Origin of the sequence: Streptomyces sp. NBC_00386 (assembly GCF_036063235.1) — a bacterium.
Classification (GTDB): domain Bacteria; phylum Actinomycetota; class Actinomycetes; order Streptomycetales; family Streptomycetaceae; genus Streptomyces.
In genome coordinates this window covers 8,859,674-8,916,434 of the sequence record NZ_CP107950.1, presented here as the reverse complement: position 1 = coordinate 8,916,434, position 56,761 = coordinate 8,859,674, and the positions used below count along the sequence as shown (strand labels likewise).

Sequence of the window (56,761 nt, the reverse complement as noted above, 5' to 3'; positions counted from 1 at the left end):
ATCCAGTACGCTCCCGGCCCCTTCGAGCTCCAGATGCGTCCGACCATCGGCGGTGTGCACGTGACGCTCCACGACACCAGCACCACCCCGCCCGCGCCACGCCGCTTCCGCCCGTCCCAGGGCGGGGGCGGCATCGGCTGGCATCTCGTCCACGCGCTCTGCGACCAGGTGAGCGTGATCGTGCGGCCCGACGGCAAGGACGTCCACGCGTTCCTGCCCTGGTGACGGGACGGTACCCGCGCCGCGCACGCCGACGCGGAGGTGTCGTTCCGCGCGGCATGGGCACACGGTTGCGGTGAGGAAGCTGGTCCGTCGCACGATCGAGGTGGAGCGTTGAGTCAGGAGCCGGAGCCGTCCGAGCGGGAGCACGCCGTGTGGGACCGGGTGCGCCGCACCGCCACCGGGATGAACCATCACCGGGCCAAGGCGGCCCTCGACGACGTGAGGAAGGCGGCCGGGGAGAATCCGTCCGCCGGCGGGACGGCGCCCGACACTCAGACGGAGTTGGACGAATGGGAGCGGATCACCGAGACCCTGGCCGACCACGCCGGGTCCTACGACCCCGCCACGGACCCCTTCGTCCAGGGCCAGCTCACCGCCCGGTCCCATCGCGCACGGGCATCGACACGACGTGGCTGAGCCATTCCTTCCCTGTTGTCAGTCCCGTACGGAACAATGCTGGTCAGCCAGAAGATCACCGCACCCGTGCCGTGTGATCCCGTCCGTCCGTCGAAAGGCCGCCCGCACATGACACCGACCTCGCACCTCCGTGCCGCGAGCGCCGATCGGAGGCCGGTGACCATGGTGCGGCCGCTGCCCCGCACGCCCGCCCCGCTCGGCCCCGAAGGTGCCGAGATCCTGCGTCTGATCACCCAGCGCCGGTTCCCCGTCCGCCTCACCGTGCATGCCAACGGCCGCCGTCGGTACGGCTATTGGCTTCCCTTCGATCCCTCGACCGGGCGCGGCGGCTGCTATGTCGCCCTGCCCACCGGCGAGTGCGACGCGCTGCACGCGGCGGGACGGATCACGCTCGGCGACCCGCTCGTCGACCCCGCGAAGACCACGTACGCGGTCCAGGCCACCGCACGTACGACCGCCGTGGGCCGAGGCGAGACGACCGGACGGGGCGAGGGAACGGGACGGAGCGAGGGAACAGGCCGGAACGAAGCGACCGGTCGGAGCGAGGGGATGGCCGCGAACGGCTTCCGGCATGCTCTGACGGCCTGACTCCCTGCCGCACGCCCTGACACCCGACCTCCTGCCGTCACGCCCTGACACCCCGACTCCCGGCCGGTACGCCCCGCCGGTACGCCCTGACGCCCCGACTCCCGGCCCCGACCCTCGGACGGCACGCGGAGGGGATGCGGACGGCACGTGGAGGGCATGCGGACGGCATCCGAACGACGGTCGGCCGACGTGTCCCACCCGTACCGCTGGCACTTACTCTGCAGTAATATCCGCGGGCAGGCCCCCCGAGGAGGAACCGTGCCACGGCCCGAACGATCACCCTTGCTGCTCGCAGGCCTTCTGGCCACCGCGGGCGTCGCCCACTTCGCCGCACCACGGCAGTTCGACGCCATCATCCCGCGTGCTCTCCCGGGAGCGCCCAGGACCTGGACGTACGTGAGCGGCGCCGCCGAACTCGCCCTGGCGGCAGGGGTGGCACTCCCCCGGACGCGCAGGGTCGCCGCGCTCGCCACCGCCGCGTTCTTCGTCGGGGTCCTCCCCGCCAACGTCAAGATGGCCGCGGACTGGCGCGACCGCCCCGCACCGCTCAGGGCCGCGGCTCTGGCACGGCTCCCGCTCCAGGTGCCGCTCGTACTGTGGGCGCGCGGAGTCGCCCGGTCCGGAAAGGGACAGTCATGACATCTCAGGTGAACGTGGGCGACAAGGTCGAGGACTTCGCGCTGCCGGACGAGACCGGGGCGACGCGGAGCCTGTCCGAGCTGCTGGCCGAGGGGCCGGTGGTGCTCTTCTTCTATCCCGCGGCCCTCACCGCCGGCTGCACCGCCGAGGCTTGCCACTTCCGCGATCTGGCCACCGAGTTCACGGCCGCCGGCGCGCGGCCGGTCGGGATCAGCGGTGACGCGGTCGACCGGCAGCAGGAGTTCGCCGACCGTCACACGCTCGGCTTCCCGCTGCTGTCCGACGTCGACGGAGCCGTGCGGGAGCGGTTCGGGGTGAAGCGGGGCTTCTCGCTCGCCCCCACCAAGCGGGTCACCTTCGTCATCGCGAAGGACCGCACCGTCCTGGAGGTGGTCCGTAGCGAACTGCGCATGAGCGCCCACGCCGGCCGCGCTCTGGCCGCGCTGCGCGAGCACAAGGGCTGAGAGGTCCGGGGCGCCTCGCGCACGGCCCCTGTACGGAGTGAACGGGCCCCGCCCCTATGCGGATGGAGGGCGGGCCCCGTTCACTGTGCTCCATTCTCGGTACGGCCCGTGTCCGCCGACAGGGAGTGCGACCCGGTGACGTGGGGGACATCGGACACACCCCGTGCGCGCCGCGCGCCTCCCGTGTGCGCCCGCGCGCGAGCGCCCGCCCTGCCCTGCCCGAGCGCTCGCCCTGCCCGAGCGACGCCCCGCCGCCCCCGCGCACGGCCCCTCCCCGACCGGCACCCTGCACCGCTCGCGAGGCGGCCTGTCCCGTTCCCGGTCGAACGGTCATCCTGGAGCCGAAGAGCCGGACACACGAACCACGGAGGCCCCATGACGGACCAGGTCACATCCCTCGAAGTGAGGCCGGCGGCGGGACACATCGGCGCCGAGATCACGGGAGTCGACCTGGCGGAACCGCTGACGGACGAGGTCGTGGCCGCGATCCGGGCGGCCGTACTGCGCTGGAAGGTCCTGTTCTTCCGTGGCCAGCGGCTCGATCACGCCGCGCACGTCGCCTTCGCGCGCCGCTTCGGAACTCCGGTCCGTCTCAGCTCCCGGGGCAGCGCGTCGCCCGTGGAGTTCCCCGAGATCGAGACGACGGCCGACCGTCTCGAACTGGGCGGGCGCTACGGCATGGACCACGAGGAATGGCTGCGCAGGCGCCGTCACTCGCTGCTGCGCGGATGGCACTGCGACCACGGCGCCCGGGTCGATCCCCCGGCCGCGACGATTCTGCGCGCCGAGACCGTGCCCCCGTACGGAGGCGACACGACCTGGTCGAACCTGGCCGTCGCCTACGCGGGCCTCTCCGCTCCCGTGCGCGCCTTCGTCGACACCCTGCGGGCCGAGCACCGGCTCGGGGTCGGGTACCAGAGCCGGCCGGGCGACGACGCGTACGTCCGTCATCTCCTGGACCGTCAGATCGCCACCGACCACCCGCTGGTGCGGGCGCACCCGGAGACGGGTGAGCGGGTGCTGTTCGTCAACGGCTACTACGTCGAGCAGATCCTCGGGGTGTCCCGGCCGGAGAGCCGGGCGCTGCTGGACATGCTGCTGGAGCAGGCGACCCGGCCCGAGTACACGGTCCGCTTCCGGTGGGAACCGGGCAGTGTCGCCTTCTGGGACAACCGGGCCACCATCCATCTGGCACCGAGTGACACCGCCCACCTCGACCACCCCCGGGTCATGCACCGGGTGATGCTGGCCGGTGATGTCCCGAGGGGGGTGAACGGCGAGCCGTCGGCGCCGATCGTGGGCAGCGAGCCCGGCCGCTGGTGAGCGCGGTCCCCGGGCCGGGGACGGGACGCCTCCGTCAGAAGACGCCCTGCCCGGGGACCAGGATTCCTCGCGGGTCGTACGTGTGCCGGGCGGTGGCCAGCCGTCGGTAGGCGGGGCCGAAGTGCTCGCGCCAGTCCGCCGCGCCGAAGGGGACCGAGCCGACCGGGTAGTGGGTGCCGCCCGCCGCGTGGACGGTGTCGTAGGCGGCCCGGTTGGCCGCGAGCAGACGGTCGACGGTCGCGGTGTCCTCGGGCGGGGTCGTGCGCAGGACGGCCAGAAGATAGGACACCCGGTCGTCGGGAGTGCGCAGCAGCGGGGTGTGCAGGTTCTCGCGCAGCACCGGGTACAGGAGGACGACGCCGGGCCCGAGGTCGGCCGGGGTGAGGTCCGCCAGCAGGGATTCCGCCAGTGCCGCCGTCGAACGGCCCGGCAGCAGCAGGTTCAGCCAGGGGTGGGCGAAGGCCCACAGGCCCGCTTCCTTGAGGGCGGCGACGGAGGGCGCGAGCCGGTCGAGGAAGTCGTAGTAGCCGAGGTCGCTCGTCTGCACGCCCGCGGGGTCGTGCCGCAGCCCGCGCAGCAGCGCGGTGTCGTCGGGGGCGGGACCGGCCGGCGGCCCGTAGGCGACGGCTTCGAGGACGTAGCCGTTGAACGCCCCGTCGGCGTCGGCGGTCACCTGGCCCTCGACGTAGGCGAAACGGCCCTCTTCGACGAGCAGCCGCTGGTCGTCGAGGAACGTGCGCAGGTCGTCGTATGGCAGCAGGTAGTGGCGTACGGTCTCGGGCGCGGGGACCAGGCGCAGCGTGGCGCCGACGATGATCGCGCACTGGCCGAGTCCGGCGAGCACGGCGTGGAACAGATCGCGGTGGCGGGTCGGGGAGCAGCGGACGAGGTCACCGGCGCCGGTGACGACCTGGAGTTCCGTCACGTTGTCGACCTGGGCGCCCTGCTGGTGGGTCTGGCCTCCGATGCCGCCGACCGAGAGGGTTCCGCCGACGGAGAGTTCGAGGTAGTCGGTGAAGGTGGGCGGGGTGAGTCCGTGGGCCAGGGTGGCGTGGGCGACCTGGCTCCATCTGACGCCCGCGCCGACGGTGACCGTCGTACTGCCCGGCCCGACGGGACCGATGGAGGCGAGCGGCGCCGTCTCGATGACCAGGCCACCGTCGACCTGTGCCTGCCCCTGTGTGGCGTGGCCCTGGCCGCGCGGTGCGACGGACACACCGTGCTCGTTGCAGAAGCGGACCATCGCGACGACGTCGCGCACCGAGCCCGGTCGCAGCACCGCGGCCGGACGCCGGTGGACGATGTGTCCGTAGTCGTCGGCGTCCGCCGTGAGCGAGGCGTCGTCGGTGTGCACGCCCCCGTCCAGCGGCGGGAGGCCCGCGAGCGGCCGGCTGCCGGCGCCGGTCGTGGTGGCCGCCCAGCTCCGGGTGAAGGGATCGAACCCGACGACCGCGGCGCCGGCGGCGGCGAGGCCCTGAAGTGCGGTACGTCGCGAGGGTGTCCGGGGCATGCGCTCCTCCAGGGGCGGCCGCATCGAGATCAACTGGGGCAGAGTGTAAGGGACTTGAGAGCCCTTGGGGCCGGTTGATCCGAACGGGGTCGCTGGTGCGCCGGCCCGGGTCCGGTCTCGTCCCGTCGCGAGCCGACGGCCGGCCTCGGTGCCCCGCCTGCCCGGTGCCGGGCGAAACGGCCGCGTCCGCCGCCCCGGGAGGGACGGCGGACGCGGTGGACCGGGGACCGGGGACGGTCAGTTGGCCGACGAGGCGCCCTTCGGCTCGTCGCCGTCGACGTCGACCGGCGTGCGGCTGTATCCCTGGAGCTCGAGCGGGCTGTTCGCCTTCGCGGCGCCGCCCTCGGCGTTCTGCCCGCCCAGGTTCTGGCGGACCGAGTCAAGGATGGTCAGACCCTGGGCGACCAGGCCGGCCGCTATCTCGCCGAGACCGTCGGCGCCGTTGAGGACGTTGACGTTGGCGCCCGCGAGACCGCCGGCCGCCTCCTTGACGATCAGGGGCAGCTGGTCGATCAGCATCCGGTCGAGCGCGACCCGGTCGTGCGAGGCGGCCGCCTCGGCCTGGATCTTCATGCGCTCGGCATCGGCGATGGCGAGCACCTTGATCCGCTCGGCCTCCGCCTCGGCCGGCTTGACGACCTCGGCAACGAGCTGCTGCTGACGCAACAGGGCGGCGCGCTGGGCGAGTTCGGTCTGCGCGGCAAGGACTTCCTGCTGGGCGTGGGCCTGGGCGAGGGGACCCGCCTGGGCGGCCATCGCCTGTGCCCGGTCCACCTCGGCCGAGTACTCCGCCTGGACGATGGCCGTCTGCCGGGCGTACTCGGCCTGGTTGCGCGCCGCCACCTGCTGCGCCTCGACGGAGGCCTGCGTGGCCTGCGCCTGGGCGATCTGGGCCTGACGCTGGATGGCCGCCTTGTGCGGCGCGGACATCGCGTCGATGTAGCCGGTGTCGCCGTCGTCGATCGACTGGATCTGGAGCGAGTCGACGATCAGGCCGATCTTCGCCATCTCCAGCTTCGAGGTGTCGAGGACCTCGGCGGCGAGCTTCTGCCGCTCGGTGACGATCTCCTCGACCGTCATCGAACCGATGATGGAACGCAGATGGCCCGCGAAGATCCGGCCCGTCAGGACCGACATCTGGTCCTGGTCGGACAGGAACCGCTGCCCCGCGTTGATGATGCTCTCGGTGTCGTTGCCCACCTTGAAAGCGATCACGGCACGGACGTGCAGCGAGATGCCCTGCTTGGTGACACAGGTCTCGGTGACCTCCGCCTCGCACATGGACAGGGTCAGGAAGCGGGTCTTACGGAAGACGGGGAGCACGAACTTTCCGTGCCCCGTCACCACTCGGAACGGCGCGCCCCCCAGTCCCCGCCTGCCACCCGAGATCAACATCGCCTCATCGGGAGCGGGTACGCGATAACCGAACATGCTTCTCCTTTTCTCAACCGGCGCCGACGGCGTCGCCGTCCAGCGCGTCCAGCGGATCGGCCCACTCGATGACGTCGACCGTGCGACATCCCCTGGACTCGATCACCAGCGCGGTCGCCCCTTTCGGCAGGGGCTCCCGAGACCAGGCGAGGAAGGTCTCGGATCCGCCTCTCACGCGCACCAGGATCTCGCCGGGACCGGCGGATCCCCGGGTGCCGATGAGCAGTTCCCCCGTGCAGCCGATCACGGCTTCGTCCTCCACCACAGCCGGCCACCCCCCATCACTCTGAATCTGCCTCTGACCTTAGACCCAGCCCCGTCAGGGCGCGTACGCCCCCCGTCGGTCAGTAGCCGCTCGGCGGGGTACGCGCCCGGGCCTCAGGGAGAAGTGTGGGCTCAACTCCTGGTGAAGCGGTAGGTCTTGCTGTCGGTCAGCACACAGAAGCCCGGGGACACCACGATCACGCGCAGGGTGGCGCTGCGCCGGTCGTAGTCGATGCCCTCGACCTCGAAGGTGCCCGAGCAGGAGCTGCGCAGCGGAAGCTGGCGCAGCGCGGTGACATGTCCGGAGACGTCGGCCGAGCCGTTCGGCTCGCCGGACAGGTCGATCTGCAGGAGCGGCTTGGTCATCCCGAAGAGCGTGCCGGCGGGGTCGTCGGACGAGCAGAGCAGCCGGGTCGCGGTGACGAAGTCGCAGCCCTGTACGTCGCGCACGGCGTGGTCGAGGGTGACGGTGGAGGCCTGCGGAAGGTCGGCCGAGGGCGAAGTGGCCGGGTTGACGCCGGGGGTCGGGAACACCAGGAGCCGGTTCATCGTGCCGTACTCGCCGGACACCATCCACGTACCGCTCGGCGCGATGCTGACGAACGAGTTGTTCAGCGCCTCTCCGGCGCTCAGCTTGTGGACGTACTCCGACCAGGCGCCGCCCGGTGCCTGCACGCGGAACATCTTCGCGCTGCCGGAGTCGCTCTGGTACGGCTCCACGTAGTAGCCGTTGTACGAGGCGTCCGGGTCGCCCACGTGGTTCCAGCCCCGGCTGCTCACGCTCGTGGGGACGGTGCCGATGCCCGTGTAGTGGTTGGGGCTGCCGGCCGGGACCTCGACGGAGGTCAGGCCCTGGCTCTCGGTCAGCGGGTCGGCGCGGTCCGAACCCACCTCGTTCCAGGTGTCGGCGGCCGAGGCCGGCGCTCCGGTGGCCACGGAGAGGACGGCGGCGGTGGAGAGGGTGACGAGCCCGGCCAGGACCGCGTGACAACGTCGCCGTGCGGGCATGCGCATGAAAGGTGCTCCTCGATGGGGGGTGTCCGGTCGGCGCACAGTCTGGCCCGCCACGATGGTCATGTACAGACCAATCCGTGCCCGACACCGAACCCCGTGACCGCCGACACGCCCCCGCCTTCTCCCCGTCGCCTCCCGCCCTCCCCCGCCCGCCATCACGTCGCCGCCGGCATCGAGCTCGGCCTCGCCGCCCGCGGGGTCGACCGAACCGCCGACGCCCGCGCCGACACGGTCCCACACCCCCCGAACGCGGCCGAGCCCGGCGGCTCACTCGGGAGGATGAGTGTGCCGCCGGGCTCGGAGAGGGCGCGGGGTCCGGGCACCTACCGCCCGGACCCGCGGACCGTCAGCTGTTCGTGCAGCTGTTTCCGGCCGCCGGGTTCAGCAGCCCCACCACGCTGACCGTGGTGCCGCAGACGTTGACCGGGATGTTGACCGGGATCTGGATGACGTCGCCGGACAGGACTCCGGGACTGTTCGCCGCGGTACCGACCACCGGCACGGGGTCGGCGGCGGCGGTCCCGGCGGTGGCCAGCAGGGCCACGCTGGCAAGTCCGGCGGCGGCCATCAGACGAATACGCATTCCAAGCTCCGTTCATTCGCAGTGGTGCGAGCTCCTCCACCATCACCTCCGCGAACACTTGTCGACATTCCAGCGCAGCCGAACGGGGGTTCGCCCGCCGCGGCGGGCATGGAAGGGCCCTGGCCCAGGACGTGTCGCGCGGGGCGTACGGAATGCCCGTAGCGTGAATACAGATCCGGTGGAACAGGGAGAAACCATGCCAACCAGCCAGCCCGACGCGTCCACGCCCTCCGACGACAGGGCGACCCCCGACACGCTGCTGCACACCGGGACCGAGGGCCCGGTGACGGCCGAGGACCTGGTTCTCGCCGCGGGTCGCGACGTCACACCGCAGAGCCTCGCCTGGGCCGAGCGCAAACTCGAGCAGGAAGGCTCGGCGGCGGTGGACAAGCTGCTGCCGTAGAGCCCTGCCCGCAGGACGAGGACCCTGGACCGGCCCGGCCGGCTCCGATGCGGCGGAGCCGGCCGGGGACCTGCGAGTGAAGGGGCGGGTCAGACGGCGGGGCACTCCTTCCAGGCCATGTGGTAGATGGTGCTGATGTCACCGTCCGTCGAGTCCATGGTCATGAAGCTGGAGCTGCCGGGCGTCGAGGTGCCCGCGCTGACGCGCAGCTCGGTGTTGATGTTGAAGTTGCGCTGGACACCACACGGGGCCCAGACCAGTTGGGCCCAGTCCGTGGTGTCCGTGGCCTGCCAGTCGTCGCCGTACGGGCCGCGGAAGGGGTGGGTGATGGAGGCCGTGTTCGGGGATCCCTGGAAGTAGTACGAGGCCTTCTCCGTGCTGCTGGCACCCGGCTGGAGCGAGGCGAAGCCGCGGTAGTCCGCGCTGGCGATGGCATAGGTGAAACCCTGCGGGACATGCACGTTCAGGTTGAGCTGGCAGTTCTTGCGGAACGCGGTGGGGTCGGCGTTGCCTCCGACCTGGGCGAGGTAGTCGCTGTAGGTCACCGTGAAGGCGGTGTTGTCCGGGGAGACGGCGACGGCCGCGGTCCCCTGGGGACAGCCGGATCCGTTGACGGTGGCGACGCTGATGACGATCTTGTCCGGGGGCGGGTCCTCGAAACCGCCGTTCGGGCTTGACAGGGGAAGCGCTGTGGCGAACAGGGCGGCGATCGCGCCACCCATGAACAGGCCACCGGCCATGGTGCTCCAATCCGTTGCGTCGGCGTTCCGGCGGCAGCACGCGGGTGCGCCGCCATGAATGGGGGGTGCGGCTCCCCGAACGGACGGGGAACCGTCGCGGACCAGTGCGTTGGATCCAGCGACTCGTTTATGCATGCGCATGACAAATGCACATGCGCGATCCACTCCCGGCTGTGAAGGAGCTGTGAAGACCGGGAGCGACGAAATCGTACGTACGGGGGGCCTCGCTGGACAGGGCCATCTCCGGCCATTCGATATGCGCCGTTCACACCCGGCGCCACGGTCACCGGCCTGTTCACCACGGTTCGCGGCACCCGCGCCGGGCGCGGCCGGCGCCCAGGGACCCTGCGCCGGGGTGCCGGTCTCCCGTCGGCCGTCACGGTGCGTACCCGCCGCCAAGACGCCGGAGCACGCCCGGGCGCCCCGGCCGCTCCCGCGTGAAGGACCCGAGCGCCCCTCCCGGACCCCGGCCCCCAGGCATTCGCTCCCGTGTCCCGGGCGGGCCGGAAGGGATGGGACCGCGTGAATCGCCCGCCCCCTCAGCGTGTCCCGGGCGCCCCTGCGACACTGAGACACATGGATCCACGACACCTGAGACTCGGCCGCCGCCGGATATGGATGAGCAGCGCCGTCTGTTTCCTGGTCCTCGGGCCGCTCGGCTGGTTCTTCGGTGGCTGGATTCCCTTCGCACTGCTGGCCGTTGCCCTTCTCATCGCCACCGCGGTCCTGCACTGGCGGGCCTCCACCTGGCTCGCGCCCGCCATCGCCAAGGGCCAGTCGGAGAGCAGCCGGGACGTCGCCACCTTCTGCGTGGTCATAGCGGTGAGCGGCTACGCCCAGCCGCCCTCGCAGCCCGCCCCCTCCAAGGAGGCTCTCGCAGCCCTGCGCCTGGAGGCGTACCGGGCCGCCGCCGACGACGATCTCTCCGAGGACCTCCGGCTCATGGCGGCCGACGCGCTCGCCGCGGCGGACCAGGCCAACGCCGAGGACACCCCGGCGGGCTGGCGGGCGGCACGGGCGAGCGCGGAGCGACTGGCGCACGCCGCCCAGGAGGGCAATCCGTACGTACGACAGCTCCTCATCCAGTGGGTCGAGGGCAACCCGGCGAGCGATCGGTAGACGATCGCCGGTACGCCGATCCCGGCGTGGCGCGGTACATCGAAGCCGGCGGCCCCGGCCGGCGCCTTCGCCCCTTCCGGGACCCGGACGCCGCCGGGGACGACGAGGATCGACAGGCGGCACACCCGACCGGCCTGGCCACTCGTTGCGCCCCGCGGGAGCCTGGCTCCCGACGTGTTGCGAGGCCTTCACCGCAGGCGTCACAACACGTCGGATGCACTCTCCTGAACGGGATCCTCGGCTGCCGGGTGATCTGGACCGCCGGCCGGAGCGGCGGCACGCAGCGCCGCTTCGACCCGGCGGTTGCTGGTCATGGTTGCCGTGACGGCCGTCATCGACAGAAGGAGGACGGCGGCGGCGTAGAGCGGGGTGCGGATGTCGTAGGTGGTGGCCAGCCAGCCGCCGAGGAAGGCCCCGACGGGTGCGGCGCACATGGCCAGCATGCGGGAGGTGGAGGCGACCCGGCCCATGAGGTGGGCGGGGACGATCGCCTGCCGGAGGGAGGGCGCGAGCACCATCGTGGCGCCCATGCCGGCCCCGCAGACGGCGAGCGCCAGCCCGGCCACGTACGGATTCGGGGCAGCGGCCAGACCCAGGACGGCAAGCCCTTCGACGGCGGCCGTGCAGGTCAGTGCGGTGCCGGTGCCGAGCCGTCGGCCGAGGTAGGAGGCGATGCCCGCGCCGAGCAGGCCGCCGGTGGCCTCCGCCGTGAGGAGCAGGCCGAAACCGTAGGTGTCGATGCCGAGGCGTTCGTGCGCGAAGAGGGCGAGGACGGTCTCCACAGCGAGGAAGGCGACGTTCCCGACCGCCGGGCGGAGCGCGAGCCCGAGCAGCATCCGGTCCCGGAAGACGTACGAGGCCCCGGCCCGCGCCTGCCGAAGCAGCGACTCGCGGGCCTCCGGCACGGGCCGGGGCATGGCGGGCAGCGTACGGACGAGCAGTGCGGAGAGCATGAACGACACCGCGTCGGCGAGCAGCGGAACCGCCCGTCCGAGCGCGAGCAGGGCACTGCCCGCGGGCGGTCCGGCGAAGCCGGACATGGCGGTCTGGGCCCCGCGCAGACGGGAGTTGGCGCGTTCCAGGAGTGCGGGGTCGCGGTGGAGCAGCTCCGGCAGATAGGCCGTGGCGGCCGTGTCGAAGAAGAGTCCGCCGAGGCCGAGCAGGAAGGCGACGGCCGCGAGCAGCGGAATGCTGAGCACGTCGAGCACGGCCGCCGCCGCGGGTATCGCGAGCAGCATCGCGCGTGCCGTGTCCGCGACCCACATCGTGCGCCGGCGGTCCCAGCGGTCCACCAGCGCACCGCCGAGCACCCCGAAGAGCAGCCACGGCAACGTTCCGGCGGCCGTGACGACGGCGAGCGCCATCGGATCCCGTGTCAGCGTCAACGCGAGCAGGGGCAGCGCGGCATGCGTTACCCCGTCACCGAGCGAGGAGATCGTCTGCGCGGTCCACAGCCGTCCGAACCCGGTCGGCAACTTCCGAAATTCCGAGGTCACTTGGCGTCCCCTTCGGCCTGGTTGCGCGGCGCCGGGTGGAACAGCGCCAAGACGAGTGACGCGTCCGGCAGCGACGGATCGGACAGCTCCCGGTACTCGTCCGCCAGTGCCTGCAGCCGCGCCCCCAGCTCCGCGAACTGCTCCTCGGTGAGCCGCAGATGTGCCATCCCCACGTACCGCTCACCATCCGCCGGCGACGCCTCCAGGTCCGCCACCGCATGGCGCATCAGCACATCCGGCGCTCCCTCGCCCGGATCCGGCAGCGCGATCGACCGCGCGGCCATCGCGTAGTACCGCTCGGTGACGCCCCGCACCTTCCGCGTCCGCACCACCTTCACCAGGCCGGCCCGCTCCAGCAGCCGCACGTGATAGCTGGAACTCCCCTTCGCGAGGCCGACCCGCTCGGCGATCTGCGTGATCGTCGCAGGCTCGAAGCGGAGCACGGCCATGATCCGGTGACGCGTGAGATTGGAGACGGCGCGCAGCTGTTCGTCAGTGGTGACGTGAAACGTCTCGGGAAGATCGTCGGTAGGCATGTGAGCAATGGTCAACGATTCTTGACCATTGCGCAAGAGGGTTTACGCCGAGCCCCTGCGCGAGCTTCGGGCCGGCGCGGTGCCCCGCCGGCCCGAAGCACTCACGCAGCAGACAGATCAGGCCAAGATCAACCTCGGCGGCACTTTCCGCACCTCGACCGCTCACACCCGGGACCGCCCGAGGAGACGCCTGTCCCGCCGCACCCCTCAGGGCCGTTCGAAGAACTGGATCACGCCTCCGGCCGAGAAGCACAGCGCGCCCGCGAGGGTGCCCCAGTTGGCGATGTCGACGTTCACGAGACTGCCGGTCGCCGGCCGCGTGAAGGCGGCCAGCGCCGAGACGAAGAAGAGCACGGATCCGAACTGGTTGACCGCGACGATCCACCAGCCGAGGTCGCCGGCGAGGACGCGGGGACGCCCGTGGCAGACCTCGACGACAGCGAGGTGGCCGGAGACCAGGAACAGGACGCAGCCGATCATGTCGGGCGCCCAGATCAGCCGGTCCGTCTGCTGCGCCGAAAGTCCCTTCAGCAGCGAGTCCAGCAGATTGACGCCGAACACGAGCGTTCCCACGAACAGCAGGAACGTGCTGAGCCAGTCGATCCGGCCGGGCTCGTAGCTCCACCACCTCCAGCGCCGCCCGGCCAGCGCGTCGGACTCGCTGTCGCGGCGAGGAGCGTTCACCGCCTGGAGCAGTGAGGCGTAGCCCCCGGTGTTGAAGAACAGGCCGCCCGCGAAGTAGATCCAGGCGCCCGTAGCGCCCCTCGAGCCGAACTGGGCGACCCCGGCCCCGAGGGCGAACAGCAGCCCGCCGACCGTGAACGCGGCCGCGGCGACGGCGTTGAGCCGGCGCAGCCGGGCGATCGACACGGTGTCCGCCCGCCGGGAACGGGCCTCGGCCTCGCCCGGGGCGCGCACGGTGAGCAAACCGCGCTTACGGGCCCGGCGCGATTCCCAGACCGCGATACGCCCGTCCATGAGACGCCAGGTCAGCCGGGTCGTGAAGGGACCCGCCCCCTCGGAGCGCGCTTCGGTTCGACTCACCCGGCGACCATAGCCCGGAGCGGCGAAATCCGTCGTTCACCCGCCCTGTCACCTTTCAGGCGATTTTCCGGGGCTGAACGCATCTACCCATGAACGGGACACGCACATGCCCGCGAACGGGACACGCCTGCACCCGCCCGCGGACGGGGCACGCCTACGCCTGCGGACAGGGCACACCCGTGGCCCGCGGCGTTCGGGCCGGTGGGCTCAGGACTCCGCCTCACGCCTCAGGAAGTTGGTCACCTGGCAGGCGAGACTCTCCCGGGCCGTGTCGGGACGCGCGCCCGCCTCGACGGGCGTGCCGTTCTCGATGCCACCCGTCCAGAGGTAGCGCTCGGTCCACTCGTCGTCGACCTTGAGCTGGACCTGGATGTCCATCCGGTCCAGGACGGCGTCGGGGCCGGCCGCGAAGAGGACCGCGGTGGCCCGGCGCAGGGGATAGAGGTCGTATCCCTCGATGAACTGCGAGTTCCGCCAGTCGAGGAAGGCGCTCTCGCCGTCGGCGCCGACACGGATATCGATCTGGCCGTCTTCGAGGAGGATACCGAAATGCTCGGTGCCACGGTTCTCGACGGTCACCCGCAATCTGAAGTAGGTGAGTTCGTCGGCGGCATCGTCGCGCCCCTTCGGGGGCTCCGCCTTTTCCACACCATGAACGCGAACACGCAGGCCGGCCTGCTCGTCGTACTCCTGCCAGTCCCCGACCACGTTCGGCTCGTGCACAGTCCACCTCTCCGCTTCAGAGAGTTGTTCCTATCTGTGCCCTCAACGAAGTGTCAAATGCGCCGAACATGCCGTGGCCAGCGATTTCGCCTTTCTTGATCGGTGATCAAGCCGTGCCCAGCCAGAATCTTTCCGCGCCACCCGAACGGGGTATTTCCGGGCGTGCTTCACATCACGTTCCCCGGAGGCCTCAGGCGCCGTCGCGCAGACGCCGGAGCTGTTCGTCGAGCGGGCCCAGTCCGACATCCCGGCGCCGCTCGTCGAGAGTCCCGGGCCTGCGTACGGGACAGGGGCACAGGGTGACCGGATCGACGCGGGTTCCGTAGAACTGCGGCAGACCCAGTTCCACCGCGCAGTGGTCGGCGATGTAGGCGTGGTGCAGGGCCGGGCAGAGTCCGTCGGCCGCGGCCTGCGCGATCAGGTCGCGGCATCCGAGCTGCAGGCCGAGGTCGGGGGCGTGCAGGAGGATCATCAGGGCCGCGGTCGAGGCGGGCGCGCCGACCTGGTCGGTGGTCGGCCAGCCGTGCCGCCGGACGATGACCGCGAGCGCCTCGGCGTTGCCCGCGCGGCACGCGGCGAGGGGCTCGCGCCACGGCCCGGCGGGACGGTCCCGCGCCTGGCGCATCAGGCGGCGTTCCTCGTCGGCCCGGCGTACGAGCTCCCCCGCGAGGGCCCTGGCGAGCGCAGGGACCATCGGCGCGACGCCCCGGCCCCCGGGACCCGCCCCGGTGTCCCTGGCCGGACGCCTCGGGGCGACCTTCACGGCAACGCCTGAAGCACCATCGAGAACCACACCTTCTTTCCCGTGGTGCCCGGGTCGGCCGGCGCGATGCCCCAGTCGTCGCTCAGCGCGGCGATGATCGTCAGTCCGCGTCCCGACTCCTCGGCGCCGCCCGCCGTCCGTGCCGCGGGGAGGGTGGACGAGCGGTCGGCGACGGACACCCGCAGTTCGCGCGGGTCGCACTCGATGCCGACGGTGATGGTGTCACCGCGGTCCGGGCTGCCGTGTCTGAGTGCGTTGGTGAAGAGTTCCCCGGCCGCGACCACCGCGTCGTCGACGCGCTGGGCCGGCAGCCGCAGGCGGGTGAGGTACTCGGTGACCATGGCCCGCACGGCGGGCACCCGCGAGGGGTGCGCCGGGACGGTGGTCCGCAGGCCGTGCGCCCCGCGCACCCGGCTCGCGGGGAGGCCCCCGGAGGCGGCGGTCCCGGAGGGGACGGCAGGCACGGGGAGGGCGGGGGCCACGACCGGCGCGGAGCCCGCGAGGAAGTCCGGGGCTCCCGACGGTCCGGAACCGGCGCGGGGGGCGGGGGCCGGGGACGGTAGGGGTTCGGTCGGGGACCGTACGGGTTCGGTCGCGGCCGGGGGCTGTACTGGCTCAGTCCGTGCCGGGTCCGCGGAATTCAGGGGCCCGGTCCGGGCCGGGGTCGCGGACCGCATGAGTTCGGTCCGTGCCGGAGCCGGGGCCTGTACGGGCTCGGTCGGGGCCGGAGCCGTCGGCGGGGCCGGTGCGGACGGTGCCGAGGGCTCGGCCCGTTCGGCGAGGTGGGCGCGGAGTGCCTGGCCGTCCGCCGGGTGGACCCCTTGTTCCGGTACCCGCGCCTCGTGCCCCGGAGCCCGGCTGCCGTGGGCCGGTGCGGGCCACGGCTCGCGGCGCGGTGCCCTGGATGCCGGCATCGGTCCTCCTTCGGGTGCGGCCCGGGGGCGGCTGTCTCGGCGGCTGCCCGTGCAGCCAACACGCCGGACTGCCTCGGCGACCAGAGGGTATTCGGGTTGTCCGGTTGTAAGAACGTAGTGGCGCGGGATGTATGTTCGATCTTGTGAGGAACGGGAGCGGGGGCGGGGCGGCGGTGTCCCTTGACGGTGACACCGGCCGGGCGGGACTGCGTGACAAACGAGTGCTGGTGACCGGCGGTACGCGAGGGCTCGGCGAACAGATCGTGCGGCTGCTGTCCGCCGAGGGCGTACGCGTGGCCACCTGCGCGCGCACCGCGCGGGGTCTGGAGACGCTGGCCGCTTCGATGGGTCCCGGTCTGTTCACCAGACGGCTCGACGTCACCGCGCCCGGGGACCTGGAGGGGTTCGTCCAGGACGCGGCGGAACGCTTCGGAGGCCTGGACGGCGTGGTGGCCTGCACGGGCGGTTCGCGCGGCGGCGGCTTCGAGGACGCAGACGCGGAGGACTGGGCCGCGACCTGGGCGGTGAACGTCGGTCACGCGACCCGGCTGGTGCGGGCCGCGGTCCCGCATCTGCGGGCCGCGGGCGGCGGCTCCGTCGTGGTGATCTCCTCGATCTCCGGCTGGAAGCCCGGCCCGCCCGCGCAGTACTCGGTCGCGAAGTCCGCGCAGATCCAGCTCGCCGCTTCGCTGGCCCGCGAGCTCGGTCCGGACGGGATCCGGGTGAACGCGGTCTCCCCCGGGTCCATGCTGATCCCCGGCCGGCGCTGGGACCGGATGCGCCGCGAGGAGCCCGAGGCGTTCGCCCGCTTCGTGGCGGCGGAGCTGCCGGGCGGCGGGCCGGTCGCGCCGCAGGAGGTCGCCCGGGTCGTGGCGTTCCTGCTGTCGGACTGGTCGAGCGGGATCTCCGGCGCGCACCTCCCGGTCGACCGCGCCCAGAACGCCCCCTCCCCCGAGGGCTACTGACCCCGGAGGCGGACCGGCGGTACCGCTCCCGTTCATGGCACCGAGCCCGGTCCCGGGTGACGTGCCGGCCTCTCAGGCAACCGCCCCGAGGACCCCGCGGGAGCGGCGCTCGAACTCCTGCACGACCGGTTCGGCGCGGCGGGGTTCGAGACGTCGACGGAAGTCGCGCAGGGCCTGGACGGAACGTTCGCTGTGCACGGTGCCGAGGGTCTCCAGCGCCAGGGTCGCGGTGCCGACCGCCTCGTCCAGGCGGTCCTGCTGAAGGTGCGCGGTCGCGAGGACGGAACGGCTGATGGCCTGGCGCCTGCGCCGGTCGGCGCCCGAGGCGAGCGACTCGCCGGCCGTGCGCTCGGCCTGCCGGGCCTGTCCCAGGTCACGGAAGCACAGGGCGGATTCGGCCTGGAGGTAGTGATGGTCCAGATAGCGCACCCACGGTGACTCCTGCTCGGCCCCCTTGCTCGCCGCCAGTTGCCGCTCCGCCAGCCGCAGCGCCTTGGACGTGTCGTCCGAGCGGCCCTGCGCGGCATGTCCGCGGGCCGACATGGCGTGCAGCCGCATCAGTCCGAGGGGGCTGCCCGCACCCTGGGCCGTGACGATTCCGGCGCGGGCGAGTGCCACCCCCTCGTCGGGGCGGCCGAGGCTGGTGGCGAGGTGGGAGAGCCCGGCGAGTATCTGGCCGCCGAGCACCCGGTCGCCGCCCTCGGCGCACAGCCGCAGGCCCTGGGTCATGTAGCGCTGGGCGAGGCCGTACTCCCCCGCGTCGTACGAGCTCCAGCCGGCCATGGCGGCCAGGCGCGCGGCGGCCGCGTACAGCGGTCGGCGCCGGCCGGCCGGGGTGCCGCGCCGCTGGAGCATGGGGACGACCTCGGTGGACAGGTAGTGCACGATGCTGGTGCGGACTCCGCCGCCGCCGTAGTGGTTGTCCATCTGGTCGAACACGGCGATCATCGCGTGCACCTGCTCGACGGGTCCGCCGCTCACGGGCAGCACCGAGGAGAGTGCCTCCTGGTGCTCCAACAGCCAGAGCAGCCAATCGCGTTGGGGAGTCGTCAGGGCTGCCGCGACGAAGGGGACCGTGCCGAGGAGGCTGCGGCGGGAGATGTCGGTCGAGCCCAGTTCCGCGAGTGTGTGCAGGGTCTCGGCCACGTCCTCGCCGTAGACGAGCGCTCTGCTCGCGACCGGGCGCTGGGAGTCGGAGTGGAAGCCGAGGTCGGCGGGAGACATGGCGCGGCCCAGCCGCTCGGACAGGACGGCGGCGATCAACTCCGGGGTGCTTCCACGGGGTTGCTGGCCCTGGAGCCAGCGAGTGACCGAGGCCTTGTCGTAGTGGGAGTCCGCGCCCTGGCGGCGCCCCAGTTCATTGACCCGCAGAGCGAGGGAGGCATAGGAGCAGCCGGCCTCCTTGAGCAAGGCCCCCAGCACGCGATTCGGACCGGCGCTCCTGCCGGCGTTCCTCGTCTGCCCCTCGGTCACGGCGGCCATCCCGAATCGCCTCACATCCGCGTGCGGCTGCGCTCCGATCCCAGCTGGCGGGTTTTCAATTGCCGTGTGGACAAGCGCAGTTGAGCGTGATCGTCGCCGAATGTGCGACAAGTCACTCGATCACTATGGTGGCCCGCCCGCCGCCTGTGCAACCGGCGTCCTGATAATTTCAGAACGATCCGCGTCGCTCTGTCCCTGTCATCGGCCGCGTGGCACACTGCCCCCTGAGACGGCCGTTACCGGGAGGTAGGACGTGGGCGAGAACCGCTCCGGCGGCAGCGCGCCGACCGTCCTGCGCCTGGTTCTCGGGAAACGGCTGCGCCATCTGCGGGAACAGGCGGGAGTCTCCTTCGAGGAGGCGGCGCGCGCCATCGAGGTCACGGCGCTGACGGTCCGCAGGATCGAGAAGGCCGAGGTCGGGCTCCGCATTCCGTACGTGAGGGAACTGCTCCGCGCCTACGGGGTGCCGGCAGCGGAGGTCGACGACTTCCTGGCCCTGGCCAGGGAGGCCAACAAGCCGGGCTGGTGGTACTCCTACCGCGACGTACTGCCGGACTGGTTCAGCGCCTACGTGAGCCTGGAGAGCGAGGCCGGCGTCATCCGTCTCTACGAACCCCACTACGTCCCGGGCCTGTTGCAGACCCGCGACTACGCCACGGCCCTGATGCGCGTCGGTTTCCCCAACGAGACGAAGCAGGACGTCGCCCGCCGCGTCGCCCTGCGGATGAAACGCCAGGACCTGCTCGCCAAACCGGACGCCCCGGCCGTCTGGGCGATCCTGGACGAGACGGTGCTGCGCCGACCGGTGGGCGGACCCGAGGTGATGCGGGCCCAGTTCGACCGGCTGGCCGAAGCCCTGGATCTGCCGAAGGTCCGGATCCAGATCATGCGCTTCGGCGTGGGCGCGCACCCCGGGGCGTTCGGCCCTTTCCACCACTTCCGCTTCGGTTTCTCCGAACTCCCCGACATCGTCTACACGGAGAGCCTGGTGGGCGCGGTCTACGTCGACCGGCCCGACGTCGTCGTCAGCTATCTCGAAGTACTGGACCGGATGTCCGTGCAGGCGGAGCCGGTCGCCCGGACCAGGGCCATCCTGGGTGAACTGCGTAAGGAGTTGTGATCCATGGGACCCGTGCACAACGGCATGTCCGCGGCCGGTCTGGGGACCGAGGGCTGGCACAAGCCCTGGAGCGGCACCAACGGCGGAAGTTGCGTCGAGGCCAAGCGGCTTGCCGACGGAAGTGTCGCGCTGCGCCAGTCACAGGACCCCGAGGGACCCGCGCTGATCTGTTCCCGCGACGAGATGGCCGCGTTCATCGAGGGCGCCAAGTCGGGACAGGCCGACTTCCTGATCGCCTGAACGAGTCCGCGCCGCGCCTCTGGAGACCGCAACCACGCCCCCACGACCGGACAACCCGCACGCACACTCCCGCCGTGCGGGTTGTCCCCCCACACTGGCGAAGCCGTTCGTCCCGGAGGGAGCGGATACGGGCATGATCCACCAACAGGCCCTCACACGGTGCCGGACGCTCGTCGTCGAGGGTCCCGACGGTCTCGACCGGCGCCCGTTCCTCGCCGAACTGGCCCGCCACCGCTTCACGATCCGCCCGCTGCACGGGCACCTTCACCACGTGGACCCCACCCAGCCCTACCGCGAACTCCTGTCCGCGCCGGGCCGGCTGGCCGTCGACGGCGGTCTCGTCCACGAACTGGTATACGGACCGCTGCGCCGCGGCCGCTCCCGGGTGACATGGATCCAGGCGCTCGACTTCGCGGAGGCGGTGGCCGAACGCGGAGGCGCGCTCGTCCATCTGACGGGCCGGACGGACGACGCCGAGGCGGTCGGCGCCTACGAGCGGGTGCTGCGGACCCTGGCCCAGCACGTCCCCGTGATCACCCTCGACACCGGAGAACCGGCCTGCGCGGTCCACGACCCCTCCTGACCGGTCCGTCAACTCGGCCTCTGTCCAGGCCTGTTGCCGATAACGTAGAGAACCGACCGCGCGACGCACGGCAGGAGAACTCCTATGGCCGACCGACCCGCCCCCGACCAGGACGCACTGTCCAAGATCGACACCACGGTGCCGCACTCGGCTCGCATCTGGAACTACTGGATGGGCGGGAAGGACAACTACGAGGTGGACCGGGTCGCCGGTGACGCGTACCGCGAAGTCGCCCCGAACATCGAGACGATGGCCCGCGCCTCGCGCGACTACCTCATCCGTACCGTCACCTTCGTGGCGGGCGAGCTCGGCATCCGCCAGTTCCTCGACATCGGCACGGGCCTGCCCACGTACGACAACACCCACCAGGTCGCCCAGCGCGTCGCGCCCGGGTCCCGCATCGTCTACGTGGACAACGACCCGCTGGTGCTGCGCCACGCCCAGGCGCTGCTGACGAGCACCCCCGAGGGTGTCACCGACTACATCGACGCGGATCTGCACGAGCCCGAGAAGATCATCGAAGCGGCGTCCCGGATCCTCGACTTCTCCCGGCCCGTCGCCCTGATGCTGATGGGCATCCTCGGCCACATCCAGGACTACGGGGAGGCCAGGTCGATCGTCCGGCGCCTCCAGGAAGCCCTGCCTCCGGGCAGCTGCTTCGTGCACTACGACAGCACGGACACGGACGCCGCGCTCAAGGAGGCCCAGCAGGGCTACGACGACACGGGGGCGATCCCGTACGTGCTGCGCAGCCCCGAACAGATCGGCGCGTTCTACGAGGGCCTCGAACCGGTCGAACCCGGCGTCGTGTCCTGCCCCTTGTGGCGTCCGGAGCCCGGTACGTCGCCCGAGCCCACGGACGTCCACGGAGGCGTGGCCCGCAAACCGTGAACGGGCCCGCCCGGCAGGTCAGTCGCTCGACGCCGGCTCGATGTTCTGGTTCAACCGGAACAGGTTGGCGGGGTCGTACTCGGCCTTCACCCCGGCCAGCCGGTCGTAGTTGCCGCGATAGCTGGCCCGGACACTCTCCTGGTCCTCGGCCATCACCATGTTGACGTACGCGCCGCCCGCGGAGTACGGGAAGAGGGCGTCGGAGTAGTCGACGCTCCACCGCTTGATCACCTCGGCGTTGGCCGGGTCGGGATCGACACCCGCATAGACGGCGGCCCAGCCGGAATCGCGGTAGCCCCAGGCGGTGTCCGTCGGGCCGACGTCGTGGACGGCTCCGTCGATGGGGTAGAGGTGCATGGTCGACTTCCAGGTCGGCATCTCGGCGCCGAACTTGGCGTGCAGGTCGACGGCCTCGCCGGGGATCTCGTCGACGAAACCGGCCCGCCAGTACCACTGGTCGCCGGGCGGGTAGACGCCGTCGAACGCGGACTGGATGGCCGGGTGCGGCATCGGCGCGGGGCCGTGCAGCAGGGGCTCGGGCAGGGCGTCGAGCAGCGGGGCCATGTCCCGGGCCGCAGCGTCGGTGTCGTCGCCCACGCGGCACCACATCACACCGCAGACCTTCTTCAGGTGCAGCTCCTCCGGGAACGGCGGTCCCGGCGGGACCGAGGCGAAGAGGAAGAAGCCACCGAGTTCACGCGGCGCGTGGGGAATGAAGTCGCGGTAGGCGGCGAGGACTTCGGCGCCGAGTTCGACGGGCCAGAACGTGGGACCCGCGACGACCGTGCTCACTTCGTGCAGCCGGAAGAGGAACGAGGTGACGACGCCGAAGTTGCCGCCGCCGCCACGGATCGCCCAGTAGAGGTCGGTGTTCTCGTCGGCGTCGGCCCGGACGCGCTCACCGTTCGCCAGGACGAGCTCCGCCTCCAGCAGGTTGTCGACGGCCAGCCCGCACTTGCGGGTGAGATGGCCGAGTCCGCCGCCGAGGGTGATGCCGCCGACCCCGGTGGTGGAGATGATGCCGCTCGGTGTGGCCAGGCCGTGCTCGTTGGTGGCGCGGTCGACCTCGCCCAGGAGGCAGCCGCCGCCGACACGTACCGTACGGGCGGCCGGATCGACCTCGATGTCCTTCAACGGGGAGAGGTCGAGGACCACTCCGTCGTCACAGGTGCTCAGGCCCGCCCCGTGATGGCCGCCGCCACGCACCGCGAGCGGGAGGGCGTGGTCGCGTGCGAAACCGATGACCAGGGCGACGTCCTCCGGGGAGGTGCACCGCGCCACCAGGGCGGGGCGCCGGTCGATCATCGCGTTGTAGACGGCACGGGCCTCGTCGTACCCGGAGTCCTCCGGACCGATCAACTGCCCTTTGAATCCGGAGAGTTCCTGGCGTGCCGCTTGTACCGGTGTTGTGGACATGTGCATCCCCGTATCTGGGGACCGCCCCAGGTCCGACGTCCGGGCCGTGGACCGGTTCCCCGCCATTGGGTCCGATGTGCCCGTTTCAGCCCGATCAATGACCAGCCTAACCCCGTCACATCCGCCTAGCTCGGCGACCCGTTCGACCTGCGACGCACCGACCGCGCACGGCAGCAGACGGCAGCAGACGGCAGCAGACGGCAGCACGGACATCGCCGGGCGCTTCGATCCCGTACGGATCGAAGCGCCCGGCGACATGGTCGGGAAACACGGCCGGACAGCGTGGCCGGGCGTCACGGCCGGGTCCGCCGGCCGGTCATCCGTGGGAGGCGACCGGCTCGGTCTCGTCGCGTCCGGTGGCCAGCGCGGGTTCCGGCAGCACCGCGTACAGGGGCGTCGGACGCGCCACCCGCAGGCAGGGCGCGGGCACGGACGGGTCCAGCGGGGCGTGATCGGCGGCGCGGGCCCGCCACGAGGACCAGATGATCTTTCCACCCACGTCCGTGGCGCAGCAGCCCCAGCCGTCGCTCAGGGCGGCGATCTGGGCCAGACATCCCTGCGGTGCCCGGTGCGGGCGGATGTCCTGACTGTTGTCCGAGACGGCGGCGAACAGACGGCGGCCGTTCCACCACATCTCGATCGTGGTGTTCTTGTCCGCCGAGTGCTGCTCGATGGTGCGGAGCAGCGCTTCCGCACAGCGGCAGACGGACTCGGCGAGATTCTCCAGGTTCCAGTACCTGAGGTGCGCGGCCAGAATCCGCTTGACCTGTCCGACCTTTTCCTCGCTGAGCTCCACATCCAGGTGGTAGTAGCAGGGGACTGCGGCTTTCATCGTCGTTGGCTCCTCACCGGCGAAGCTCTCGCTCCTCCTCGCCCCCTGCGGGACCGAGCCCCGATTGCGAAGCGTGAGCACTGATCGCTCCTGAGTCACCCTCAGCATGAGAGGGCTACTCCATTCGTGCAACCCGAGCGCGAACCCAATGTGATTGAAGACCCAACAAGACGCTCGGTCCCCGTACAGGCACCATGAGTGAGGGTGTCGCTCCGTGACGGACCGGCTCCCCTTCGCGTACGGCCCTCATCCGCCGGCCAGGCGAGCCGTGCGCGGTCGAGAGATCGGGAAGGTGACCAGCGTGATGCTGCTGCCTGCCAAAGCCGAGGTCGCCAGGCATCTGGAGCGCTACCGGGCGTGGGAACGCCTGCTTCTCGCGACTCCCGCCGACCGCGTGGTGCGGGGGAACTTCGAGAACACCGGCTACACCCTGTGCGTCCTGATGGGGAAGCGCTGCGCACGGGAGGCGGCGAACGCCGCCGAGGTCTATCTGCAGGACGTTCCGGCACGGATCTGAACGACGGTCCCAGGGACCGCAACGAGAGGGCCTCTCGCGGCAACGACGATTCGGGCCCAGAACCGCGGAGGCGAGACGCATGGACGCGATCATGGACGCGCATTCGGAGACCGTCCGCATACCCGTCATGGATGTGCGGCCGGTCGTCGATCGCGGCAGACGGCCCGCCAAAGCGGTTGTGGGCGAGACCTTCCAGGTCACCGCCACTCTTTTCGGCGAAGGCCATGACGTGGTCGGCGCCAATGTCGTCCTGTGCGATCCGAGCGGGCGCCCAGGGCCGTGGACGCCGATGCGCGAGCTGGCCCCGGGAACCGACCGCTGGGGAGCCCACGTCACTCCGTCGGCGACGGGCCACTGGACCTACCGGGTGGAGGCGTGGAGCGACCCGGTGACCGGCTGGCGGCGCGCCGCCGGGGTCAAGATCCCCGCCGGGATCGACGTCGGGCTGATGCTGGAGGAGGGCGCCGCCCTTCACGAGCGGGCCGCCGCGGGCGTACCCGAGGGTGCCGGCCGGGACACGGTGCTGGCCGCCGCGGACACCCTGCGAGACGACTCCCTGCCCCCGGCCGAGCGGTTCGCGGCGGCCCTGGCGCCCGAGGTGGCCGCCACTCTCGCGGAGCATCCGCTGCGTGAACGGCTCACCCCCTCCATCCCGTTGCCGCTGCTGGTGGAGCGGGAGCGGGCGCTGTACGGGGCGTGGTACGAGTTCTTCCCGCGTTCCGAGAGCGGTCAGGTCGATCCGCCGGTGCACGGCACGTTCGTGACGGCCGCCGAACGGCTGCCCGCGATCGCGGAGATGGGCTTCGACGTGGTCTACCTCCCGCCGATCCATCCCATCGGCGCCACCTACCGCAAGGGCCCCGACAACACGCTGTCCGCGGGTCCCGAGGACGTCGGGGTGCCCTGGGCCATCGGCTCCCCCGAGGGCGGCCACGACGCGGTCCACCCCGACCTGGGCACCCTGGAGGACTTCGACGCCTTCGTCCGCCGGGCCGACTCTCTGGGCCTGGAGATCGCGCTCGACTTCGCCCTGCAGTGCTCCCCGGACCACCCCTGGGTGGAGAAGCACCCGGAGTGGTTCCACCACCGCCCCGACAACACCATCGCCCACGCGGAGAACCCGCCCAAGAAGTACCAGGACATCTACCCGATCGCCTTCGACCAGGACATGCCCGGCCTGGTCGCCGAGACCGTGCGCGTCCTGCGGCACTGGATGGACCACGGCGTGCGGATCTTCCGCGTCGACAACCCGCACACCAAACCCGTCGTGTTCTGGGAACAGGTGATCGCGGACGTCAACGCGACCGACCCCGACGTGATCTTCCTGGCCGAGGCCTTCACCCGCCCCGCGATGATGCGGACCCTGGCCGAGGTCGGCTTCCAGCAGTCCTACACCTACTTCACCTGGCGCAACACCAAACAGGAACTGACGGAGTACCTCACCGAGCTCTCCGGCGACTCGGCCGCCCGCATGCGGCCCAACCTCTTCGTCAACACCCCCGACATCCTCCACGAGTTCCTGCAGACCGGCGGCCGCCCCGCCTTCGCACTGCGCGCCGTCCTCGCCGCCACCCTCTCCCCCACCTGGGGCATCTACAGCGGCTACGAACTCTGCGAGAACACCCCCCTGCGCCAGGGCGGCGAGGAATACCTCCACTCCGAGAAGTACCAGCTCCGCCCACGCGACTGGCAAACCGCCGAGCGCGAGGGCCGTACGATCGCCCCGCTGATCACCCGGCTGAACCGGATCAGACGGGATCACAGGGCTCTGCGCGAAATACGGAACCTTCGATTCCATCAGGTCGACAACGATGCCGTGATCGCGTACAGCAAGCGTTCGGGTGACGACACGGTGGTCGTCGTGGCGAACCTGGACCCCCACCACACCCGGCAGGCGACAGTGTCCTTGGACATGCCGCGACTCGCTCCGAGCGAGGACGCGCGCGTGCCGGTGCGCGACGAGCTCACCGGCGAGACCTACAACTGGGGCAGGTCCAACTTTGTGCGCCTGGGTCCGGGCGGTGCACATGTGCTCACTGTCGGCCCGGCACCGCGGATCGGAGGGTCCCCAGCATGATGGTCAATGAGCCCGTCCCGGATACGTTCGAGGACACCCCGGCCAAGGACCGCGATCCCAAGTGGTTCAAACGCGCCGTCTTCTACGAGGTCCTGGTCCGCTCCTTCCAGGACAGCAACGGCGACGGCATCGGCGACCTCAAGGGCCTGACCGCCAAACTCGACTACCTGCAATGGCTGGGCGTCGACTGCCTGTGGCTGCCCCCGTTCTTCAAGTCCCCCCTGCGCGACGGCGGCTACGACGTCTCCGACTACACCGCCGTCCTGCCCGAGTTCGGCGACCTCGCCGACTTCGTCGAGTTCGTCGACGCCGCCCACCAGCGCGGCATGCGCGTCATCATCGACTTCGTCATGAACCACACCAGCGACCAGCACCCGTGGTTCCAGGAGTCCCGCGCCCACCCCGACGGACCCTACGGCGACTACTACGTCTGGGCCGACGACGACAAGCAGTACCAGGACGCCCGGATCATCTTCGTCGACACCGAGGCCTCCAACTGGACCTTCGACCCGGTCCGCAAGCAGTACTACTGGCACCGCTTCTTCTCCCACCAGCCCGACCTCAACTACGAGAACCCGGCCGTCCAGGAGGACATCCTGGCGGCCCTCCGGTTCTGGCTGGACCTGGGCATCGACGGCTTCCGCCTCGACGCGGTCCCCTACCTCTACCAGGAGGAGGGGACGAACTGCGAGAACCTCCCCGCCACCCATCAGTTCCTCAAGCGGCTCCGGGTCGACATCGACACGCACTATCCGGACACGGTGCTGCTGGCCGAGGCGAACCAGTGGCCCGAGGACGTCGTCGACTACTTCGGCGACTTCCCCTCCGGCGGCGACGAGTGCCACATGGCCTTCCACTTCCCCGTCATGCCCCGCATCTTCATGGCCGTCCGCCGCGAGTCCCGCTACCCCGTCTCCGAAATCCTCGCCAAGACCCCCGCCATCCCCGGCAACTGCCAATGGGGCATCTTCCTGCGCAACCACGACGAGCTCACCCTCGAAATGGTCACCGACGAAGAACGCGACTACATGTACGCCGAATACGCGAAAGACCCGCGTATGCGCGCCAACATCGGCATCCGCCGCCGCCTCGCCCCCCTCCTGGACAACGACCGCAACCAGATCGAACTCTTCACCGCCCTGCTCCTGTCCCTGCCCGGCAGCCCGATCCTCTACTACGGCGACGAGATCGGCATGGGCGACAACATCTGGCTCGGCGACCGCGACGCCGTCCGCACCCCCATGCAGTGGACCCCCGACCGCAACGCCGGCTTCTCCTCCAGCGACCCCGGCCGCCTCTTCCTCCCCACGATCATGGACCCCGTCTACGGCTACCAGGTCACCAACGTCGAGGCGTCCATGTCGTCGCCCTCCTCGCTGCTCCACTGGACCCGCCGCATGATCGAGATCCGCAAACAGAACAAGGCCTTCGGACTCGGCTCCTACACCGAACTCCCCTCCTCCAACCCCGCCGTCCTCGCCTTCCTGCGGGAGTACAAGGACGACCTGGTGCTGTGCGTGCACAACTTCTCGCGCTTCGCCCAGCCCACCGAGCTCGACCTGCGCGAGTTCAACGGCAGACACCCGGTCGAGCTGATCGGCGGCGTGCGGTTCCCCGCCATCGGCGAGCTGCCCTACCTGCTCACCCTCGCCGGTCACGGCTTCTACTGGTTCCGGTTGCGCCGCGCGGTCGGGCCCGGCACCACGAGGCGATCGTGAACGCGTACCCCTCGACAGCCCGCCCGCCCCTGAAAGGACGTGCCGTCATGGCGAACACCGCTCTGCAGCGTCCGAGCGGCCTCGACACCGCTCCGCTGCTCACCTCGCTGGCCGAGCTGCTGCGGGCCTGGCTGCCGCGGCAGCGCTGGTTCGCGGGCAAGGGCAGGCCCGTGACGGATCTGACGCTGCTGTCGACCACCGAGCTGTACCCGGGGTGTCTGCATCTGCTGGTCCGCACCGAGCACCTCGGCCCGCCCGCCCACGGCACGGCCGGCACTCCCGCGGCCGAGGACTGCTACCAACTGCTGCTCGGGGTGCGGGAGACCCTGCCGCCCCGGCTGGCCCACGCCGTCATCGGCCGGGCGAGCGCCGGCCCGCTGGCCGACCTGACCGTGTACGACGCCTTCCACGACCCGAAGGCCGCGGGACTGCTCCTGGAGCGACTGCGCCGTTCGGGTAAGGCGGGACCGCTGCGGTTCGAGCGCGATCCTCGTGTGACGGTGCCGTCCGGTCTCACGCCACGCCTCCTCGACGCCGAGCAGTCCAACACCTCACTGGTCTACGGAGACGCGTTCATACTGAAGGTCTTCCGGCGCGTCCAGCCCGGCATCAACCCGGACCTGGAGGTGCCGCGCGCACTGGCCCGGCAGGGCTGCACCCGCGTCCCGGCGCCGGCCGCATGGTTCCATACCTCGGAGCCGCAGGAGGCGACGCTCGGCGTCCTGCAGCCGTATCTGCGCGACGCCGCCGACGGCTGGGCGCTCGCCCTGGAATCCCTCGGCTCGCGGCAGGACTTCACGGGCGAGGCGTACGAGCTGGGCCGGGCCACCGCCGAGGTGCATCTGACCCTGGGCACGGCCTTCCCCGTGGACGCGCCGAGCCCGTACCGCAACCAGCGGCTCGCGGAGGCGATGCACGGCCGTCTCGACGCCGCGGTCCGCTCCGTCCCCGAACTCCGCCCCCACGCGGCCGGGTTGCGGTCGGCGTTCGACGCGCTCGCCGCGCTGGACTCCGCGGTCCGCCCCGCCCAGCGCATCCACGGTGACCTTCACCTCGGCCAGGTCCTGCGGGCCGGGCAGCGGTGGTCGGTCATCGACTTCGAGGGTGAACCGGCCCGCCCGATCAGCGAACGTCGGCGTGTCCAGTCGCCTGTACGCGATGTCGCGGGCATGCTGCGGTCCTTCGACTACGCGGCCCGTTCCCGGCAGCCCTGGCGTCCGGAGTGGGCGGAGCGCTGCCGCGAGGCCTTCTGCGCGGGCTACGCCGCCGCGGCGGCCTGGGACCCGCGCGAAGAACCCGAACTGCTGCGCGCGTACGAGACGGACCGCGCCGTGTACGAAGTGCTCTACGAGGCACGGCACCGGCCCGACTGGCTGCCCGTGCCCATGGCGGCGGTCGGACGTCTCGCCGACCGCCCCTGACCACCGACCACCCTCGACACTCCGACCGACCCCCCTCAACACCCCCACTTCGAGAGGCTCAAGCCGTGACCCGCACCGCATCCAACCGCGCAAGACGGGCCAAGCCCGTCCCCTCTCCGGCGCAGCACACCGCGCTGGACCCCATGGATCGGGGGCGGCTGCTGTCCGGCACCCATCACGATCCGCATGCGCTGCTGGGTGCCCATCCGGTGCCGGGCGGGGTGGTGTTCCGCGCGCTGCGGCCGTACGCCCAGGGCGTGGCGGTGATGGTGGACGGGCAGCGCACCGACCTGGACGACCTGGGCGACGGGCTCTTCGGGGCCGTGCTGCCGCTCGACGCGATTCCCGCCTACACCCTGCTGGTGACGTACGACGGCACCGAGTCCGCTTCGGAGGACCCCTACCGGTTCCTGCCCGCGCTCGCCGATCTGGACCTGCATCTGATCGGCGAGGGCCGGCACGAGGAGCTGTGGCGGGCGCTCGGCGCCGAGCCGATGACCCACGAGGGGGTCGAGGGCACCCGCTTCACCGTGTGGGCCCCGAACGCGCAAGGGGTCCGGGTCTGCGGGGACTTCTGCCACTGGGACGGCGCCGCCGGGTTCCCGATGCGTTCACTCGGGTCGTCCGGCGTGTGGGAGGTGTTCCTGCCCGGCATGGGTGAGGGGGCGCTCTACAAGTTCGACATCACGCGCCCCGACGGATCCCGCACCCTGCGCGCCGACCCGATGGCCCGCCGCACCGAGGTGCCTCCGGCGACCTCGTCGGTCGTGACACGGTCGTCGTACACGTGGCAGGACTCGAAGTGGATGAAGGAGCGGGCGAAGCGCCGGCCGCTCCACGAGGCGCCGTTCTCGGTGTACGAGGTGCATCTGCCCTCCTGGCGACCGGGTCTGACCTACCGTCAACTGGCCGACCAGCTCCCCGCCTACGTCACCGACCTCGGCTTCACCCACGTCCAGCTGATGCCCGTCGCCGAGCATCCCTTCGGCGGCTCCTGGGGCTACCAGATCACCGGGTTCTACGCGCCCACCGCCCGCCTGGGCACCCCCGACGACTTCAAGTTCCTCGTCGACGCCCTCCACCGCGCCGGCGTCGGCGTCCTCATGGACTGGGTACCCGCCCACTTCCCGCGCGACGACTGGGCCCTCGCCGAGTTCGACGGCCGCCCCCTCTACGAACACGCCGACCCGAGGCGCGCCGACCACCCCGACTGGGGCACCCTGGAGTTCGACTACGGCCGCCGCGAGGTCCGCAACTTCCTCGTCGCCAACGCCACCTACTGGTGCGAGGAGTTCCACATCGACGGCCTGCGCGTCGACGCCGTGGCCTCCATGCTCTACCTCGACTACTCCCGCGAAGAGGGCCAGTGGGCCCCCAACGAACACGGCGGGCGGGACAATCCCGACGCCGTGGCGTTCCTCCAGGAGATGAACGCCACGGTGTACCGCCGCAACCCCGGCGTGGTCACCATCGCCGAGGAGTCCACCGCCTGGGACGGCGTCACCCGTCCGACCTCGGACGGGGGTCTCGGCTTCGGCCTCAAGTGGAACATGGGCTGGATGCACGACTCGCTGGAGTACATGCAGCACGAGCCGATCCACCGCAAGTACCACCACAACGAGATGACCTTCTCGATGGTGTACGCCTACAGCGAGAACTACGTCCTGCCGATCTCCCACGACGAGGTCGTGCACGGCAAGCAGTCACTCGTCTCCAAGATGCCCGGCGACTGGTGGCAGCAGCGCGCCAACCTCCGCGCCTACCTCGCCTTCATGTGGGCCCACCCCGGCAAGCAACTCCTCTTCATGGGCCAGGAGTTCGCCCAGGGAGGCGAGTGGAAGGAAGCTCACGGCCCCGACTGGTGGCTGCTGGACCCCGCCTACGGCGCCGAGGCCGACCACCGCGGGGTCCAGGATCTCGTCCGCGACCTCAACACCCTCTACCGTGGCGAACCCGCGCTGTGGGAACGCGACACCGACCCGTCCGGCTTCACATGGGTGGTCGGTGACGCCGCCGACGACAACGTGTTCGCCTTCCTGCGCCACGCCGCCGACGGCACTCCCCTCCTCGCCGTCTCCCACCTCTCCCCCGCCGTCCGCCACGGCTACCGCCTCGGCGTCCCCGAGGACGTCCCCGCCTGGCAGGAGGTCCTCAACACGGACAGCCTCCGCTACGGCGGCAGCGACATCACCCACCCCGAACCGGTGAAGGCCGAGGCGATCGGTATGCACGGCCGCCCGACCAGCATCGAGCTGACGCTGCCGCCTCTGGCGACGGTCTGGCTGCGGCCGGCCTGAGCCGGACCGCAGCCGCCGCCGGGAAGCCCGCCTCAGGCCGAGGCGGGCTTCCCGGCCGTGAAGAGCCAGGTGTGGAAGAGAGCGGTGAGGTCCTTGCCGGACTCCCGTTCGGAGAGCCGGATGAACTCGGCCGTCGTACCGTGCCCGCCGCGGTGGACGGTGGCCCAGGTGCGCAGGATGCGGAAGAACGCGGGATCGCCGACGGCCGTGCGCAGTTTGTGCAGGACCATGGCTCCCCGGGCGTAGACCGGAGTCTCGAAGATGTGCTCGCCGCTGCCCGGATCACCGGGCGGGAAGGCCCAGAGGTCCTTGCCCGCGGGGGTGGCGTACAGCGCGTCGAAGGCCTTCTGCGCGCTCCGGCCGCCGTGCTGTTCGGCGTACAGCCACTCGGTGTAGGTGGCGAAGCCCTCGTTGAGCCAGATGTCCTTCCACCGGGTCAGGGTGACGGAGTCGCCGAACCACTGGTGGGCGCTCTCGTGGACGAGGGTGTCCAGGTCGGGCGCGGAGTCGTACACCGGACGGGTCTGGGTCTCCAGGGCGTAGCCGACCTGCGGGGCCCGGTCGACGATGGCTCCGGCCGCGCGGAAGGGATAGGGGCCGAAGAGCTTGCTCTCCCAGGCCAGGACGGACGGCAGCTTCTTCACGACCGGCGCGGCGGCGGTCGCCTCGCGGGGGTCGACCGCGTTGTAGATCTTGAGGCCGTCGCGGGTGGTGTACTGCTCGACCTTGAACGTGCCGACGGTCGCCGTGGCGAGGTAGGCCGCCATCGGCTCGGACTGGCGCCAGCGGAAGGTGGTCCGGCCGTTCGCGGTCCGCTGCCCGAGCAGGACGCCGTTGGCGACGGCGGTGCACCCCTTCGGGACGGTCAGGGTGAAGTCGTACGACGCCTTGTCCGTGGGGTGGCTGTCGGCGGGGAACCAGGTCATCGCGCCCTGGGGTTCACCGGCCACGAACGCGCCGTCGTCCGTGGGGATCCACCCGTCGAGGGAACCGTCGGGGTCGGTGACCGGCTTCGGGGTGCCGGAGTAGGTCACGGTGACGCGGAACTCCTGGCCCTCGCGCAGGGTTTCCTTCGGGGTGACGACGAGTTCCCGGCCGTCGCGCCGGAACGCGGCCTTGGCGTGGCCGACGGTGACGCCGGTGACCTTCAGCCCGCTGAGGTCGAGGTCGAAGCGGGTCAGCCGCTGGGTGGCCCTGGCGGTGATGACCGCCTTGCCGTCGAGGTGGCGGCTGCCCGGGTCGTACCCGAGCGTCAGATCGTAGTGGTGGACGTCGTAGCCGCCGTTGCCCGACAGAGGGAAGTACGGGTCACCCGCGCCCGCGGAGCCCACGGTCCCGGCCGCTGTGGCGGGGCCCGCCGCGGTGAGCAGCGCGGCGAGCGCGACGGGGACGGCCGCGACAACGGCCTCGCGGCGAAGGACGGTTGTGCGTCGTGCGGCCTCGTGCGGGCGTGCTGTCACGTTCGCTCCTCCGGTTCGACGGTGATCACTCGCGCACAGCCTATGAGTCCCTCGCGGCCTCGGCCCCCACGATCCGGTCAAGTCGCGTCCGTGCCGCGCCGACCCGCGGGGAGGAACCGTCCGGGAGAACGTCCCCTCCCGGACGGGGCCGGGTGCCCCCGGTCGCTGGGCCCGGCCCCGTCCCGACGGACGGTCCCGGAGCGCTCACACCCAGGGCGGCGGACCGTCCGGGACGAGCTGGTGGACGTCGAGGAGGACGGCGGACTCGACGCCGAGCGCCGCTCCGCCCATGCCGGCCGCCCAGGTGAGGAACGGCCGTGCTTCGAGGGCGCCCGCGCCCAGACCCTTGGTGTACTCGGCGTGTGCCTCCAGCGAGGCGATGCCGCGTTCGAGGGGTTCGCCGGTGACGTCGACGCCGTGGGTGGGCCGTTCCGCTCCGGCGAAGCACACCATCCGGATGCCGTTCCAGGGTTCCAGGCCCTCGTCGGCGAGTTCGGGGAAGATCCAGCGGTTTCCCGCGTCGCGTGCCGCGTCGAGGGCGGCCAGGCCCACCGCCCGGTGGTCCGCCTGGTTGGTCATGCCGCCGATCATCCGTACCGTGAACGCGCCGGACACCACGATCTCGGGCCGGTGGCGGCGCATCGCGCGCACGATCTCCCGGCGCAGGCCCGTCCCGTACTCGACGACGCCGTCGCGGTGATCGAGGAACTCGACGGTGTCGACGCCGACGTGCCGTGCGCCGGCCCGCTCCTCGGCCTCCCGCAGCGGTGCCGCCCGGTCCGGGTGCAGGCTGTCGATACCGGCCTCTCCCCTGGTCGCCAGCAGATAGCTCACCTGCTTGCCCTGTGCGGTCCAGCGCGCGACGGCGCAGGCCGTGCCGTACTCGATGTCGTCCGGGTGGGCGGCCACGGCGAGACACCGTTCCCAGTCCTCCGGCAGCGCGGGCAGACCCGTACCGCCCCCGAAGCCCGCTTTGTCCTGTGTGGGATCCATGTCCGGCATGATGGCGTGCGGCGGGCGGGGACCGACAGAGGCGCGCTTTCCGGGTTCGCGCGCCGGGCTCCCGCGCCCCGCGTGCCCCGCGCGACCGGGAGGCGAGCGCGCTGTCGGGCCGCTGGCCGAACACCGGGACACCGTGGTGAAGTCTGTCCACACGTCCGAGGATCCGGCGTCGGCCGCGGCCGCTCCCCTCGTCGGGGGCGGTCGGCCGACGGTATGTCAGAACCCGTACAGCGCAGAGGAGAAGCCGTGACCACCACCTCGCCCGCCTGGAACCGGACACCCGTCAGGGTGGGGCTCGTCGGCGCGGGACCCTGGGCGCGGGCCGTGCACGCCCGGGTGCTCGCCGCCGGACCCGAGACCGTGCTGACGTCGGTGTGGGCACGCCGGCCGGAGGCCGCCCGCGAGACGGCGGCCCCGTACGGCGCGGATGTCACCGCGACGTTCGAGGAACTGCTCGACGGATGCGAGGCGGTGGCCTTCTCGGTTCCGCCCGCGGTGCAGGCCGAACTGGCCGTACGGGCCGCAGAGGCGGGCAAGGCCCTGCTCCTGGAGAAGCCGCTGGCGCTCGACCTGTCCGCGGCGCGACGGCTCGTGGACGCGATCGACGCCTCGGGCGTGGTGTCGCAGCTCGTCCTGACGAACCGCTACCACCCGGCCGTCCGCCGGTTCCTCGCCGCGGCACGGACCCTGGACGTCTCGGGCGCGCGTTCCTGCGGTCTGAGCGGCGCCTTCCTGGGCGGCGACTTCGCGACCCCGTGGCGCCTTGAGCACGGAGCGCTCCTGGACCTCGGACCACATCTGCTGGATCTGCTGGACGCGGCACTGGGGCCGGTCGTCCGGGTACGCGGCTCCGGGGACCCGCGCCGCTGGCTCGAACTCACCTGCGAGCACGAGAGCGGCGCCGTGAGCCAGGCCTCCCTGTCGGGCTCGGTCGAGGTCGAGCGCGGGATCACCCGTGTCGAGCTGTTCGGCCGGCATCACGAACTGGTCCTCGACGCCGGGGCCCTCGACCACGAGGAGTCCTGGCCCGTGCTGCGCCGGGAGTTCGCCACCGCCGTCCGCTCGGGCCGGCCGGGAGACCTCGACGCCCACCGCGGGCTGTACCTGCAGACACTGATCGCCCAGGCGCTGGAGTGCTAGAAGGCTAGAAGGCTAGGGCAGCCCTGAACGGCCGCGCCGCGCCGGTGCGGCGCCGGTGCGGCGCGGCGCGGCCGTTCAGGCGAAACGGATGCCGGAAGGGCGTGTGCGGCCGGCGGCGTGCCGACACAGGAGGTGTGAACCCGCCGAAGCTGCCGCTGATCGCGCCCATGCTCGCGACCCCCGGATCCCTGCCGGCCGCAGGCCAGGACATGCACTGGGCCTACGAGACGAAGCAGGACGGTCAGCGCGCCGTGGTCTATCTGCCCGGGGACGGCGGGGTGACGCTGCGGGCCCGCTCCGGTGAGGACATCACCGCCGCCTATCCGGAACTGCGGGCACTCGGCGGTGTTCTCGGCACGACTGCGGCGGTCCTGGACGGTGAGGTGCTGGTCCTGGACGAACAGGGACGCGGCGACTTCCACCTGCTGCAGTCCCGGATGGGCCTCGCCCGGTCGCCCGGCAGGGCGGCCCGGCGCGCCGAGCAGGCGCCCGCTCGTCTCGTCCTGTTCGACGTCATGCGTCTGGGCGGCGATCTCACGGGCCAGCCCTACGCGCGGCGGCGGCAGACGCTGGAGAGCCTCTCCCTGGAGAGCCCGTTCTGGTCGACGCCGACGGCACTCGTGGGGCACGGCGAAGAGGCCCTGCGGGCGACACGGGCGAGCGGCCTCGAGGGGCTGGTCTGCAAGCGCCTCGACTCGGTGTACGAGCCCGGCGTGCGCTCACGCTCCTGGATCAAGATCCGCAACATGCGGACCGCGGACGTCCTGGTCGGCGGCTGGGTCCCCGGGAAGGGGCGCCTGTCGGGACTGCCCGGTGCCGTGCTCGTGGGCCAGCGCGACGCGGGAAGACTGCGCTACGTCGGGAGCGTGGGCACCGGCTGGAGCGAGGCCGAACGTGCCGGACTCGCCCGGCTGCTGCGGGCCTCCGAGACAGGTCACTGCCCCTTCGACAGTCTCCCGCGGGCGGCCGAGGCGCACTGGGTGCTGCCCCGGCTGGTGGGCGAGGTCCGCTACAGCACCCGTACCCGGGCCGGACTGCTGCGCCAGCCGTCGTGGCTGAGGCTGCGTCCCGACCTCGCTCCCGAGGACTCGGCGGCCGATCTCCCGTAGACCCGATCCCCCGGGAGAGGCCGTGCGCGTACATGGAGGAGCCGGCCGCTCACGGCGGTCGGCTCCTTCGCGCCCCGGTCAGGTTCTGCCGGGTCCGCCGCTGCCGAAGGACCCGCTGGACCCTGGTTGCCAGCGCTTGCGGTGCTGGTCATCGGCGTGTTTGGTGCTCGCGGAGTGGATGTTGTACGGCATGAGCCGTTCACTCTCGTCCGCGGCGTGCGGGACCTCGTCGGGTTCCCGCATCTCGCGCTCCTCGTGCACCGCCCCGGTCTCGGGCAGCCTGGGCTGCTCCTCGGCTGTGGGTGGGCGCGATTCCAGGTTCCGCACCCGGATGCCCATCCGGACGGCCCAGACGAGGGCACCGGCGATGATGAGGCCACCGATGAAAGCGGCGCCCGCGTTCAGCGATGAACTCGCTGCGATCAGATCTTGGCTAGCGGTGTACATGGTGTTCGCGTACCCCCAATACCAGGGGAAATCTGCGTACTGGCCCGTCAGCGACGGCCATTCCATTGTATTCCGGATCAATCCGGACGCTACGCCGTGCTCCTGGACCCGGTCACCGCCGACGGCGCACGGTGAACGCGGACCCGGTCACTCCGGACGGTGCGCGACGGCTCCGAACATCGTCACGGACATGTGCAGGCCGCCCTGGCGCGCGGCTTCCGCGAGGTCGTCGTACAGGCGGTCGCGCTGCGTCTCGCCGATGAGTCCGCGGCTCAGCGCCGAGTCGCCCAGCATGCGGATGAGCGGCCAGGCGACCGACTTGTGGTCCTGGAGCAGCGCCTGCGATCCACGGTCGTCGATGACGAGGCCGGCCGCCGTCAGCCGTCCGACCAGCTTGCGTCCCGAGTAAGGGTCGGTGGCCGCGGACAGCGCGCCGGTGGTGAGCGCGGCGATCGTCTCGGGGTCGCCGGGGTGCAGGATCGTGGTCGCCCAGTCGGTGTCCAGCAGGGCGACCCTCCCGCCGGGGCGCAGCACGCGCGCTATCTCGAAGACGGCCTTCTCCGGCTCCACGAGGTGCTGGAGAACCCGCTCGCACCACACCACGTCGACAGTGGCGTCGGGCAGCGGCAGGGCGAGGGCGTCACCGTCGGCGAACCGCGCCGCGCTGCGTTCCTCGGTGCCCCGCTGTTCGGCCACGGCGCGCAGTCCGGGGTTCGGTTCGATGCCGAGCACCCTGCCGCGCGGACCCACGGCCGCCGCGAGCCGCCGGGTCTGTGATCCGGTGCCCGCGCCGATGTCGAGAGCCCGCTCCCCGGGCCGCACGGCCAGTGCCGCGTGTGCCCACGAACGCAGGCGCTGTACGCCGTCGTTGACGTCCTGGGCATCCAGGGCTCCCACCAGACGGGAGGTACTGTCCGCGCTGATGTTCTGCGCGTGGAATGCCGACGTAGGGCGCGTGTCCACCATGGCGGCCACTCTAGAACCACCATGGTCGTTTTTCGCATTCAGATTGTGTAACGCCTCAAGGCCGGTGTGACAAAAGCGAGCACAAGCACCGCCACGATCACCAGCAGGCCTCCACCGGCCACCGCGGCCGGTGCTCCGAAGGCCGAACCGGCCGTGCCGTGAAGGACATCGGCGACGCGCGGGCCGCCCACGACGACGACGGTGAAGACGCCCTGGAGCCGTCCGCGCATCTCGTCGGTGGCCGCGGACAGCAGGATCGCCCCGCGGAAGACCATGGAGACCATGTCGGCGACCCCGGCGACGGCCAGGAAGGCCACGGCGAGCCACAGACTGCCGCTGAGACCGGACCCGGCGACGGCCGCGCCCCAGGCCGCGACGGAGACGATGACCATCAGACCGTGCCGGCGGGCGCGGGAGAAAGTGCCCGACATCAGTCCGCCCACGACCGCGCCGATGGGGATCGCCGCGAACAGCAGTCCGAGCGCGAGGCCTTCGCCGTAGGAGCCGTACGTCTCGGCGGCGAGTTGAGGGAACAGCGCGCGCGGCATGCCGAGGACCATGGCGATGATGTCGGCGAGGAAGGACAGCAGCAGCACCTTGTGCAGGGCGATGTAGCGGAAACCGGCCACCACTTCGCGCAGGCCCGCGCGCTGGGAGGCCTTTCCGGTGAGGGGCGGCAGCGCCGGAAGGCGCAGGACGGCCCACACGGTGACGCACAGGGCGAGGGCGTCGATCAGGTAGAGCTCGGGCAGCCCGATGAGGGGAATGAGGGCACCGGCGAGCATCGGCCCGGCCACCGAACCGGTCTGCATGACGGTCGCGCCGAGCGCGTTGGCCGCGGGCAGTTCGTCCGCCGGGACGAGCCGCGCGATGGACGCGCTGCGGGCCGGGGAGTTGAGGCCGAAGAACGCCTGCTGGAGGGCGAGCAGGACCATCAGGACGAGCACCGACTCCAGTTGGGTGACGGCCTGGACCCAGAAGAGCAGGGAGGTGACGGCTATGCCGATGTTGGTGACGAGGAGCAGCTTGCGGCGGTCCACGCTGTCGGCGACCGCACCGCCCCACAGGGCGAAGACCACGAGGGGCAGCAGGCCGGCGAGACTCGCGTAGCCGACCCAGGCCGAGGAGCCGGTGATGTCGTAGATCTGCTTGGGCACGGCGACAGCGGTGAGCTGGCTGCCCACGGAGGTGACCGCGGTCGACGACCACAGCCGGCGGTAGGCGGGACGGCGCAGCGGCCGGGTGTCCATGGCCCATCGACGCCATCCGGAGCGGCCGGGCCGCTCGGTCTCCGCCCTCCCGTCGGGCTCCGCGGCGCCGCTGTCCGTACTGCTCTGGCTCGTGTCCACACTCATCCTGGTTGCTCGATACATCTTTCGATTCGGGGATCACTATGGCCGAGCGCGGGCGGCGGGTGTCCCCCGGGGGACGAGATCGGTGCACGAGGCGCCCGGAGACCGGCCCCACGAGCCGGTCGCACGACAGGCGTACGGCGGGGCGGGATACCGCGGCAGGGCGCACGACGGTGCACGAAGGCGCACGTCCAGCGCGACGGGCGGGGCAGAACACCCCGGCGGGGCGTGCAGGCACATGGGCGCACGGCACTGCGGGACGGTGCACGCCGGGAGCGGAGCGGGGCGCACGACGGCGCACGCCCGGAGCGGGGCGTGCGGCGTGCGGGACGTTTGCGTCGGTCCGGGCGGTGCGGGCCGTACGTGCGGTGCGACGGGTCAGGCGCCGGCGATCAGGGTGGCACCCATCGCGATCATGGTCGTGGCGACCAGGCCGTCGAGCACACGCCAGGACGCCGGCCGGGCGAGGAAGCGGCCGAGCAGCCGCGCGCCGAACCCGAGGGCGACGAACCAGCACAGGCTGGCGAGTACCGCGCCCAGCCCGAACGTCCAGCGAAGCGATCCATGGCCGGCCGCCAGCGAGCCGAGCAGGAACACGGTGTCGAGGTACACATGCGGGTTGAGCCACGTCAGGGCGAGGCAGGTGAGGACGGCACGGCGCCAGGAGCCCGGGGAGCCGGTGGCTGCTTGGAGGGCCGACGGTTTCAGCACCCGCCGGGCGGCGAGGACTCCGTAGACGACGAGGAAACAGCCGCCGATCAGCCCGACCGCGGTGAGCGCCGCGGGCCAGGCCACCACCACCGCGCCGACCCCGCCGACTCCCAGCGCGATGAGCAGCGCGTCGGACAGGGCGCAGATGCCCACCACGGCGAGGACCGCGTCCCGGCGGACGCCCTGACGCAGGACGAAGGCGTTCTGCGCGCCGATGGCGACGATGAGGGAGAGGCCGGCGCCGAATCCGGCGACCACTGCGGCCAGGGCGTCTGTCATGCCGTCGACGCTAGAAAACGGATCGCCGGAAGTACAGCTAAAGATTCTTACGTATCCTTAGCAATCGTGATGACGGAGCTCCCCCTCGACCAGGTGCGCACACTGCTCGCGGTGGTCGACGAGGGCACCTTCGACGCGGCGGCCACGGCTCTCCACGTGACGCCCTCGGCGGTGAGCCAGCGGGTCAAGTCGCTCGAACAGCGCACCGGCAGGGTCCTGCTGACACGGACGAAGCCGGTGCGCCCGACCGAGTCCGGCGAGATCGTGGTGCGTTTCGCGCGCCGGCTCGCCCGGCTGGAGCGCGACGCGCACGCCGAGCTCGGCATGTCCGGATCCGGTGAGCCCACACGGCTGTCGGTCGCCGTGAACGCCGACTCGCTGGCGACCTGGTTCCTGCCGGCGCTCGCCCGTGTGCCGGGCGAACTGCGGCTGTGCTTCGAACTGCGCCGGGAGGACGAGGACCACACCGCGGCCCTGCTGCGCGAGGGAACGGTCATGGCGGCGGTCACCTCGTCGCCCGACCCGGTGGCCGGCTGCTCCGTGCGTGCCCTCGGGATCATGCGCTATCTGCCGGTGGCGAGCCCCGGCTGCGCCGAGCAGTGGCTCGGCACGACGACCGGCACACCCCTGCGCGAGCTGATCGGCTCCGCCCCCGTGGTGGCGTTCGACCGCAACGACGACATCCAGGACGACTTCGTCCGCGCCCTCACAGGCGGTCCCGGCGGAAGCGCGCTGCGCCACTTCGTTCCCACGTCGGAGGGGTTCGTCGACGCCGTGGCGGCCGGAATGGGCTGGGGCATGGTGCCCGAGGTCCAGGCGGCACCGCTGCTGCGCGCCGGAAGACTGGTCCCTCTCGCGGCGGGCCGGGGCATCGACGTCCCCCTCTTCTGGCAGCAGTGGAAGCTCGACTTCCCCGCCCTCGGCGCGCTGGCCGAGGCGGTGACGGCCGTCGCCGCCGAGACACTGCGGCCCGGACCGGCCTCCTGAATCACTCGCTTCCCGACAGCTCCCGAAGCGGGCCAGAGCCTGTATGTTCACGCCGGGCGCATTCGGGCGCGGCCGGGAAGAATGGCCTCACCTCCCGGTGCCGCGGAGGACGTCGAGGTGCGGTGAACGGCCCGAGAGGCGCATTCTTGCTGTGTTATCCCCCTGGTGGCGGGCGGACGAGGGCAGATCGATGACAGGGAGCGCCGAGCGTGAGGGCCAGGCGCTGGACAGCCTGACCTCCCTGCTCAGTGACGCGGTGACGGACGCGATCCGGGCCGCCCGCGGCTTCGCGGGGGGCGTGTACCTGCGCTCCGGCACGCCCGGCCTGCTGCGTCTCGCCGTGCTCGCGGGGCTGCCGGGGCCCCTCTTCCGCCCCTGGTCGCGGATGCACGTGGACCGGCCGTTCCCGGTCGCGGACGCACATCGGCTCGGTGTCGAGGTGCTGCTCGCCGATCCGACGGAGACGATGCGCCGCTATCCGCAGCTCGCGGCGGGACTGCCGTTCCAGTTCGGTTCGCTCTACGTGCCGGTCGTGAGCGACTCCACCCCGTACGGCGTCCTGACGGTGCTGCGCCCGCCTGCCTCCGACGCCACCGAAGTCCTGCCGGACCGCACCCGGATGACGGCGGTGGCGGCGGAGCTCGGAGCCGCCCTGGCGAAGCTGGACAAGGACGGGTCCTCGGTCCTGTGGGACGGCGACCCCCTCGGAACCCGGCCGCCGGTCGACGGCCCGTCCACCCGGTGCGTCGGGGGCTTCACCTGGGATCCGGAGGACGGCACGCTGCTCGCGGACGACGCCCTGTGGGCGCTGCTGGGAATACCCCAGGAGGATTTCGCGGGCACCCCCGAGGCCTTCGCGGACGCGCTGGCCCACGACGATCCCCGGTTGCTGCTGGCCGCCCTGCGCGAGACCGCCGCCGGCCGGCCCCCGCCCCATCCCCTGCCCGTACGGACCGGCAACGGCGGACTGCGGCTCCTCGAACTGTGGACAGCGGGAGGAACGCACGATCCGCCGTTCCGGGTCAGCGGCGCGCTCGTCGACCCGGGACCGGGGCCGGCGGCGGACGGGGCGGCCGACCAGCTCCCCGAGGGTGTCTTCTCGATCGACCGGATCGGGCTGATCACCTACGCCAACCCGCGCGCCGCCGAGCTGCTCGGCCGCCCGCGCGCCGAGCTGATGGGGCGGCTGCTGTGGGACGCGGTGCCCTGGATGGACCACCCCGCCTACGAGGATCACCTGCGCAGCGCGTTGTTCTCACCGGACCCGGTGCACTTCCGGGCCCGCAGCCCGCTGGGACACGGCACCGCGACGACTCCGGGACACCTGACGGGAACCTGGCTGAGCTTCTCCGTCTATCCCGGACCGCACGGGGTGACCTGCAAGATCACGCCTCTGGGACGGGCCTCGGGGGCCACCGGGAATGCCCCGTTCGACCTGGAGGCGACGCAGGCCGCAGGGGCCGGGACCGAAGAGCCCGACACCGGTGCCCCGGGCACGGCACCGCAGTACCGGCCCATCGTTCTCGCGATCGCGCTCACCGAGGCGGTGACCGCGCGGCAGGTGTCCGAGGTGGTGATGCGCGAGCTGCTGCCCGCGTTCGGCAGCCGCCGCCTGGCCATCTATCTGCTCCAGGACCGCAGGCTCTATCTGGCCTGGGAGACCGGCTTCCCGCAAGGGTTCCTCGCTCCCTTCGACGGTGTGGGCCTGGACGCCAAACTGCCCGGGGTCGAGTCGCTCACCAGCGGCCGGCCGCTCTTCTTCGAGTCGATGCAACAGCTCGCCGCCGCCTATCCGGGCATCTCCCTGGACGCCACCGTCGGCGCCCGTGCCTTCCTTCCGCTGATCGCCTCCGGACGACCGGTCGGCTCCTGCATCCTCGGGTTCGACCGGCCGCGCGGCTTCAGCACCGAGGAACGTACGGTCCTCACCGCGCTCGCCGGGCTGATCGCGCAGTCCCTGGAACGGGCGAGGCGCTACGACAGCGAGGCGGCGCTCGCCCGCGGGCTCCAGGAGGCCCTGCTGCCGCACCGGCTGTCGGCACACCCCCTCGTGGAGACGGCGGGCCGCTATCTGCCCGGCACCGTCGGCATGGACGTGGGCGGCGACTGGTACGACGTCGTCGAGGCCGGCGACGGGCTCGCCCTCGTCATCGGGGACGTCCAGGGCCACGGCGTCCAGGCCGCCGCAACCATGGGTCAACTCCGCAGCGCGGTACGGGCGTTCGCCCTCGGTGACCATCCTCCGGACGAGGTGATGAGCGGCACCAACCGGCTGCTCATCGACCTCGATCCGGGCCAGTTCGCGAGTTGCTGCTACGTCCGGGTGGATCCGTTGACCGGTGTCGCGCAGGCGGCGCGGGCCGGGCATCCGCAGCCGCTGCTGCGCCACCCCGACGGCCGCACCGAGGTTCTGGACCTGCCGGGCGGTGTGGTGCTGGGCGTGGACCCGCACGCCGACTACCCCGTGACGGACCTGGTGCTGGAACCCGAGGCCGTACTGGCCCTGTACACGGACGGGCTGGTCGAGCGGCCCGGCACGGACATCGACGACGGGATCGAGGCCCTTCGCTCGACCCTGGCCGACGCGGACCCCCCGCGGCACCGCACGGCAGGCGGTCCGTCCCTGTCCAGCGCAGCCGACCTGCTCACCGCGGACGCCCGGAGGGCCAACGAGCGCCCCGACGACATCGCGCTGCTGCTCACCACCCGCCGGCCGCCCGGCGAGGGGTGAACGCCCGGGGCGGACACCCGTCCGGACCGCTCACGGTGACACGGGCCGGACGGATGTCAGTGGGCCTGACGAAGGTCAGTGGGCCCGACCGATGCCAGTGGGCCCGACCGATGTCAGTGGGCCGCGTCCAGACGGGCCCGCTGGTCCGGGGTGAGCTCCAGGTCCACCGCGGCCAGGTTCTCCTCCAGCTGGGCCACCGAGGAGGCGCCGGCCAGCGGGATCACCGGCAGCTCGCCGCCCATCTGCCAGGCCAGCACGACCTGGTTGAGGGTCGCCCCCGTCTCCTTCGCCACCTCCTTGAGCACGGTGAGCCGGGCGGTGTTTCCCGGGTGGTCGTAGTCGGACGGCAGCGGCTTGTCCCGGCGCCCGTAGGCGCCGCCCAGCAGCGGCGAGTAGGCGACCAGCGTCAGCCCGGGCTCCGCCCCCAGGTAGCTGAGGAGTTCACCGGTCGCGGCGCCGAGTCCGCCCTCGGGGAAGAGCCCGCCGGGTACGTCGGAGCGCGGGCGCAGCAGGCTGTGGTGGTACTGGAGGACCTCGTAGCCGGGCAGTCCGGCCAGGGCGGCCAGGGCGCGGGCCCGCTCCACACGCCAGACGGCGTGGTTGCTCACCCCGAGGAGTCCGACGCTGCCTCCCGCGACGAGTTCGGCGAACGCCTGGACGGTCTCGCCCGGTTCGACGGTGCGGTCCTCTATGTGCGCGTACAGAAGGTCGATCTTCTCCACGCCGAGGCGTTCCCGGCTCCGCTCGGAGGCCTCGCGGATCACCTTGGCCGACAGCCCCTCGGGGTTGTCGACGTAGCCGGTACCCGGGGCGAGCGGGCGTGCGCCGAGCTTGGTGGCGAGGACGATCCCGTCGCCGACACCGCGGCTGCGCCGCCAGCGTCCGAGCAGTTCCTCGCTCTGGCCGCCCTGCCCGCCGTCGGTCCAGAAGGCGTAGTTGTCCGAGGTGTCGATGAAGTTGCCGCCGGCCTCGGCATAGCGGTCCAGTACGGCGAACGACGTCTTCTCGTCGGTCAGTGAGCCGAACAGCATCGCACCGAGCGCGAGCACACTCACCTCGCGGCGGGTCGCCGGGTCCGTGCCGATCGTGCGGTAGCGCATGGTGTTCCCTCCCGTTCGGGCCCGAAGTCCGCGGGCCCGAACGGGAGTCTGGTTGTTGGAGTGCTCTTGAGGTCAAGCCTTGGCGAAGGGCCCCTCCAGGGCGGCCCACTGCAACAGCATGATCGTCTTGGCGTCCGCGATCTCCCCGGTGCGGATCATCGACAGGGCTTCGCGGAAGGGCAGTTCGACCACCTCGATGTCCTCCCCCTCCTCGTCGAGTCCGCCGCCCTCGTGGGTGCGGGTGGACGGGCCGTAGGAGGCGGCGTAGAAGCTCACCCGTTCGGTGACCGAACCCGGGCTCATGTAGACGTCGAAGACGTGTTCCACCGCGCCGACGGTGTGCCCGGTCTCCTCGATGACCTCGCGCCGTACGGCGTCCTCGGGGTGCTCGTCCTCCTCGTCGAGGAGACCGCCGGGTGTCTCGACCAGCATGCCGTCCGGGTGCCCGTTGACATACACGGGATAGCGGAACTGCCTGGTCAGCAGCACGGTTTCACGCTCGGTGTCGTACAGCAGGAGGGTGGCTCCGTTGCCGCGGTCGTGGGTCTCGCGCTCCTGGGTGCTCCAGGTCCCGTCGGCGAGCCGGAGGTCGAAGGTGGTGGTGCGCTCCACGTACCAGTGGCAGGACAGAAGTTGCACGTCGCGGATCCTGACCCGGGGGTTGCCGGTCAGGTCGCGGCCCGTCCGGTCGAGTCCCGTCCGGCCCCGGCGGTCGGGGGTGTCGATGCCGGCGGTCATCGCGCGCGGGCCCGGCGGGCGCGGGAGTTGTCGTTCATGGGCACTGTCTACCATCCCGAGACCAAGGTCCTGGTCACAGCGGGGCTTCGCCCGTCTAGGCTCACGGCATGGAACAGACGGAGATCATCCTGCGCGCCATCGGCGTGCTCACCGAGACCAACGCCATGGTGCGCAGGATCGCCCAGGACGAGGAGGCCGGAGTCGAATCGGCCGAGAACAACCTGGGCGCTCTCGTCACCGAGGTGTTCCCGCGTGTCGAGGTGCCCGGTGACGCCGGCCCCGCCGAGGCGGGGCAGGCGGTCGCGGACGCCTACCTGCCCGCCGCCATCTCGCTGGTGGGCGCCTTCGCGTTCCTCTTCTCCGAGCTCGCCGACCTCCACGACTCCGGGCGCACCGACGTCTCGACGGCCGATCTGCTCCAGGATCTCGCCCTGCGCATGTCCCGGGCCGACAACGAGTAACCGCCGTCCGGCCCGGGCGCGTCGTCCCGCCCCGCTCCACGTCACCGGTCCCGTTCGACATCACCGGTCCCGCTCGACGCGCACCCGGCCGGTCTCGGCCCGGGCTCCCCCGGCCGGCTCTCGACCCGGGGAAGTCCGCGGCGGGGTCCGACGGCCCGGTGCCGGGTCAGGCGTGCGGAACGACCGCCACCGGGCAGGGCGCGTGATGCATCACCGCGTGGGCCACCGAACCGATCCGGACGCCCACCGCGGAGCGGTCGGCCCTGCGGCCGACGACCAGCAACTGGGCCCGGTCGGAGAGGGACAGCAGCACCTGGCCCGCGCTGCCCATCTCGATGTGCTGGGTGACGGGCACCTCGGGAAAGCGTTCGCGCCACGGCAGGAGCGCCTCGGCCAGCGCCTTCCTCTCGTACGGCTCCAGGCCGCCGGCCTCGTCGAGCATCTTCAGCGAACCGGGGCTGTAGGCGAACACCGGCGGCAGGCTCCACGCCCGTACGGCCCGCACCGCCGCGCCACGGGCCGCCGCGGTCTCGAACGCGAAACGCAGACCCGCGTCGTCCTCGGGTCCGCCCTGGTGGCCCACGACGATCTCGCGTCCGCCCGCCTCGTCCTCGGGCCGGTCCTCCGAACGCACCAGCACCACCGGGCAGGACGCCTCGGCGATCACCCGTTGTCCGACGGAACCGAGCAGGAAGCCGACGAACGCGCCGTATCCGCGCGAGCCGAGGACCAGGGTCTGCGTGTCGGCCGCGACGCCCAGCAACGCCTGCACCACGTCGCCGTCGACGGAGTCGATCACGTCGACCGTCACCGGCAGACCCTCGTGCCGGCCGGTGACCGTGCGGGCCGCGTCCTCGATCATGCCGCGGGCCGATCGTGCCTGGTCCTCCCGGTCACCACCGCCGACCATGTCGTGCGGCGGCCAGTGCCAGGCGTACGCCACCCGCAGGGCCACACCCCGGCGGACGGCCTCACGGCCCGCCCAGGCCAGCGCCGCCCTGCTCTCGGGTGATCCGTCCACGCCCACGGTGATCGGGTGGGTCATCCGCCTGCCTTCCGTCGCCGGCCCGTCTGCCCGGCCGGGTGCTCGTCCATCCTTGCCGGTCCAGTCTCCGTCACCGGCGGGGACGGCGGACACGCGACAGGACATGCCGAGGACTCGCTCCCGCACCGGCCGGCGGGCGTGACCCGGCCAGGCCTTGTCGGACCAGTCCTACGCCGAGGCGCGGACCACGAGTTCCGGGTCGAAGATCAGCGACGTGGGTTCGGTGCGAACGCCCTGGATGTGCTCGTCCAGGAGGGCGGCCATCGCCGCGGCCATCTCCTCCACCGGCTGGCGCACCGTGGTCAGCGGAGGACGGCAGGTCACGGCCACGCTGGAGTCGTCGAAGCCGACGACCGCGACATCGTCCGGCACCTGTCTGCCCCGCTCCCGCAGCAGTTGGCACACGCCCTGGGCCATCAGGTCGTTGGCGGCGAACACCCCGTCCACATCCGGGTGTTCGGACAGCAGGCCGGACATCGCCGCCATGCCGCTGTCCAGCGTGAACCCGCCCTCGGCGACCGGGACGTACGGGTGACCGCTGCGGGCCATCGTGTCGCGGAACCCGGCGAGCCGGTCCTGGCTCGCGGCGACGCCGAGCGGCCCGGTGACGGTGACGATCCGCCGGCAGCCCCGGTTCAGCAGGTGTTCGGCCGCCAGTCGCGCCCCCTCGCGGTGGGCGAGATCGACATAGCTGAGCCGCACGGGGCGGGAGGGCCGGGCGAAGAGGACGGCGGGCAGGCCCGCGTCGGCGAGCAGGGCGGGCAGCGGATCGTCGGCGTGGGTGGAGACGACGAGGGCGCCGTCCGCGCTGCCCTGCCGGAGGTCGGCCAGCACCTGGCTCCTGGTCTCCGCGGATTCGGCGAACATCAGCAGCGGATGCATCGAGCGTGGACGCAGGTATCCCACAACGCCGCTGACGACCCGTCCGAAGAAGGGGTCCGCGAACACCCGTGCCGCGAAGGCGTTCTGCGCCTCCCCCGGGGTGTCGCCCGCGCCGGAGACGATCAGCGCCACCGTCTGGCTGCGCCGGGTCACCAGCGATCTGGCGGCCCGGTTGGGCGCGTATCCGGTCCGCTCGATGGCCTGGCGCACCACCTCCTGGATTCCGGGGTCGACATTGCGGACACCGTTGATGACCCGGGACACGGTCGCGCGGGAGACTCCGGCCACCCGCGCGACATCCTCCAGCGTGGGAGCCTGTCTGCTCATGGCGGCACCCTAACGGCACGGCACCGCCCCGGGATAGAGCGCTCTCCCCCGCCCCCGGCGCTCAGCCAGGGGGCCGGACCAGGGCGGTGGCCGTCAGCGGCAGGGCGCCCGCGGAGCTGCCGGCGAGCACGCGGTAGGCGCCGAGCCGCGTGCGCCACGCGTGTTCGTCCTCGGCCCAGTGGCGCAGCGCCCGGGGCGGTATCCGCACCGACGCCGTCGCCCGCTCGCCCGGTTCGGCGCTCACCGCTGCGTACCCGGCGAGCCAGCGTTCCGGGCGGTCCGGCGGGCCGGGGGGCCCGGCGAGATAGACCTGGACGACCTCGCGGCCGCGCCGGGGACCCGTGTTGCGTACCTCGACCCGCACGGTGAACGGCTCGCCGGCCACGATGTCGTCGGGGACGTCCAGCCCCTCGTACGCCCAGGTGGTGAAGCCGAGTCCGTGCCCGAACCAGTAGGCGGGTTCGCGGTCGTGGCGTGCCCAGGCGCGGTAGCCGATGTGCAGGCCCTCGGTGTAGTCGAGGTGTCCGTCCTCGGGCCGGGTGCGGGTGACCGGCGCGTCGGCGAGGGTCGCCGGCCAGGTCGTGGGCAGCCGCCCGCCGGGTTCGGCGCGGCCGAACAGCACGTCGGCGAGGCCCGCGCCGCCCTCCTGGCCGGGGAACCAGGTCAGCAGGACGGCACCGGCCGCCGCGCGCCAGGGCAGTTCGACCGGTCCGCCGCTGTTGACGACGACGACCGTGCGCGGTTCGGCGGCGGTCACCGCGCGGACCAGCTCGTCCTGGCGTCCGCCGAGCCCGAGGTCCGTCCGGTCGTATCCCTCGGACTCGCCGTGTTCGGTGGTGCCGACGACCACGATCGCCGCGTCCGCGTCGCGGGCCGCCCGCACCGCGCCGGCCAGGGCCGGACCGTCGTCGGGGGGTGGCGGGGCCGCGGTGACGACGGTGGCCCGGCCGGTGCCCGGGGCGAGTTCGCGGCGGGCCACCACGCGCACCGCGCGTCCCGCCGTGAGCCGGACGGGCGCACCGTGGACGGGCGGGTTCACGTGGACGACCGCCGGATCATCGGTCTCCTTGCCGAACTCCCCTTTCAGGAGCACGCGTTCGTCGACCGTGATGCTCAGGCGCCCGAACCCGCCGACTCCGAGCGTCCACCGCCCCGACATCCCCGGAAGCAGAAGGGCGGCGATCTCGACGGTGTGCGCACCCGGCGGCAGCGGCGGCTCCAACTGGCGTCCTCCGAGGCGGTGTTCGGAGAGCAGTTCACGCCCCGCCACGTCGAGCACGCGCAGCCGGACACCGGGGTCGCCGGTTTCCGGATCGGCGCACAGGTCCGGGGCCAGGGGTGGCGCGGGCGCGTCGGCCGAGGGGCCCGGCACATGGACGACGCGTACGCCGTCGCCGAGCGCGGCCCTGATCCCCTCCAGCGGAGTGACGACCCGCTCGGGGAAGACTCCCGCGCTGCCGCCGCCCTGGACCCGCGGCAGGGCCGCGTGCGCGCCGATCACCGCGACGGTGCGCAACCCGGCGGGATCGAGCGGGAGGACACCGCGATTGCGCAGCAGGACGGTGCTCGCGGCCACGGCCCCGCGCAGCAGCGCGCGGGCCTCGCCCCGGCCGGTGGCGGGCGGTGCGTCCCGCGGCGGCTCCCCCAGCGCGCCGCACGCGGCGGCGAGCCCGAGCAGCCGCCGCACCTTGTCGTCGACGGCGTTCCGCGGAACGCGCCCCTCTTCCACCGCCCGCACCAGTTCCTCGCCGAAGGCGCTCTCCGGCCCCGGCATCGCGAGGTCGAGGGCGGCGCGGGCGGCCGGTTCCCCGTACCGCACCGCGCCCCAGTCGGACACCACCACGCCGGTGAAGCCCCATTCCCCCTTGAGGGGTTCGTGAAGCAGGGAACTGGCGGTCATCGTGGTGCCGTTGACGCCGTTGTACCCGGCCATGACGACCCGGACGCCGGCCTCGACGGCCGCCTCGAACGGTGTCAGATACACCTCCCGCAGGACCCGCTCGCAGACCCGTACGTCGACGGTCAGCCGGTCGGTCTCGGAGTCGTTGGCCACGTAGTGCTTGGCGGTGGCGGCCACTCCGTGTGCCTGGATGCCCCGGATGAGCGCGGCGCCGGTGCGGCCGGTCAGTTCGGGGTCCTCGGAGAAGCACTCGAAGTGCCGCCCGCCGAGCGGTGTCCGGTGGAGGTTGAGGGTGGGTGCGAGGACGACGTCGACACCCTTGCGGCGCGCCTCGGCGGCGAGCAGCCCGCCGAGACGCTCCACCCGTTCCTCGTCCCACAGGGCGCCGAGCGCGGACGCCGAGGGCAGGAGCAGGGCCGGATCGCGCTCGTCCCAGGACTGCCCGCGCACTCCGGCGGGACCGTCCGACAGGACCATCTCCCTCAGTTCCAGGGCTGGTTCGGCCCTGGTGCGCCAGGTGGTCGCACCGGTCAGCAGCCGGACCTTCTGGCGGAGGGTCAGCTTGCCGAGGAGCCGTTCGCGTTCCGCCTCGTCGTCCGTCTTCTCCGTCAAGTGCGGCCTCATTTCCCGGAGAGCGCTCTCCCCGTCGGTGTTCGACTCAGTTGTAGACGCCGAACTCGTAGAGCGAGTAACCCCATCCGGTTCCTCGCGCGGTGCCGTTCACCCGTACGTAGCGACCCGCCCCGGTGACATCGAGGTCGTCCACTCCGCCGTTGCCGTCGGTGACCGTGCGGACGGTGGTCCAGTTCTGCCCGTCGTCCGAGGTCTGCACGGTGTAGGCCTTGGCGTACGAGGTCTCCCAGACCAGTTGCACATGGCGGAACGGGGTACGGGCGCCGAGGTCGACCCGCAGCCACTGGGGATCGCTCCAGTCGCTGGCCCAGCGGGTGTTGAGGTTGCCGTCCACGGCACCGGCCGCGGTGCAGGGACAGTCGCCGCCGCCGGTCTGGAACGAGGAGGCGGTGGCCGGCCGGCCGAGCGCGATGTTCGTTCCGCTCGGGACGGGCGGCACCACCCGCACGGACCGGGTCTCGACACCGACGTTGCCCCTGCCGTCCTTGACCTTGACGTAGAACTTCCAGACTCCGGGCCGGTCCGGCGCGGTGACGCGGAGCCGGCCGCCGCCGAGGTCGGTGAAGGGCAGCGGGTTCAGCTGTTTGCCCTGGTCGATGTACATGCTGTTGTCCAGCACCTCGTACGTGACCGGATCACCGTTCGGGTCCGTGGCCTTGACGGAGAGCGTGAGGTCGCGCCCGGCGGGCACCTTGCCCGCGTCCCCCTCCACGGTCAGGTCGGAGATGACCGGCGGGGTGTTGTCCCGGGAGGTGTCCGCGCCGTACGCCTTCTTCACGGCGTAGTACGACAGCCGCTTCTCGCCCGCGGGCAGCAGGTTGAACCAGATGCCGCCGAAGTCGTACTCGGTCCCGTAGTGGAACATCGTGGCACCGAGCGCGACGCCCTGGTGTCCGGTGACGCAGTTCCACGCTCGGGTGTAGCCGTCGGCCTTCGCCCGGTCGGCCGGTTCGGCGGGGACGCCGTTGGCGTCGTCCGGCACCTCCCACTCGCCCGCGGGGCCGGTTTCGGTGACGATGTAGGGCTTGGTGTAACCACCTTGCTGCCAGGCCGACTTGATGTCGCAGACCGCGTTGTAGGCGTTGACCGCGTACAGGTCCAGATCGGGCGCGTTCCGCTTGTAGTAGGGCCAGGCGCCGGTCCACGCGTCGGTCGAGGTGACGGGGTGGTTGGGGTCGACGGCGTGGATCTTCTTGGTGATGTCGTTCACGAGGGTGGTGTAGGCGTCCCGTTGGCGCTCCAACTCGGCGCCGCTGTAGCAGTTCTGGAGTCCGAGCACGGACTCGTTACCGACATCCCACATCAGGACGCCCGGGTTGTCCTTGTAGGCGGCGGCCCATTGGGGGAACTCGGTGAGCACCTGGTTCTTGTAGCCGGTGTCCGTCAGGTAGTTCACACAACCACCACTGCCGGGACCTCCTCCGGGCTGCAGCCAGAAGCCGCCGATCACCTTGATTCCCTGGGCCGCCGCCGCGTCGAACAGGGGCTTGCTGGAGGCGTCGGTGCCCCATGTTCGGACGGTGTTGACGCCCATCGACTTCAGGTCGGGCATGTAGCGCCCCGCGTCGGCGACGGCCGGCCCCCAGGTGAGGCCCTTGATCTGGTACGGGCTTCCGTCGACGGTCAGCTGCCAGTTGCCCTGCGAGCCGGTGACCTTGACGACGCCGCCGGCCGCCTGGGCCGGCTGGGAGGGCAGAACGAGTGCTCCCGCGGCGAGCAGGCCCGCGGTGAGGGGCGCCGCGACACGGCGCCGGGTGGTACGGGATCCGGTCATGAGAGTCCGTCCGGTGTACGGGTGGGGGGGAAGATCAGGGGATGTGAGCCGGGTGGTCCGAGGGTCCCGCCGGCCGGGGCCATGTACCGGCCGGCGGGAGGTGCCGCCTCAGGGAAGCCGGTAGTTCGCGTCGAGTGCCGCGCCCGCCTCGGGATGCGTCTGGTCGTAGCCGCGGGCGTCGCACTGGAGCCCGCCGACGACGCAGTGGTCGACGAGCGCCTTCTGTGTCGCCGGGTCCCACGCGTTGAAGAAGTCGTAGTGGAAGGAGTGGCCGGAGCCGCTGGCCAGCCTGACCTGCGACATGTCACCGTTGACCGGGAAGGCCATCTTGAACTCGATCATCGGCAGCGCGACCGGGTGGTCGTCCGGGCAGATGTTGTTGTTGGTACCGGGGTTGACCACCGGATAGGCCATGTGGCTCTGGTGGTTGGGGGTGTCCAGATACTTGCCGTCCCAGCAACTGGGCGCCTGGAAACGGATGTTGAGCTGGACGTCGGCCCTGTTCGGGCACTGTTGCGGGAACTCGATGTTGAAGAAGCTGTCGCCGCACTCCCAGCCCTCCACGAAGCCGCGGTGGTTGCGGAACTCGGCCGCCGACTGCATGGGACTGCCGACGACGAAGCGCAGACCCTTCGGGAAGGGGCGCACACTGGTGTAGTCGGTGACCCCGGCCTTGTAGTAGATGACCTGGGGGCCCACCGGCAGCACGGGCGTGTTGCCGTTGAGCAGGGTCGGCATCCAGTAGGCCGACTTGTCACCGGGGGCCCGGCAGGTGGTCCCGCCGGCGTCGAGCGAGGCGGTGGTGCTGGCCGCGCTCGTGGTGGTGTTGCCCATGAAGGTGTGGTCGTGCGACTTGCCCGGCTGACCGGGGTAGACGATCGGGTCGTCCGGCCGGGTGTGGGACACCGAACAGTTCGCCTGGAACTCGTGGAAGTAGCGGTGCGTCGGCTCCGCCTTGGACGGGACGACCCCGGTCACCTGCGGGTTCGCCGGGATGTAGCCGTCGCCGTCCGGGTCCTCGGGCGAGGAGAGCGTGGAGGCGGCCATCGCGTGCGCCGCGTGCACGGCCGGCGCACCGGCCACGGACGCCGCCGGGCGGGACGGGGGGTCGGCGCTCATCGCCACTCCGGCCAGGCCGAGCGAGGTCAGCACCAGCGCGCCGGACATCAGGATTCCTGAAACGATCTTCGATCTCCGTGCCATGGAGACCTCCTGCCACGTCGATGGGGACGGTGGGGGTCGGACGGCCGTGAGCGGCGATGAGCACGGTGCCGCCGGGCCGCCCGCGTGACGGTCCATCACATGTGCCGAGGGAACGGGAGAGCGCTCTCCCGCCGAGGAGTGTTGTGGCGGTCGCGCGGGAGTGTCAAGGGAGTTGACGAAGGATCACGCGACAGTCGTGCGCTCACCTCTTGAATACAGCTCCGTACCCGTCATCGATCTTCGAGTGATCCCATAGAGCGGTGAACCATCCCAAATCCACACCGTGTTGCCCTTCGCCGTGCAACAACATCCGGGACTGCGGTCACAACTCTTGACGCGTCGTTCACCTGGATGAAGCATGCATCGGCGAGAGAGCGCTCCCCCGTACCTCCCATCGTTCACTTTCTGAACCAGGAGAGTCGCCCCCCATGCCTCCAACCCCCACAGACGTCCCGGACTCCGGCCGTTCCCCCGTCGCGCGGCGCACCGTCCTCGGAGCGATGGCGGCCGGCGCTGCGGCGCCCGGACTGCTCGCGCTGTCCTCACCGGCGTCCGCCGTACCCGCCTCGCCCGCCGAGTCCGTCTCCCCCGCCCGGCAGCCGTCGGCGCTTCCCGGCGGCGGTGATCTCGGCCCGAACGTCATCGTGTTCGATCCCTCGACGCCGGGGATCCAGACCCGGCTCGACCAGATCTTCCGGCAGCAGGAGTCGGCGCAGTTCGGCACGGGCCGCTACGCGTTCCTGTTCAAGCCGGGCACGTACAACGGGCTCAACGCCCAGCTCGGCTTCTACACCTCGATCGCGGGCCTCGGTCTGTCACCGGACGACACGACGATCAACGGTGACGTGACCGTCGACGCCGGCTGGTTCAACGGCAACGCCACCCAGAACTTCTGGCGTTCGGCGGAGAATCTCGCCCTCAGCCCGGTCAGCGGCACGAACCGGTGGGCGGTGGCACAGGCCGCTCCGTTCCGTCGTATGCACGTCAAGGGCGGCCTCAACCTGGCGCCCGACGGCTACGGCTGGGCCAGCGGCGGTTACATCGCCGACAGCCGGATCGACGGCTCGGTCGGACCGTACTCGCAGCAGCAGTGGTACACCCGCGACAGTTCGGTGGGCGGCTGGGTCAACGCCGTCTGGAACATGGTGTTCTCGGGCGTCCAGGGGGCGCCCGCCCAGTCCTTCCCGAACCCTCCGTACACGACGCTCGACACCACACCGGTGTCCCGCGAGAAGCCGTTCCTGTACCTCAACGGCAGTGAGTACCGGGTGTTCCTGCCGGAGAAGCGCACCAACGCGCGCGGCGTCACCTGGGGCAACGGCACCCCGCGCGGCTCCTCCCTGCCGCTCGGCCAGTTCTACGTGGCCAAGCCCGGTGTCACCGCCGCCACCCTGAACGCCGCGCTCACGCAAGGTCTCCATCTGCTGCTGACTCCGGGGATCTACCACCTGGACCAGCCGATCCAGGTGAACCGCGCGGGAACCGTGGTCCTCGGTCTCGGCTACGCCACGCTGATCCCGGACAACGGCGTCACCGTGCTCAGGACGGCCGACGTGGACGGCGTCCGGCTGGCCGGCTTCCTGATCGACGCCGGGCCGGTCAACTCCACGACCCTCCTGGAGATCGGTCCGGCCGGGGCCTCGGCGGACCACTCGGCCAATCCCACCACCGTGCAGGACGTCTTCGTCCGTATCGGCGGAGCCGGTGCCGGCAAGGCGACGACCAGCATGGTCGTCAACAGCCGGCACACAATCGTCGACCACACCTGGGTCTGGCGGGCCGACCACGGTACCGGCGTCGGCTGGGACACCAACCGGGCCGACTACGGCATCCGCGTCAACGGCGACGACGTCCTGGCCACGGGTCTCTTCGTCGAGCACTTCAACAAGTACGACGTGCAGTGGTACGGCCAGCGGGGCCGCACGATCTTCTTCCAGAACGAGAAGGCGTACGACGCGCCGAACCAGGCCGCCATCCAGAACGGGAGCGTCAAGGGGTACGCGGCCTACAAGGTCGCCGACTCCGTGACCACTCATGAAGGCTGGGGACTGGGCAGTTACTGCTACTACAACGTCGCTCCGACGATCGTCCAGCACCACGGCTTCGCGGCGCCGAACAGGCCGGGCGTGAAGTTCCACGATCTGCTGGTCGTCTCGCTCGGCGGCAACGGACAGTACGAGCGCGTCATCAACGACACGGGCGCCCCCACCTCGGGCACCTCCACCGTGCCGTCCACCGTGGTCTCGTATCCCTGACCGTTCGCCCGGCACGGCTTCCACCGGCGCGCCCCCGGGAAGCCCGTTCCCGACAGGAGGACGGGCTTCCCGGGGCGAGGACGTGGCCGACGCCCGTGTTCGTCCGCGTCCGCCCGTGTCAGTAGCGCTGGGCCTTGACCAGCACGGCGGTGAGCTGGGGCTCCGCGGGCTGCCTGCTGATCACGATCGGCGTCGCCTTCTTCCCCGGCTCCAGGTTCTCCTTGCCTACGAACTTCGTCTCCACGACCTTGCCGTCGGGGTTCTTGAAGTCGACCTGCACGGCGTACGAGGCGGTCTTGCCGGTCGTGTTGGTGATGGTGACGAGGACGGCCCGCAGCCCGCCGGTCTCCGCCGTGGGCACGCCCTTCATGCTGACGTCGGACGTCGCGTTGCCGCTGCCCTGGACGCCCTTCAGCTCCTTCTCGGCGGTGGCCGCGGCGCGGACGGTGTCGGCGGAGACCGAGGCCGCGAACTCCGAGGCCCTGGCCTCCACGGAGGCCGCCGCCG

General features: G+C 71.6%; 52 protein-coding genes and 1 pseudogene (2 of these 53 cut by a window edge). 24 read left to right on the top strand and 29 right to left on the bottom strand.

The window, feature by feature from the left end; translation table 11 throughout:
- From OG780_RS38990 to OG780_RS38965, 6 genes are all read left to right on the top strand, one after another.
- On the top strand, positions 1–225 hold the 3' portion of the coding sequence (locus OG780_RS38990; RefSeq protein ID WP_328456301.1) for an ATP-binding protein. It extends 210 nt beyond the left edge of the window; only the last 225 of its 435 coding nucleotides appear in the window; its start codon lies beyond the left edge, outside the window; its stop codon occupies positions 223–225.
- A gap of 108 nt (positions 226–333) precedes the next feature.
- Complete coding sequence (locus OG780_RS38985; RefSeq protein ID WP_328456299.1) at positions 334–639, top strand: hypothetical protein; 306 nt, start codon at positions 334–336, stop codon at positions 637–639.
- 108 nt (positions 640–747) lie between these two features.
- Entirely contained in the window at positions 748–1,227 is a 480-nt protein-coding gene (locus tag OG780_RS38980) for a hypothetical protein (RefSeq protein ID WP_328456297.1), read from the top strand.
- Between the two features lie 258 nt (positions 1,228–1,485).
- Complete coding sequence (locus OG780_RS38975) at positions 1,486–1,866, top strand: DoxX family protein (RefSeq protein WP_326789770.1); 381 nt, start codon at positions 1,486–1,488, stop codon at positions 1,864–1,866.
- The gene (locus OG780_RS38970; protein ID WP_328456295.1) at positions 1,863–2,330 is read left to right on the top strand and encodes a peroxiredoxin; all 468 of its coding nucleotides are present in this window, start codon (positions 1,863–1,865) and stop codon (positions 2,328–2,330) included. Before OG780_RS38975 ends, OG780_RS38970 begins: the two co-directional genes overlap by 4 nt.
- Positions 2,331–2,705: 375 nt before the next feature.
- Positions 2,706–3,653: a TauD/TfdA dioxygenase family protein gene (locus OG780_RS38965; RefSeq protein WP_328456292.1), complete on the top strand. Its 948-nt coding sequence runs from the start codon at positions 2,706–2,708 to the stop codon at positions 3,651–3,653.
- 34 nt (positions 3,654–3,687) lie between these two features.
- Here OG780_RS38965 and OG780_RS38960 read toward each other — a convergent pair whose 3' ends face one another.
- The 5 genes from OG780_RS38960 to OG780_RS38940 all read right to left on the bottom strand — a co-directional run bounded on the left by OG780_RS38960 (position 3,688) and on the right by OG780_RS38940 (position 8,455).
- Positions 3,688–5,163 carry an FAD-binding protein gene (locus tag OG780_RS38960; protein ID WP_328456290.1) on the bottom strand — a complete coding sequence of 492 codons (1,476 nt, stop codon included), beginning with the start codon at positions 5,161–5,163 and terminating at the stop codon, positions 3,688–3,690.
- Between the two features lie 237 nt (positions 5,164–5,400).
- Positions 5,401–6,594: an SPFH domain-containing protein gene (locus OG780_RS38955; RefSeq protein WP_328456288.1), complete on the bottom strand. Its 1,194-nt coding sequence runs from the start codon at positions 6,592–6,594 to the stop codon at positions 5,401–5,403.
- Between the two features lie 13 nt (positions 6,595–6,607).
- Positions 6,608–6,859 carry a hypothetical protein gene (locus OG780_RS38950; protein WP_326789765.1) on the bottom strand — a complete coding sequence of 84 codons (252 nt, stop codon included), beginning with the start codon at positions 6,857–6,859 and terminating at the stop codon, positions 6,608–6,610.
- 131 nt (positions 6,860–6,990) lie between these two features.
- Positions 6,991–7,872, bottom strand: a complete 882-nt coding sequence (locus OG780_RS38945; protein WP_328456285.1) for a hypothetical protein — start codon at positions 7,870–7,872, stop codon at positions 6,991–6,993.
- A 346-nt stretch (positions 7,873–8,218) separates the two neighbouring features.
- Positions 8,219–8,455: a chaplin gene (locus OG780_RS38940; protein WP_328456283.1), complete on the bottom strand. Its 237-nt coding sequence runs from the start codon at positions 8,453–8,455 to the stop codon at positions 8,219–8,221.
- 196 nt (positions 8,456–8,651) lie between these two features.
- Between OG780_RS38940 and OG780_RS38935 the strand changes: the two genes are divergently transcribed.
- On the top strand, positions 8,652–8,858 hold the full coding sequence (locus OG780_RS38935) for a hypothetical protein (protein ID WP_328456281.1): 207 nt from the start codon (positions 8,652–8,654) through the stop codon (positions 8,856–8,858).
- Between the two features lie 89 nt (positions 8,859–8,947).
- Here OG780_RS38935 and OG780_RS38930 read toward each other — a convergent pair whose 3' ends face one another.
- Positions 8,948–9,598 (bottom strand): DUF4360 domain-containing protein, encoded by a 651-nt coding sequence (locus tag OG780_RS38930; RefSeq protein ID WP_328456279.1) that lies wholly within the window; start codon positions 9,596–9,598, stop codon positions 8,948–8,950.
- Positions 9,599–10,174: 576 nt separating this feature from the next.
- Between OG780_RS38930 and OG780_RS38925 the strand changes: the two genes are divergently transcribed.
- On the top strand, positions 10,175–10,717 hold the full coding sequence (locus OG780_RS38925) for a hypothetical protein (protein ID WP_328456277.1): 543 nt from the start codon (positions 10,175–10,177) through the stop codon (positions 10,715–10,717).
- A 200-nt stretch (positions 10,718–10,917) separates the two neighbouring features.
- Here the strand turns inward: OG780_RS38925 and OG780_RS38920 are convergent, their stop codons facing one another.
- From OG780_RS38920 to OG780_RS38895, 6 genes are all read right to left on the bottom strand, one after another.
- Positions 10,918–12,213, bottom strand: a complete 1,296-nt coding sequence (locus tag OG780_RS38920; protein ID WP_328456275.1) for an MFS transporter — start codon at positions 12,211–12,213, stop codon at positions 10,918–10,920.
- On the bottom strand, positions 12,210–12,749 hold the full coding sequence (locus OG780_RS38915) for an ArsR/SmtB family transcription factor (protein WP_328456273.1): 540 nt from the start codon (positions 12,747–12,749) through the stop codon (positions 12,210–12,212). Before OG780_RS38915 ends, OG780_RS38920 begins: the two co-directional genes overlap by 4 nt.
- A gap of 207 nt (positions 12,750–12,956) precedes the next feature.
- Positions 12,957–13,793: a hypothetical protein gene (locus OG780_RS38910; protein WP_328456271.1), complete on the bottom strand. Its 837-nt coding sequence runs from the start codon at positions 13,791–13,793 to the stop codon at positions 12,957–12,959.
- Between the two features lie 207 nt (positions 13,794–14,000).
- Positions 14,001–14,516 carry a hypothetical protein gene (locus OG780_RS38905; protein WP_328456269.1) on the bottom strand — a complete coding sequence of 172 codons (516 nt, stop codon included), beginning with the start codon at positions 14,514–14,516 and terminating at the stop codon, positions 14,001–14,003.
- A 190-nt stretch (positions 14,517–14,706) separates the two neighbouring features.
- The gene (locus tag OG780_RS38900) at positions 14,707–15,210 is read right to left on the bottom strand and encodes a DUF6624 domain-containing protein (RefSeq protein WP_328456267.1); all 504 of its coding nucleotides are present in this window, start codon (positions 15,208–15,210) and stop codon (positions 14,707–14,709) included.
- 65 nt (positions 15,211–15,275) lie between these two features.
- Positions 15,276–16,193: an ATP-binding protein gene (locus tag OG780_RS38895; RefSeq protein ID WP_328456265.1), complete on the bottom strand. Its 918-nt coding sequence runs from the start codon at positions 16,191–16,193 to the stop codon at positions 15,276–15,278.
- A gap of 143 nt (positions 16,194–16,336) precedes the next feature.
- Here OG780_RS38895 and OG780_RS38890 point away from each other — a divergent pair, with 143 nt between their 5' ends.
- Positions 16,337–17,158, top strand: a complete 822-nt coding sequence (locus OG780_RS38890; protein WP_328456263.1) for an SDR family NAD(P)-dependent oxidoreductase — start codon at positions 16,337–16,339, stop codon at positions 17,156–17,158.
- A 72-nt stretch (positions 17,159–17,230) separates the two neighbouring features.
- On the opposite strand, the gene OG780_RS38885 is transcribed toward OG780_RS38890, so the two are convergent.
- Positions 17,231–18,640: a hypothetical protein gene (locus OG780_RS38885; RefSeq protein WP_328456261.1), complete on the bottom strand. Its 1,410-nt coding sequence runs from the start codon at positions 18,638–18,640 to the stop codon at positions 17,231–17,233.
- Between the two features lie 253 nt (positions 18,641–18,893).
- On the opposite strand from OG780_RS38885, the gene OG780_RS38880 reads away from it, so the two are divergent.
- From OG780_RS38880 to OG780_RS38865, 4 genes are all read left to right on the top strand, one after another.
- Entirely contained in the window at positions 18,894–19,760 is an 867-nt protein-coding gene (locus OG780_RS38880; protein WP_328456259.1) for a helix-turn-helix domain-containing protein, read from the top strand.
- Positions 19,761–19,763: 3 nt separating this feature from the next.
- The gene (locus tag OG780_RS38875) at positions 19,764–20,000 is read left to right on the top strand and encodes a DUF397 domain-containing protein (RefSeq protein WP_328456257.1); all 237 of its coding nucleotides are present in this window, start codon (positions 19,764–19,766) and stop codon (positions 19,998–20,000) included.
- A 133-nt stretch (positions 20,001–20,133) separates the two neighbouring features.
- Complete coding sequence (locus OG780_RS38870) at positions 20,134–20,583, top strand: hypothetical protein (RefSeq protein WP_328456255.1); 450 nt, start codon at positions 20,134–20,136, stop codon at positions 20,581–20,583.
- 84 nt (positions 20,584–20,667) lie between these two features.
- The gene (locus OG780_RS38865) at positions 20,668–21,474 is read left to right on the top strand and encodes an SAM-dependent methyltransferase (RefSeq protein WP_328456253.1); all 807 of its coding nucleotides are present in this window, start codon (positions 20,668–20,670) and stop codon (positions 21,472–21,474) included.
- Positions 21,475–21,492: 18 nt separating this feature from the next.
- Here OG780_RS38865 and OG780_RS38860 read toward each other — a convergent pair whose 3' ends face one another.
- The gene (locus OG780_RS38860) at positions 21,493–22,890 is read right to left on the bottom strand and encodes an FAD-binding oxidoreductase (RefSeq protein WP_328456251.1); all 1,398 of its coding nucleotides are present in this window, start codon (positions 22,888–22,890) and stop codon (positions 21,493–21,495) included.
- Between the two features lie 316 nt (positions 22,891–23,206).
- Positions 23,207–23,722 carry a pep a2 gene (locus OG780_RS38855; protein ID WP_328456249.1) on the bottom strand — a complete coding sequence of 172 codons (516 nt, stop codon included), beginning with the start codon at positions 23,720–23,722 and terminating at the stop codon, positions 23,207–23,209.
- Positions 23,723–24,026: 304 nt separating this feature from the next.
- Here OG780_RS38855 and OG780_RS38850 point away from each other — a divergent pair.
- The 5 genes and pseudogenes from OG780_RS38850 to glgB all read left to right on the top strand — a co-directional run.
- A pseudogene (locus tag OG780_RS38850) lies at positions 24,027–24,218 on the top strand (DUF5133 domain-containing protein); the annotation flags it as partial.
- Positions 24,219–24,318: 100 nt separating this feature from the next.
- Positions 24,319–26,316 (top strand): alpha-1,4-glucan--maltose-1-phosphate maltosyltransferase, encoded by a 1,998-nt coding sequence (locus OG780_RS38845; protein ID WP_328456247.1) that lies wholly within the window; start codon positions 24,319–24,321, stop codon positions 26,314–26,316.
- Positions 26,313–28,034 carry a maltose alpha-D-glucosyltransferase gene (treS, locus tag OG780_RS38840; protein ID WP_328456245.1) on the top strand — a complete coding sequence of 574 codons (1,722 nt, stop codon included), beginning with the start codon at positions 26,313–26,315 and terminating at the stop codon, positions 28,032–28,034. Before OG780_RS38845 ends, treS begins: the two co-directional genes overlap by 4 nt.
- A 47-nt stretch (positions 28,035–28,081) precedes the next feature.
- Complete coding sequence (locus OG780_RS38835) at positions 28,082–29,455, top strand: maltokinase N-terminal cap-like domain-containing protein (RefSeq protein WP_328456243.1); 1,374 nt, start codon at positions 28,082–28,084, stop codon at positions 29,453–29,455.
- A gap of 134 nt (positions 29,456–29,589) precedes the next feature.
- Entirely contained in the window at positions 29,590–31,752 is a 2,163-nt protein-coding gene (gene glgB / locus OG780_RS38830; protein ID WP_328458690.1) for a 1,4-alpha-glucan branching enzyme, read from the top strand.
- A gap of 32 nt (positions 31,753–31,784) precedes the next feature.
- Here glgB and OG780_RS38825 read toward each other — a convergent pair whose 3' ends face one another.
- Together OG780_RS38825 and OG780_RS38820 are read right to left on the bottom strand one after the other, a co-directional pair.
- Positions 31,785–33,212, bottom strand: coding sequence for a M1 family metallopeptidase (locus tag OG780_RS38825; protein WP_328456241.1), 1,428 nt, complete (start codon positions 33,210–33,212; stop codon positions 31,785–31,787).
- A gap of 204 nt (positions 33,213–33,416) precedes the next feature.
- Positions 33,417–34,205, bottom strand: a complete 789-nt coding sequence (locus OG780_RS38820; protein ID WP_328456239.1) for a PIG-L deacetylase family protein — start codon at positions 34,203–34,205, stop codon at positions 33,417–33,419.
- A gap of 255 nt (positions 34,206–34,460) precedes the next feature.
- On the opposite strand from OG780_RS38820, the gene OG780_RS38815 reads away from it, so the two are divergent.
- Both OG780_RS38815 and OG780_RS38810 read left to right on the top strand, forming a co-directional pair.
- Positions 34,461–35,354 (top strand): Gfo/Idh/MocA family protein, encoded by an 894-nt coding sequence (locus OG780_RS38815; RefSeq protein ID WP_328456237.1) that lies wholly within the window; start codon positions 34,461–34,463, stop codon positions 35,352–35,354.
- Between the two features lie 167 nt (positions 35,355–35,521).
- Positions 35,522–36,463 carry an ATP-dependent DNA ligase gene (locus OG780_RS38810; RefSeq protein WP_328458688.1) on the top strand — a complete coding sequence of 314 codons (942 nt, stop codon included), beginning with the start codon at positions 35,522–35,524 and terminating at the stop codon, positions 36,461–36,463.
- 78 nt (positions 36,464–36,541) lie between these two features.
- Here OG780_RS38810 and OG780_RS38805 read toward each other — a convergent pair whose 3' ends face one another.
- The 4 genes from OG780_RS38805 to OG780_RS38790 form a co-directional block, all read right to left on the bottom strand.
- Entirely contained in the window at positions 36,542–36,910 is a 369-nt protein-coding gene (locus OG780_RS38805) for a DUF6479 family protein (RefSeq protein ID WP_328456235.1), read from the bottom strand.
- 147 nt (positions 36,911–37,057) lie between these two features.
- Entirely contained in the window at positions 37,058–37,876 is an 819-nt protein-coding gene (locus OG780_RS38800) for a methyltransferase domain-containing protein (protein WP_328456233.1), read from the bottom strand.
- 38 nt (positions 37,877–37,914) lie between these two features.
- Positions 37,915–39,249, bottom strand: a complete 1,335-nt coding sequence (locus OG780_RS38795; protein ID WP_328456231.1) for an MFS transporter — start codon at positions 39,247–39,249, stop codon at positions 37,915–37,917.
- Between the two features lie 357 nt (positions 39,250–39,606).
- On the bottom strand, positions 39,607–40,218 hold the full coding sequence (locus tag OG780_RS38790) for a LysE/ArgO family amino acid transporter (protein ID WP_328456229.1): 612 nt from the start codon (positions 40,216–40,218) through the stop codon (positions 39,607–39,609).
- Between the two features lie 66 nt (positions 40,219–40,284).
- Here OG780_RS38790 and OG780_RS38785 point away from each other — a divergent pair, with 66 nt between their 5' ends.
- Positions 40,285–41,205 carry a LysR family transcriptional regulator ArgP gene (locus OG780_RS38785; RefSeq protein ID WP_328456227.1) on the top strand — a complete coding sequence of 307 codons (921 nt, stop codon included), beginning with the start codon at positions 40,285–40,287 and terminating at the stop codon, positions 41,203–41,205.
- A 190-nt stretch (positions 41,206–41,395) separates the two neighbouring features.
- A complete protein-coding gene (locus OG780_RS38780) occupies positions 41,396–43,936 on the top strand; it encodes a SpoIIE family protein phosphatase (protein WP_328456225.1) in 2,541 nt (846 codons plus the stop codon).
- Between the two features lie 113 nt (positions 43,937–44,049).
- On the opposite strand, the gene OG780_RS38775 is transcribed toward OG780_RS38780, so the two are convergent.
- Together OG780_RS38775 and OG780_RS38770 are read right to left on the bottom strand one after the other, a co-directional pair.
- Positions 44,050–45,036, bottom strand: coding sequence for an aldo/keto reductase (locus OG780_RS38775; protein WP_328456224.1), 987 nt, complete (start codon positions 45,034–45,036; stop codon positions 44,050–44,052).
- Between the two features lie 72 nt (positions 45,037–45,108).
- A complete protein-coding gene (locus OG780_RS38770; protein ID WP_328456222.1) occupies positions 45,109–45,774 on the bottom strand; it encodes an NUDIX domain-containing protein in 666 nt (221 codons plus the stop codon).
- Between the two features lie 107 nt (positions 45,775–45,881).
- On the opposite strand from OG780_RS38770, the gene OG780_RS38765 reads away from it, so the two are divergent.
- Entirely contained in the window at positions 45,882–46,235 is a 354-nt protein-coding gene (locus OG780_RS38765; protein WP_328456220.1) for a hypothetical protein, read from the top strand.
- Positions 46,236–46,401: 166 nt separating this feature from the next.
- Here the strand turns inward: OG780_RS38765 and OG780_RS38760 are convergent, their stop codons facing one another.
- The 5 genes from OG780_RS38760 to OG780_RS38740 all read right to left on the bottom strand — a co-directional run bounded on the left by OG780_RS38760 (position 46,402) and on the right by OG780_RS38740 (position 53,999).
- The gene (locus tag OG780_RS38760) at positions 46,402–47,280 is read right to left on the bottom strand and encodes a universal stress protein (protein ID WP_328456218.1); all 879 of its coding nucleotides are present in this window, start codon (positions 47,278–47,280) and stop codon (positions 46,402–46,404) included.
- A gap of 168 nt (positions 47,281–47,448) precedes the next feature.
- Positions 47,449–48,489 (bottom strand): LacI family DNA-binding transcriptional regulator, encoded by a 1,041-nt coding sequence (locus OG780_RS38755; protein WP_326789731.1) that lies wholly within the window; start codon positions 48,487–48,489, stop codon positions 47,449–47,451.
- 61 nt (positions 48,490–48,550) lie between these two features.
- Positions 48,551–51,013 carry a glycoside hydrolase family 3 C-terminal domain-containing protein gene (locus OG780_RS38750; RefSeq protein ID WP_328456215.1) on the bottom strand — a complete coding sequence of 821 codons (2,463 nt, stop codon included), beginning with the start codon at positions 51,011–51,013 and terminating at the stop codon, positions 48,551–48,553.
- Between the two features lie 34 nt (positions 51,014–51,047).
- A complete protein-coding gene (locus OG780_RS38745) occupies positions 51,048–52,796 on the bottom strand; it encodes a discoidin domain-containing protein (RefSeq protein WP_328456213.1) in 1,749 nt (582 codons plus the stop codon).
- Positions 52,797–52,904: 108 nt separating this feature from the next.
- On the bottom strand, positions 52,905–53,999 hold the full coding sequence (locus tag OG780_RS38740) for a DUF1996 domain-containing protein (RefSeq protein WP_328456211.1): 1,095 nt from the start codon (positions 53,997–53,999) through the stop codon (positions 52,905–52,907).
- 428 nt (positions 54,000–54,427) lie between these two features.
- Between OG780_RS38740 and OG780_RS38735 the strand changes: the two genes are divergently transcribed.
- Positions 54,428–56,254, top strand: a complete 1,827-nt coding sequence (locus OG780_RS38735; protein WP_328456209.1) for a coagulation factor 5/8 type domain-containing protein — start codon at positions 54,428–54,430, stop codon at positions 56,252–56,254.
- Between the two features lie 118 nt (positions 56,255–56,372).
- On the opposite strand, the gene OG780_RS38730 is transcribed toward OG780_RS38735, so the two are convergent.
- A protein-coding gene (locus OG780_RS38730; protein WP_328456207.1) for a hypothetical protein crosses the window boundary here: on the bottom strand, positions 56,373–56,761 show its 3' portion. The gene runs 229 nt beyond the window's last position; the window shows 389 of its 618 coding nt (coding positions 230–618); its start codon lies off the right edge, out of view; the stop codon is at positions 56,373–56,375.

Bases quoted from the DNA above. Each gene is read 5' to 3' on its own strand.
- OG780_RS38980 (WP_328456297.1), top strand. From the start codon at position 748: ATGACACCGACCTCGCACCTCCGTGCCGCGAGCGCCGATCGGAGGCCG.
- OG780_RS38970 (WP_328456295.1), top strand. From the start codon at position 1,863: ATGACATCTCAGGTGAACGTGGGCGACAAGGTCGAGGACTTCGCGCTG.
- OG780_RS38965 (WP_328456292.1), top strand. From the start codon at position 2,706: ATGACGGACCAGGTCACATCCCTCGAAGTGAGGCCGGCGGCGGGACAC.
- OG780_RS38960 (WP_328456290.1), bottom strand. From the start codon at position 5,163: ATGCCCCGGACACCCTCGCGACGTACCGCACTTCAGGGCCTCGCCGCC.
- OG780_RS38955 (WP_328456288.1), bottom strand. From the start codon at position 6,594: ATGTTCGGTTATCGCGTACCCGCTCCCGATGAGGCGATGTTGATCTCG.
- OG780_RS38945 (WP_328456285.1), bottom strand. From the start codon at position 7,872: ATGCGCATGCCCGCACGGCGACGTTGTCACGCGGTCCTGGCCGGGCTC.
- OG780_RS38940 (WP_328456283.1), bottom strand. From the start codon at position 8,455: ATGCGTATTCGTCTGATGGCCGCCGCCGGACTTGCCAGCGTGGCCCTG.
- OG780_RS38935 (WP_328456281.1), top strand. From the start codon at position 8,652: ATGCCAACCAGCCAGCCCGACGCGTCCACGCCCTCCGACGACAGGGCG.
- OG780_RS38930 (WP_328456279.1), bottom strand. From the start codon at position 9,598: ATGGCCGGTGGCCTGTTCATGGGTGGCGCGATCGCCGCCCTGTTCGCC.
- OG780_RS38925 (WP_328456277.1), top strand. From the start codon at position 10,175: ATGGATCCACGACACCTGAGACTCGGCCGCCGCCGGATATGGATGAGC.
- OG780_RS38915 (WP_328456273.1), bottom strand. From the start codon at position 12,749: ATGCCTACCGACGATCTTCCCGAGACGTTTCACGTCACCACTGACGAA.
- OG780_RS38900 (WP_328456267.1), bottom strand. From the start codon at position 15,210: ATGGTCCCTGCGCTCGCCAGGGCCCTCGCGGGGGAGCTCGTACGCCGG.
- OG780_RS38895 (WP_328456265.1), bottom strand. From the start codon at position 16,193: ATGCCGGCATCCAGGGCACCGCGCCGCGAGCCGTGGCCCGCACCGGCC.
- OG780_RS38885 (WP_328456261.1), bottom strand. From the start codon at position 18,640: ATGGCCGCCGTGACCGAGGGGCAGACGAGGAACGCCGGCAGGAGCGCC.
- OG780_RS38875 (WP_328456257.1), top strand. From the start codon at position 19,764: ATGGGACCCGTGCACAACGGCATGTCCGCGGCCGGTCTGGGGACCGAG.
- OG780_RS38870 (WP_328456255.1), top strand. From the start codon at position 20,134: ATGATCCACCAACAGGCCCTCACACGGTGCCGGACGCTCGTCGTCGAG.
- OG780_RS38865 (WP_328456253.1), top strand. From the start codon at position 20,668: ATGGCCGACCGACCCGCCCCCGACCAGGACGCACTGTCCAAGATCGAC.
- OG780_RS38860 (WP_328456251.1), bottom strand. From the start codon at position 22,890: ATGTCCACAACACCGGTACAAGCGGCACGCCAGGAACTCTCCGGATTC.
- OG780_RS38855 (WP_328456249.1), bottom strand. From the start codon at position 23,722: ATGAAAGCCGCAGTCCCCTGCTACTACCACCTGGATGTGGAGCTCAGC.
- OG780_RS38845 (WP_328456247.1), top strand. From the start codon at position 24,319: ATGGACGCGATCATGGACGCGCATTCGGAGACCGTCCGCATACCCGTC.
- treS (WP_328456245.1), top strand. From the start codon at position 26,313: ATGATGGTCAATGAGCCCGTCCCGGATACGTTCGAGGACACCCCGGCC.
- OG780_RS38835 (WP_328456243.1), top strand. From the start codon at position 28,082: ATGGCGAACACCGCTCTGCAGCGTCCGAGCGGCCTCGACACCGCTCCG.
- OG780_RS38820 (WP_328456239.1), bottom strand. From the start codon at position 34,205: ATGGATCCCACACAGGACAAAGCGGGCTTCGGGGGCGGTACGGGTCTG.
- OG780_RS38810 (WP_328458688.1), top strand. From the start codon at position 35,522: ATGCTCGCGACCCCCGGATCCCTGCCGGCCGCAGGCCAGGACATGCAC.
- OG780_RS38805 (WP_328456235.1), bottom strand. From the start codon at position 36,910: ATGTACACCGCTAGCCAAGATCTGATCGCAGCGAGTTCATCGCTGAAC.
- OG780_RS38800 (WP_328456233.1), bottom strand. From the start codon at position 37,876: ATGGTGGACACGCGCCCTACGTCGGCATTCCACGCGCAGAACATCAGC.
- OG780_RS38795 (WP_328456231.1), bottom strand. From the start codon at position 39,249: ATGTATCGAGCAACCAGGATGAGTGTGGACACGAGCCAGAGCAGTACG.
- OG780_RS38790 (WP_328456229.1), bottom strand. From the start codon at position 40,218: ATGACAGACGCCCTGGCCGCAGTGGTCGCCGGATTCGGCGCCGGCCTC.
- OG780_RS38780 (WP_328456225.1), top strand. From the start codon at position 41,396: ATGACAGGGAGCGCCGAGCGTGAGGGCCAGGCGCTGGACAGCCTGACC.
- OG780_RS38775 (WP_328456224.1), bottom strand. From the start codon at position 45,036: ATGCGCTACCGCACGATCGGCACGGACCCGGCGACCCGCCGCGAGGTG.
- OG780_RS38770 (WP_328456222.1), bottom strand. From the start codon at position 45,774: ATGACCGCCGGCATCGACACCCCCGACCGCCGGGGCCGGACGGGACTC.
- OG780_RS38765 (WP_328456220.1), top strand. From the start codon at position 45,882: ATGGAACAGACGGAGATCATCCTGCGCGCCATCGGCGTGCTCACCGAG.
- OG780_RS38760 (WP_328456218.1), bottom strand. From the start codon at position 47,280: ATGACCCACCCGATCACCGTGGGCGTGGACGGATCACCCGAGAGCAGG.
- OG780_RS38755 (WP_326789731.1), bottom strand. From the start codon at position 48,489: ATGAGCAGACAGGCTCCCACGCTGGAGGATGTCGCGCGGGTGGCCGGA.
- OG780_RS38750 (WP_328456215.1), bottom strand. From the start codon at position 51,013: ATGAGGCCGCACTTGACGGAGAAGACGGACGACGAGGCGGAACGCGAA.
- OG780_RS38745 (WP_328456213.1), bottom strand. From the start codon at position 52,796: ATGACCGGATCCCGTACCACCCGGCGCCGTGTCGCGGCGCCCCTCACC.
- OG780_RS38740 (WP_328456211.1), bottom strand. From the start codon at position 53,999: ATGGCACGGAGATCGAAGATCGTTTCAGGAATCCTGATGTCCGGCGCG.
- OG780_RS38735 (WP_328456209.1), top strand. From the start codon at position 54,428: ATGCCTCCAACCCCCACAGACGTCCCGGACTCCGGCCGTTCCCCCGTC.